Annotated in this window: 50 protein-coding genes (2 of these 50 cut by a window edge); 26 read left to right on the top strand and 24 right to left on the bottom strand. The window is 69.9% G+C overall.

Annotated features, from left to right (window positions below):
* Window positions 1–782 carry the 5' portion of an alpha/beta fold hydrolase gene (locus tag NR810_RS43715; protein ID WP_257461432.1) on the bottom strand. The gene continues 88 nt to the left of window position 1, outside the view, so only the first 782 of its 870 coding nucleotides appear in the window; the start codon lies at window positions 780–782; its stop codon lies beyond the left edge, outside the window.
* Window positions 779–1,621 (bottom strand): SDR family oxidoreductase, encoded by an 843-nt coding sequence (locus tag NR810_RS43710; RefSeq protein ID WP_257461431.1) that lies wholly within the window; start codon window positions 1,619–1,621, stop codon window positions 779–781. The genes NR810_RS43715 and NR810_RS43710 overlap by 4 nt, the downstream gene beginning before the upstream one ends.
* A 96-nt stretch (window positions 1,622–1,717) precedes the next feature.
* On the opposite strand from NR810_RS43710, the gene NR810_RS43705 reads away from it, so the two are divergent.
* Window positions 1,718–3,538, top strand: coding sequence for an N-acyl-D-amino-acid deacylase family protein (locus NR810_RS43705; protein ID WP_257461429.1), 1,821 nt, complete (start codon window positions 1,718–1,720; stop codon window positions 3,536–3,538).
* Here the strand turns inward: NR810_RS43705 and coaA are convergent.
* On the bottom strand, window positions 3,467–4,420 hold the full coding sequence (gene coaA / locus NR810_RS43700; RefSeq protein ID WP_257461428.1) for a type I pantothenate kinase: 954 nt from the start codon (window positions 4,418–4,420) through the stop codon (window positions 3,467–3,469). The genes NR810_RS43705 and coaA overlap by 72 nt on opposite strands.
* A gap of 219 nt (window positions 4,421–4,639) precedes the next feature.
* Between coaA and NR810_RS43695 the strand changes: the two genes are divergently transcribed.
* Complete coding sequence (locus NR810_RS43695; RefSeq protein WP_257461427.1) at window positions 4,640–5,536, top strand: hypothetical protein; 897 nt, start codon at window positions 4,640–4,642, stop codon at window positions 5,534–5,536.
* Between the two features lie 10 nt (window positions 5,537–5,546).
* Here the strand turns inward: NR810_RS43695 and NR810_RS43690 are convergent, their stop codons facing one another.
* Window positions 5,547–7,373, bottom strand: a complete 1,827-nt coding sequence (locus NR810_RS43690; RefSeq protein WP_257461426.1) for a TonB family protein — start codon at window positions 7,371–7,373, stop codon at window positions 5,547–5,549.
* Window positions 7,374–7,447: 74 nt separating this feature from the next.
* Entirely contained in the window at window positions 7,448–7,879 is a 432-nt protein-coding gene (locus NR810_RS43685; protein WP_257461425.1) for a DUF6174 domain-containing protein, read from the bottom strand.
* A 171-nt stretch (window positions 7,880–8,050) separates the two neighbouring features.
* Here NR810_RS43685 and NR810_RS43680 point away from each other — a divergent pair, with 171 nt between their 5' ends.
* Both NR810_RS43680 and NR810_RS43675 read left to right on the top strand, forming a co-directional pair.
* On the top strand, window positions 8,051–8,509 hold the full coding sequence (locus NR810_RS43680) for a hypothetical protein (RefSeq protein ID WP_257461424.1): 459 nt from the start codon (window positions 8,051–8,053) through the stop codon (window positions 8,507–8,509).
* Between the two features lie 58 nt (window positions 8,510–8,567).
* The gene (locus tag NR810_RS43675; RefSeq protein WP_257461423.1) at window positions 8,568–10,928 is read left to right on the top strand and encodes a DUF3857 domain-containing protein; all 2,361 of its coding nucleotides are present in this window, start codon (window positions 8,568–8,570) and stop codon (window positions 10,926–10,928) included.
* 15 nt (window positions 10,929–10,943) lie between these two features.
* Here the strand turns inward: NR810_RS43675 and NR810_RS43670 are convergent, their stop codons facing one another.
* From NR810_RS43670 to NR810_RS43655, 4 genes are all read right to left on the bottom strand, one after another.
* Window positions 10,944–12,155 (bottom strand): hypothetical protein, encoded by a 1,212-nt coding sequence (locus NR810_RS43670; protein ID WP_257461422.1) that lies wholly within the window; start codon window positions 12,153–12,155, stop codon window positions 10,944–10,946.
* Between the two features lie 85 nt (window positions 12,156–12,240).
* Window positions 12,241–13,956: a caspase family protein gene (locus NR810_RS43665; RefSeq protein WP_257461421.1), complete on the bottom strand. Its 1,716-nt coding sequence runs from the start codon at window positions 13,954–13,956 to the stop codon at window positions 12,241–12,243.
* Complete coding sequence (locus NR810_RS43660; RefSeq protein WP_257461420.1) at window positions 13,953–14,702, bottom strand: hypothetical protein; 750 nt, start codon at window positions 14,700–14,702, stop codon at window positions 13,953–13,955. Before NR810_RS43660 ends, NR810_RS43665 begins: the two co-directional genes overlap by 4 nt.
* A complete protein-coding gene (locus NR810_RS43655; RefSeq protein ID WP_257461419.1) occupies window positions 14,699–15,397 on the bottom strand; it encodes an RNA polymerase sigma factor in 699 nt (232 codons plus the stop codon). Before NR810_RS43655 ends, NR810_RS43660 begins: the two co-directional genes overlap by 4 nt.
* A gap of 186 nt (window positions 15,398–15,583) precedes the next feature.
* Between NR810_RS43655 and NR810_RS43650 the strand changes: the two genes are divergently transcribed.
* The 8 genes from NR810_RS43650 (at window position 15,584) to NR810_RS43615 (ending at window position 26,230) form a co-directional block, all read left to right on the top strand.
* Entirely contained in the window at window positions 15,584–16,249 is a 666-nt protein-coding gene (locus NR810_RS43650) for an ester cyclase (RefSeq protein ID WP_257461418.1), read from the top strand.
* Window positions 16,250–16,369: 120 nt separating this feature from the next.
* On the top strand, window positions 16,370–17,698 hold the full coding sequence (locus NR810_RS43645) for an SWIM zinc finger family protein (protein WP_257461417.1): 1,329 nt from the start codon (window positions 16,370–16,372) through the stop codon (window positions 17,696–17,698).
* Window positions 17,695–19,203, top strand: a complete 1,509-nt coding sequence (locus NR810_RS43640; protein ID WP_257461416.1) for a DUF5691 domain-containing protein — start codon at window positions 17,695–17,697, stop codon at window positions 19,201–19,203. The genes NR810_RS43645 and NR810_RS43640 overlap by 4 nt, the downstream gene beginning before the upstream one ends.
* A complete protein-coding gene (locus tag NR810_RS43635) occupies window positions 19,200–20,285 on the top strand; it encodes an ATP-binding protein (protein WP_257461415.1) in 1,086 nt (361 codons plus the stop codon). Before NR810_RS43640 ends, NR810_RS43635 begins: the two co-directional genes overlap by 4 nt.
* On the top strand, window positions 20,282–22,528 hold the full coding sequence (locus tag NR810_RS43630) for a DUF5682 family protein (protein WP_257461414.1): 2,247 nt from the start codon (window positions 20,282–20,284) through the stop codon (window positions 22,526–22,528). The genes NR810_RS43635 and NR810_RS43630 overlap by 4 nt, the downstream gene beginning before the upstream one ends.
* Entirely contained in the window at window positions 22,515–23,666 is a 1,152-nt protein-coding gene (locus tag NR810_RS43625) for a VWA domain-containing protein (RefSeq protein WP_257461413.1), read from the top strand. Before NR810_RS43630 ends, NR810_RS43625 begins: the two co-directional genes overlap by 14 nt.
* 63 nt (window positions 23,667–23,729) lie before the next feature.
* Window positions 23,730–24,602: a class I SAM-dependent methyltransferase gene (locus NR810_RS43620; RefSeq protein WP_257461412.1), complete on the top strand. Its 873-nt coding sequence runs from the start codon at window positions 23,730–23,732 to the stop codon at window positions 24,600–24,602.
* 98 nt (window positions 24,603–24,700) lie between these two features.
* Entirely contained in the window at window positions 24,701–26,230 is a 1,530-nt protein-coding gene (locus NR810_RS43615; RefSeq protein ID WP_257461410.1) for an ELWxxDGT repeat protein, read from the top strand.
* 52 nt (window positions 26,231–26,282) lie between these two features.
* Here NR810_RS43615 and NR810_RS43610 read toward each other — a convergent pair whose 3' ends face one another.
* From NR810_RS43610 to NR810_RS43600, 3 genes are all read right to left on the bottom strand, one after another.
* Window positions 26,283–26,636, bottom strand: a complete 354-nt coding sequence (locus NR810_RS43610) for a hypothetical protein (RefSeq protein ID WP_257461408.1) — start codon at window positions 26,634–26,636, stop codon at window positions 26,283–26,285.
* A gap of 87 nt (window positions 26,637–26,723) precedes the next feature.
* The gene (locus tag NR810_RS43605; RefSeq protein WP_257461407.1) at window positions 26,724–27,182 is read right to left on the bottom strand and encodes a hypothetical protein; all 459 of its coding nucleotides are present in this window, start codon (window positions 27,180–27,182) and stop codon (window positions 26,724–26,726) included.
* A 153-nt stretch (window positions 27,183–27,335) separates the two neighbouring features.
* A complete protein-coding gene (locus NR810_RS43600) occupies window positions 27,336–29,138 on the bottom strand; it encodes a sensor histidine kinase (RefSeq protein ID WP_257461406.1) in 1,803 nt (600 codons plus the stop codon).
* A 371-nt stretch (window positions 29,139–29,509) separates the two neighbouring features.
* Here NR810_RS43600 and NR810_RS43595 point away from each other — a divergent pair, with 371 nt between their 5' ends.
* Both NR810_RS43595 and NR810_RS43590 read left to right on the top strand, forming a co-directional pair.
* Entirely contained in the window at window positions 29,510–30,085 is a 576-nt protein-coding gene (locus NR810_RS43595) for a hypothetical protein (protein WP_257461405.1), read from the top strand.
* 38 nt (window positions 30,086–30,123) lie between these two features.
* The gene (locus NR810_RS43590) at window positions 30,124–30,516 is read left to right on the top strand and encodes a GIY-YIG nuclease family protein (protein WP_257461404.1); all 393 of its coding nucleotides are present in this window, start codon (window positions 30,124–30,126) and stop codon (window positions 30,514–30,516) included.
* A gap of 21 nt (window positions 30,517–30,537) precedes the next feature.
* Here the strand turns inward: NR810_RS43590 and NR810_RS43585 are convergent, their stop codons facing one another.
* The gene (locus tag NR810_RS43585) at window positions 30,538–31,035 is read right to left on the bottom strand and encodes a response regulator (RefSeq protein WP_257461403.1); all 498 of its coding nucleotides are present in this window, start codon (window positions 31,033–31,035) and stop codon (window positions 30,538–30,540) included.
* A 77-nt stretch (window positions 31,036–31,112) separates the two neighbouring features.
* Here NR810_RS43585 and NR810_RS43580 point away from each other — a divergent pair, with 77 nt between their 5' ends.
* The 6 genes from NR810_RS43580 to rimO all read left to right on the top strand — a co-directional run bounded on the left by NR810_RS43580 (window position 31,113) and on the right by rimO (window position 36,938).
* Window positions 31,113–31,496, top strand: coding sequence for a cupin domain-containing protein (locus NR810_RS43580; protein ID WP_257461402.1), 384 nt, complete (start codon window positions 31,113–31,115; stop codon window positions 31,494–31,496).
* Between the two features lie 21 nt (window positions 31,497–31,517).
* Entirely contained in the window at window positions 31,518–32,162 is a 645-nt protein-coding gene (locus tag NR810_RS43575) for an HAD family hydrolase (protein WP_257461401.1), read from the top strand.
* A gap of 75 nt (window positions 32,163–32,237) precedes the next feature.
* Entirely contained in the window at window positions 32,238–33,881 is a 1,644-nt protein-coding gene (locus NR810_RS43570) for a ribonuclease J (protein WP_257461400.1), read from the top strand.
* 17 nt (window positions 33,882–33,898) lie between these two features.
* Entirely contained in the window at window positions 33,899–34,396 is a 498-nt protein-coding gene (locus NR810_RS43565) for a YajQ family cyclic di-GMP-binding protein (RefSeq protein ID WP_257461399.1), read from the top strand.
* Window positions 34,397–34,398: 2 nt separating this feature from the next.
* On the top strand, window positions 34,399–35,523 hold the full coding sequence (locus NR810_RS43560) for a DOMON domain-containing protein (RefSeq protein ID WP_306819010.1): 1,125 nt from the start codon (window positions 34,399–34,401) through the stop codon (window positions 35,521–35,523).
* Window positions 35,524–35,564: 41 nt separating this feature from the next.
* Complete coding sequence (gene rimO, locus NR810_RS43555) at window positions 35,565–36,938, top strand: 30S ribosomal protein S12 methylthiotransferase RimO (protein ID WP_257461448.1); 1,374 nt, start codon at window positions 35,565–35,567, stop codon at window positions 36,936–36,938.
* Between the two features lie 71 nt (window positions 36,939–37,009).
* Here the strand turns inward: rimO and NR810_RS43550 are convergent, their stop codons facing one another.
* From NR810_RS43550 to rplU, 6 genes are all read right to left on the bottom strand, one after another.
* Entirely contained in the window at window positions 37,010–38,461 is a 1,452-nt protein-coding gene (locus NR810_RS43550; RefSeq protein WP_257461398.1) for a hypothetical protein, read from the bottom strand.
* Between the two features lie 3 nt (window positions 38,462–38,464).
* Entirely contained in the window at window positions 38,465–39,265 is an 801-nt protein-coding gene (locus NR810_RS43545; RefSeq protein WP_257461396.1) for a LolA family protein, read from the bottom strand.
* A gap of 77 nt (window positions 39,266–39,342) precedes the next feature.
* Complete coding sequence (locus NR810_RS43540; RefSeq protein WP_257461395.1) at window positions 39,343–40,032, bottom strand: TrmH family RNA methyltransferase; 690 nt, start codon at window positions 40,030–40,032, stop codon at window positions 39,343–39,345.
* A 4-nt stretch (window positions 40,033–40,036) separates the two neighbouring features.
* Window positions 40,037–41,440 (bottom strand): GTPase ObgE, encoded by a 1,404-nt coding sequence (obgE, locus tag NR810_RS43535; RefSeq protein ID WP_257461394.1) that lies wholly within the window; start codon window positions 41,438–41,440, stop codon window positions 40,037–40,039.
* A 132-nt stretch (window positions 41,441–41,572) separates the two neighbouring features.
* Window positions 41,573–41,839 carry a 50S ribosomal protein L27 gene (gene rpmA / locus NR810_RS43530; RefSeq protein WP_204221288.1) on the bottom strand — a complete coding sequence of 89 codons (267 nt, stop codon included), beginning with the start codon at window positions 41,837–41,839 and terminating at the stop codon, window positions 41,573–41,575.
* Between the two features lie 60 nt (window positions 41,840–41,899).
* Complete coding sequence (rplU, locus tag NR810_RS43525) at window positions 41,900–42,208, bottom strand: 50S ribosomal protein L21 (protein WP_204221289.1); 309 nt, start codon at window positions 42,206–42,208, stop codon at window positions 41,900–41,902.
* Between the two features lie 279 nt (window positions 42,209–42,487).
* On the opposite strand from rplU, the gene NR810_RS43520 reads away from it, so the two are divergent.
* The 5 genes from NR810_RS43520 to NR810_RS52395 all read left to right on the top strand — a co-directional run bounded on the left by NR810_RS43520 (window position 42,488) and on the right by NR810_RS52395 (window position 48,726).
* On the top strand, window positions 42,488–42,829 hold the full coding sequence (locus tag NR810_RS43520) for a hypothetical protein (protein WP_257461393.1): 342 nt from the start codon (window positions 42,488–42,490) through the stop codon (window positions 42,827–42,829).
* Between the two features lie 63 nt (window positions 42,830–42,892).
* Complete coding sequence (locus NR810_RS43515) at window positions 42,893–43,855, top strand: isopenicillin N synthase family dioxygenase (protein ID WP_257461392.1); 963 nt, start codon at window positions 42,893–42,895, stop codon at window positions 43,853–43,855.
* A gap of 239 nt (window positions 43,856–44,094) precedes the next feature.
* Window positions 44,095–45,468, top strand: a complete 1,374-nt coding sequence (locus NR810_RS43510; RefSeq protein ID WP_257461391.1) for an ABC transporter substrate-binding protein — start codon at window positions 44,095–44,097, stop codon at window positions 45,466–45,468.
* Window positions 45,452–48,043 carry an ATP-binding protein gene (locus tag NR810_RS43505; protein WP_257461390.1) on the top strand — a complete coding sequence of 864 codons (2,592 nt, stop codon included), beginning with the start codon at window positions 45,452–45,454 and terminating at the stop codon, window positions 48,041–48,043. The genes NR810_RS43510 and NR810_RS43505 overlap by 17 nt, the downstream gene beginning before the upstream one ends.
* 17 nt (window positions 48,044–48,060) lie before the next feature.
* Window positions 48,061–48,726, top strand: coding sequence for a hypothetical protein (locus tag NR810_RS52395; protein WP_306819009.1), 666 nt, complete (start codon window positions 48,061–48,063; stop codon window positions 48,724–48,726).
* Between the two features lie 7 nt (window positions 48,727–48,733).
* On the opposite strand, the gene NR810_RS43495 is transcribed toward NR810_RS52395, so the two are convergent.
* The 3 genes from NR810_RS43495 to NR810_RS43485 form a co-directional block, all read right to left on the bottom strand.
* A complete protein-coding gene (locus NR810_RS43495; protein WP_257461388.1) occupies window positions 48,734–51,874 on the bottom strand; it encodes a PAS domain S-box protein in 3,141 nt (1,046 codons plus the stop codon).
* Between the two features lie 163 nt (window positions 51,875–52,037).
* Window positions 52,038–52,514: a hypothetical protein gene (locus NR810_RS43490; RefSeq protein ID WP_257461387.1), complete on the bottom strand. Its 477-nt coding sequence runs from the start codon at window positions 52,512–52,514 to the stop codon at window positions 52,038–52,040.
* A 101-nt stretch (window positions 52,515–52,615) separates the two neighbouring features.
* Window positions 52,616–53,512, bottom strand: a complete 897-nt coding sequence (locus NR810_RS43485; protein WP_257461386.1) for a LysR family transcriptional regulator — start codon at window positions 53,510–53,512, stop codon at window positions 52,616–52,618.
* A 74-nt stretch (window positions 53,513–53,586) separates the two neighbouring features.
* Here NR810_RS43485 and NR810_RS43480 point away from each other — a divergent pair, with 74 nt between their 5' ends.
* A complete protein-coding gene (locus tag NR810_RS43480; RefSeq protein ID WP_257461385.1) occupies window positions 53,587–54,303 on the top strand; it encodes an SDR family oxidoreductase in 717 nt (238 codons plus the stop codon).
* 127 nt (window positions 54,304–54,430) lie between these two features.
* Here NR810_RS43480 and gatB read toward each other — a convergent pair whose 3' ends face one another.
* Window positions 54,431–55,870 (bottom strand): Asp-tRNA(Asn)/Glu-tRNA(Gln) amidotransferase subunit GatB, encoded by a 1,440-nt coding sequence (gene gatB, locus NR810_RS43475; RefSeq protein WP_257461384.1) that lies wholly within the window; start codon window positions 55,868–55,870, stop codon window positions 54,431–54,433.
* A gap of 20 nt (window positions 55,871–55,890) precedes the next feature.
* Window positions 55,891–57,073: the 3' portion of an Asp-tRNA(Asn)/Glu-tRNA(Gln) amidotransferase subunit GatA gene (gatA, locus tag NR810_RS43470; RefSeq protein ID WP_257461383.1), read on the bottom strand. Its footprint extends 278 nt past the window's final position; only the last 1,183 of its 1,461 coding nucleotides appear in the window; its start codon lies beyond the right edge, outside the window — the gene reads right to left on this strand; its stop codon occupies window positions 55,891–55,893.

The raw sequence follows: 57,073 nt of genomic DNA, 5'->3' as shown, positions 1-57,073 counted from the left end.
CAGACGATTCCCGGCACGAGCGAGCGCGCGCGGATCATCACCGTCTCCGCGTCGTAGATGCGCTCCTGCTGGCCCACCAGGAGGAGCGCCGGTACCTGGATGCGCCGCAGCACCTCCTCCTTCACCACCGCCGGCCATGGACCACGGTACCAGCCGAAGTGCCGGAGCCCCGTCCACATCACGTCCGAGATTCCGCTCATCACCGCGTCGTACAGGCCTCCCGCCTCCTTCGGCGGAACGGCCGCCCACCTCATGTAGGCGTGGACCCACGCGCGCCTCTTCCAGAACAGGAAGGGAAAGCCCCGCAGGGCGAACTCGGTATTGAAGCGGACGAAGGTGGCGCCCGGGGCGATCATCACCAGCTTCGACACCCGCTCGGGGGCCCGCGCGGCGTACTGCGCGGTGAGCCACCCTCCGTACGACATCCCGCCCAGGTTCGTCCGCGACAGTCCCAGCGCGGTGAGCAGCTCGTCCAGCCAGCCGAGGAGCTGCTCGACTCGCGTGATGGGGCGGTGAGGCACGCTGAGGCCGTGATCGCCCGGCAGGTCCACGGCGTAGACCCGGAACGACTTCCCGAGCTCCAGGGCGTTCGCCGCCCACATGCCGGAACTGACCTTGAACCCATGGAGGAGAACGAGCGGCGGTGCTCCTTCCTTCCCCCAGACCTGCACCCGCGTTCGCGCGCTCGGCGTCTCGACGTCCCTGGACTCGGGCGGGGTGGTCCACAACGACAGCAGGTGGTCGTACGCCCGCCGGAAGGCAGCCTCTGACTGAGCGCTCATGCCAGTCCGACCTCCTTCTCGCTCCACGACCACAGCCGCTCGGCGAGCTCGCGGTCCTTCGCCCGCTTCGACACGGGGACGATCTTCTTCTTGTAGAAGTACTCACCCGAGACGCGGGTGACGTCCTCGCTCGCCGCCAGGTACACGGACGTCTCGGCGCCCTGCGCCGGCGTCAGGAAGAACGGCTTGAGCATGGCCAGGATGGCGCCGCCGAAGCCCGTCTCCCGATCCTTCCCGAGCTGGGTGCCGACCGCTCCGGGATGCAGGCTGTTGGCGGTGACGGCGGTGCCTCGCAGCCGCTCCGCGAGCGCCTTGGTGAACAGGATGTTGGCGAGCTTGGACTGCGCGTAGCCCTTCCACGCGCCGTACTTCCGGGTGAGGTGCGGGTCATCCCAGTGGATCGCCCCGACCTTGTGCGCGCCCGAGGACACATTGAGGATCCGCCCCTGCCGCGCCCGCTTCACCTGCTCCAGCAGCAGGTTCGTGAGCAGGAAGTGGCCGAGGTGATTGACGCCCAGCTGGGACTCGAAGCCATCCCGCGTCGTCTGCCGCTTCAGGGAGAAGACCCCCGCGTTGTTGATCAACACGTCCAGCACCTCGTGCCGCGCCTGGAAGGTCCTGGCGAACTCCCGGATGCTCTCGAGCGAGCCCAGGTCGCACAGCATGAGCTCGACCTTGCCCGTCCCGCCGTGCTGGAGGGCCTCTCGCAGCGCGGCCTCACCCCGCTCGGCACTGCGGCAGACCATGACGACATTCGCGCCTCGTCGCGCCAGCTCCACCGTCGTGGCAAGCCCCACACCCGAGTTGGCACCGGTCACGAGCACTGTCTTGTCTTTCATCTGATGGGCTCCTGGATTCGCTCCTCGACCATACCGGGAGTGCGTGCTCACATGAAGGAGAGCAGTTCGAGGGCTGTCCCCATCCCAGGAGGATCCATGTCCGCATCGCCGTACGAGCTCGTCATCACCAACGGACTCTTCTTCGACGGACGGGGCAGCCCGCCCCGGGTGCGTCACCTGGGCATCCGTGACGGCCTCGTGGCGGACATCAGCGAGTCGCCCCTGCCACGGGGGCCCGGTACGCGTGTCATCGACGCCACGGGCCGCTGGGTGATGCCCGGGTTCATCGACCTGCACACGCACTACGACGCCGAGGTGGAGCTGGCCCCTTCCCTCTCCGAATCCGTGCGCCACGGCGTCACCTCGGTGATGGTGGGGAGCTGCTCGCTCAGCCTCGCGGTGGGTACACCAGAGGACCTCGCGGACCAGTTCTGCCGCGTGGAGGCCATCCCCTACGACACGGTGCGCTCGCTGCTCGAGCGCAAGAAGGACTGGGAGACGCTCGGCGAGTACCTCACGCACCTGGACGGCCTGCCGCTGGGACCCAACGTGGGCTCCTTCGTGGGCCACTCGGCCATCCGCTCCCACGTGATGGGCATGGAGCGCAGCCTGGATGACAGGGTGAAGCCCTCCCCGGAGGAGCTGGCCCGCATGGAGGCGCTGCTGCGCGAGGGGCTCGACGAGGGCTACGCCGGCCTCTCCATCATGACGCTGAAGTGGGACAAGATTGGCGGGAGCCGGTCCATCCGCAGCCGTCCCCTGCCCTCCACCTTCGCGAGCTGGTCCGAGTACCGCCGCTTCACGCGCATCCTCCGCGAGCGGGGCCGCGTCTTCCAGGGCGTGCCCAACATCACCACCAAGGTGAACGTCTTCCTCTTCCTCTGGGAGAGCGTGGGGCTGTTCCGCCGGCCGTTGAAGACGACGGTCATCTCCATGATGGACAGCCGGGCCAACCGGGGCATCCACTGGCAGGTGGGCCTGCTGTCGCGCCTCTTCAACCGCGCGCTGAAGGCGGACTTCCGCTGGCAGGCGCTGCCGGAGATCTTCGACCTGTGGTCGGACGGCATCGACCTGGTGGTCTTCGAGGAGTTCGGCGCGGGAGCGGCGGCGCTGCACCTGCAGGACGCGGTGGAGCGCAGGCGCCTGCTGGAGGACCCGGAGTACCGGGCGGCGTTCAAGCGGCAGTGGAAGAGCAGACTGCTGCCCAAGGTGTTCCACCGGGACTTCAACCAGTCCGAGGTGCTGAAGGCGCCGGACCCGTCACTGGTGGGCCGCTCGTTCGCGGACATCGCCCGCGAGCGGGGAGAGGACGTAGTGGACACCTTCCTGGACCTGGTGGCGCGCCACGGCCCGGAGCTGCGCTGGTACACGGTGATGGCCAACGACCGGCCACGCGCGCTGGAGTCCATCGTGAGCCACCCGGACGTGCTCATCGGCTTCTCGGACGCGGGGGCGCACCTGCGCAACATGGCGCACTACAACTTCCCGCTGCGTATGCTGCGGCTGGTGCGCGAGGCGGAGAAGCGCGGCGAGCCGGTCATGCCCATGGAGCGCGCGGTGCACCGGCTCACGGGGGAGATCGCCGACTGGCTGGGACTGGACGCCGGAACGCTCGCGCCGGGCCGGAGGGCCGACGTGGTGGTGTTGGACCCCGAGCGGCTCGGCGCTGGGCTGGACGTGCCCCAGGAGTCCACCCTGGAGGGCTTCGACGGCTTCGTCCGGCTGGTGAACCAGAACGGTGGCGCCGTGGAGACGGTGCTCATCAACGGCCGGCTCGCGGTGCACGAAGGCGCGCCCGTACCCGCCCTGGGCCGGGAGCGCGGCTTCGGACGCGTGCTGCGCGTCTCACATCTTCCGCAGCCGGATGCGGCGCACCCTGTGGTCCGGCCCCTTCACGAGAATGAGGCGAGCGCGTGAGCGCGTGGGCGCGATGTTCTGCGCCAGGTTGGGGCCGTTGATCTCCCCCCACACGGACTCGGCGCGGGCGATGGCCTGCTCCTCGGTGAGCTCGGCGAAGCGGCGGAAGAAGGAGCGCTCGTCGCGGAACGCCGTCTGCCTCAGGCGCAGGAAGCGCTCCACGTACCAGTGCCGGATGTCCTGCTCGTGCGCGTCTACGTAGATGGAGAAGTCGAAGAAGTCGGACAGGAAGGTGTGCGCCGGCTTCCCGCCCGTCGTCGCCCCCGTCTGCAGGACGTTGAGCCCCTCGAGGATGACGATGTCCGGCCGGCGGATCGTCACCACCTCGCCCGGGATGATGTCGTAGACGAGGTGCGAGTACACGGGCGCGGTCACCTCGGCGCGTCCGGCCTTGAGCTCCGCGAGGAAGCGCACCAGGGCCCGCCGGTCATAGCTCTCGGGGAAGCCCTTGCGGTGCATGATGTTGCGCTCGGTGAGCACGCGGTTGGGGAACAGGAACCCGTCCGTGGTGACGAGCTCCACGTGCGGATGATCCGGCCACCGGGACAGCAGCGCCTGGAGGATGCGCGCCGTGGTGCTCTTGCCCACCGCGACGCTGCCCGCGATGCCGATGATGAAGGGCACCTTCTGCGTGAAGCCGCCGAGGAACGCCTGCTGCGCCGTCCAGAGGCTCTGCGTCGCCGCCACGTGGAGGTTGAGCAGCCGGGACAGCGGCAGGTAGACGTCCGCCACCTCCTCGAGGTCCAGGTGCTCGCCGAGCCCCCTCAGCCCCTCGACCTCCTCCGCCGTGAGGGGGAGCGGAGTCGCGGCGCGGAGGGCCCTCCATGCATCGCGCTCGAAGTCGACGAACATGGAGGCGGTCTGTGGCTTGGGTGCGGACATGGAGCCCTCCTCCCTACGAGAGGGGGTCATCCTACCGAAGCGTCCAGCGGTTGACGGAGCTGTCGTGCGCTGTTCGCTCGTTCACGCCCCCAACATCGCGGGAGCAACACTCCCGCTGATAGCGACAAACAGTCATCACCTGGATTGCACTCTTGGCGTCATTTTCTCTCCCGGCCACACACTCATAGTCCCGTTGGGAGGTGCACAGTGAAGAGTCCCGTGAGAGTCGCGTTGCCTGCCGCGATGCTGCTGTGGACGGCCACCCTGGCCTGTGGCCCGGTGGAGGGACCCCCCGGGTATGAGGAGGAGCCCGCCAGTCAGCGCCAGGCGGCCCGCTCCACCAACAGCGAGACGCTCAACGGACTGGCCTTCAACGGCCTCGCATTCAATGGCCTCGCATTCAATGGCCTCGCATTCAACGGGCTGAACAGCGCCAGCTTCTCGGCCTGGTTCCAGCAGAACGACTCACTGGCCGAGATGGTCATGCGCTACGTCGTCACCTGTGCCGTGCCGGCCGGAGAGACGCGCACGTATACGGATGCCCAGGGAAACACGTACGTGTGGCAGGGCTCGCTGGGGCTGGCGCCGGACTGGGCCAGCGGACAACCGGCGACCCTGAGAGAGCAACAGCTCGTCTCCGCGTGCCTGGCCGCTCACGTCAACAAGTACGGGCGGACCGTCGCCATCTCCATCCTGGGCGCCAACGCGCGGGGCCAGCCCATCCCCACCTCCCGGGCGGAGCTCCTGGAGTTCTCCCAACGGGAGGGATGCTTCTTCGGCAACCTCTTCAACGGAGAGGGCGTCTACGCCGGCAATGACGCCAGCCTGCTGGGCTGGATCCGGAGCAGCGTGCGGGCCTGTGCGCTCTCGGGCAGGAGTGACGCGTGTCCGCCGATCACTCCCATCGGAAGCTGCGCCGCGCGCTGCACGCCCGACCCCACGAACACGTACTACACGCGGTGCACCCACGGCGGCATCACCTACGTGCCCCTCACCACCCGCATCCATCCCCAGGACATCTACAGGTGCGGTGACGGCACCTGCCAGTTCACCGAATCCTGTGGCCTCGGCGTGCTCACCGCGCAGTGCATCCTGGACTGCGGCATCTGCTTCTGAGCACCGGGCGCTACTCCCCGGCCGCCTTGAAGATGAACGGGTATGTCACGGTGACACTCCCGCCGCCCTTGAGCTTGGGGAACACCCACCCGCGCACGCGGCCCGCCACGCACTTCTCCAGGTCGATGTTGCCCGCCGTGGACTGCGACACCTCCGATGAGGCCACCGTGCCCTCCGCGGAGATGATGAAGCGGACGGCCACCTTGCCGGACAGTGCCGGGAAACGGTTGAGCAGGCTCTCGTAGCAGAAGCGCACCTGCGAGCGGTTGAGCTGGATGACCCGGCGGATGAGGTCGCGGTCCAGGGGATTGGAGACTTGTGGCTCCTCGGCGGCGAGGCCCACCGTCACTCCCTGCTTCTGGCCCACCCGCGCCGGTCCGTTGCCATAGTCGGACTCCCCCGTGGAGCGGCCTCGGATGCCCTCGCTGCCGATGAGGCCGACCGTCTCGCCGGCCCCACCGTTCCCGGGCCCGGAGCGCAGCCCCAGCATGCCGAGGTTCCCGGTCCCACTGGTGCGGGTGCCACTGATGCGGCCCAGGGCGCTCGCGAAGCTGCTGCCCGGACCCTGGAAGAGGTTGGCGGTGTTCACTCCCCCGAGGAGGCCTCGCGCGACCTCGCGGGCATCCGTCCGCTTCCCCTTCGAACCGCTCTCGAGATGGCGGCGCTCCCGCACCGGCTTCGGAGCTCTCTCCGTCCGCGCCTCCCGCTCGCGTGGCCGGGTGGCCTCCCGCCGGACCTCCCGCTCCTTCTTCACCGCGTCGAGCTGCTGGAGCAGCCGGTTCTTCTGGGCCTCGGGCGGCTTGACGATGAGCTTCGCGATGCGCGACTGGCCGCCCGTGAGCTCATCCGCGAACCCGGCCGCGTCCGCGTCGTGGTTGACGGCGCTGATGACGAAGAAGCCCGCGAGGAAGAACGTCATCAGGAAGATGTTGAGGAGGGTGGTGTCCAGCGACTCCGTCAGCCCCACCACCACGCGGCGGGGCACCGGCTGGAAGCACACCTCCAGCAGCACCCCACCAAGCTCCACCCGGAGGAAGTCGTCCGTCTCCAGCGTGAGTGCATAGGCCTCGCCCTCGTGCGTGGCGAGCCCGGACTCAATGACCGCTCGCAGGTCGCGCGTGTCTCCGCCCCGGGTGAGCTCGCCCTTCATCCTGCCCGTGAAGCGGATGGTGAAGCTCCGCCCGTCGGTGCGCAAAACCTCGAAGCGCGGCGCGCCCAGCCGGGCATCCCCCATGACGAAGTCCACGCCCGCGGCGGTGCCCACGCTGAAGCTCCTGCGCGTCCCCGGAGCGACGAAGAACCCGCCCACGTTCCTGTCTCCCCAGAGGAAGCGCAGGCCCACCCCGAGCGGCCCCCGGACCTTGCGCGGCACCGCCCGGCGCTCGCGCGGCACGGCCACGGGAGACGGCTCGACAGGCACCGCTCCCCCGGGGACCGGCACGGTCTCGGACGGGGCCGTGCTCGTGGCCACTGGCGCCGGTGGATCGACCGGCTCCGTGCGCTCAACTGCGGGGGAAGGATTACGCGCGGCCACCTCCATGGGATTCGTCAGGCGCAGGGTGGTGCCCCCCACCTGAAGCTCATCCCCGAAGGTGATGCGACTCTTGCTCACCCGTCTGCCATTGACCTGGGTCCCCCCGATGCTGCCCATGTCGGTGACGAACAGCTCGCCGTTGGCTCCCACCTCGATGACGGCGTGGATGCGGCTGACCTTCTCGTCCTCCAGACAGAGGTGCGCGGACGCGAGGCGGCCGATCTTGATGATGTCCCGCTCGAAATCCCGGGACGTGACGAGCACGTCCCCCTTGAACACCTCGAGTCTGACAGGAATGGCCATGGTGGCTCCGATGCGTTGACGGAGCACCAGACACCACGCGCGGCTCCGGGTTCCCACGAAGCCGCGAGGCCTGCTCAGTCCAGTGGTGTGAACTCGCTACAGATGAAGCCGCTACCCTCCTCGCCCGAGAAGAACATCGCCCGCTTCGGGAAATGGTGGATGAGGTCGTAATCCACATCCACCCGCGCGGAGGAGCTCAAGCCCGACTCCACCTGCTGGAAGAGGGTGTCGATGGTGGGCGCGCTGTCCACGTCGAAGCCGGGTGTGGGCGGAGTACCTTGACCGACGTAGCGCACCGAGACCACCTCGTCCCCCCGCACTTCGATCCGCCACGGCCCCCGCCCGGGGGCGAAGCCCGTCACCGTGTAGTCGTAGCGGTAGTGCTCGGGGTGCGTCTCGTCCCAGGCCTCGCGCGCGGAGCGCCACTGCGACTCCTCGCTCCCGCAGCCCACCAGCCCCGCCACCCACAGCAGCCCCAGGCACTTGATGCTCGTTCTCCTGTTCATGTCCTTCCTCGATTGCGCGTGTGCACGCCGGCCCGTGCAAGCCATGCGCCGGAGCGGTCTCCCTCGGGACAGCGCGAGGAAGGGGCCTGGGAGTCTCGAATATTCGAGGGTGGGCCTCGTGAATCCACGGAGGTCCGGACGTCCCCGCGTGGCTGTGGCACAGTCACGCCCGTGAAACGCTCCGCGCTCCTCCTGTTGCTGCTGTCCTGTGCCGTGGCCTGCTCGCGCCGCATGGAGTCCCAGGCGCTCGGTGTCCAGTACGAACCCCCGCCGGGCATGGCCCTGCGCGCCGAGGAGCCCGGCCCGCCCCTCGTGGCGCGCTTCGAAGGAGGCCTGGAGCTGCGCTCGGTGCAGGGCACGCCTCCCAAGCTCGAAGCGCAACCGGAGGAGGTGCTGGCCGCGGCGGGTGTCCCGGTGCCGGGCAGGAGGCTGAACGCCACCCAGGGCACGCTCACCGCGGGGCCCGTGGCGCGCTACGAGTTCCAGCAGGGCGCGTCCCGGACCCTGGTGTACTTCATTCCCCGCGAGGACCGCTTCGTGCTCGTCCTCTATAGCGCTCCGGAGCGCGACTACGGGCCCGGCTCCGCGAAGGTCGAGCGCTCGCTCTCCACGCTGAAGCCCACGCGCTGACACAGCGGAAGACCCGGGACCTTCCCTCGCCGTGCTCCCTCCTGGGAGGATGCCGGCCATGTCACCCCAGCGCCTGCTGCTGCTGCTGTCCGTCCTCGCCACGCTCCCCGCCCGGGCCGAGGCCGGCCTCACGCTGACCGAGCCCCCCTCCTGGGTGGAGCCCACTCCGGTCGAGGTGCGGCGCCCGCTGCGTGCCGAGGACGCCGTCTCGGGCCTCCACCTGCTGCTGTCCGAGGAGCAGGTCCGCGTCTCGCCCGGGCTCACCGAGCGCTTCCACCGCCAGGTGCGGCACGTGGCCAGCAGCCGCGGCGTGGAGGCGGGCTCCAAGCTCGAGGTCACCTTCTCCAACGCCCACGAGCGCCTACGCCTGCATGGCGTCTGGCGCACCCGCGACGGTGTGCGCACCCAGATCCTGCGCGCCGAGGACGTGAAGTTGCTTCAGCAGGAGAGCGGGCTGGATATGGGCATCTACCGCGACCAGCGCACCGCCCTCGCATTCCTCCAGGACGTGCGCGCAGGGGACCGTCTCGAGGAGGCCTACACCGTGGAGAGCGCCCACCCCCTCTTCAAGGGGCACCACCTGGATTCGCTCGTCCTCGCGAGCGAGGTGCCCGTGGCCCACCTCGTCCACCGGCTGCTCGCTCCGGCGGGCCTGGCGCTCCACTTCAAGACCCAGGGCACGCAGGAGGCCCGGCCCGTGGAGCGCGACGTGGGCGGACTGCGCGAGTACCGGTGGGAGAGGAAGGACGTGCCCGCCTTCGAGCCGGAGCAGGGAATCCCCTCCGACCTGGCCGAGTGGCCCCACGTCCAGGTGAGCAGCTTCGGGAGCTGGGCCGAGGTGGCCTCCTGGGGCCTCGCGCTGATGGAGGGGATGCCGGAGTCTCCCGAGGTGAAGACGCGGGCGGAGTCCTGGCGCTCCCTCCCCACCGAGGAGGCGCGCTTCCTCGCGGCGGTGCGCTTCGTCCAGGACGAGGTGCGCTACCTGGCCATCGCGATCGGCCCCAACACCCACCAGCCCCACCCGCCGGAGCAGGTGCTCTCCCAGCGCTTCGGCGACTGCAAGGACAAGGCGCTCCTGCTGACCACCCTGCTGCGCACGCTGGGCATCCCCGCGCACGTGGCCCTGGTGAGCGCCCACCGGCACGGCGGCGTGGAGCACCTGCTCCCCTCGGCCTGGGCCTTCGACCACGCCATCGTGCGCGCCCAGGTGGCCGGACGCACCGAGTGGGTGGATGCCACCCAGACGCATCGGCGCGGGCGGCTCGGGGCTCGCGGCCCGCTCCCCTATGGGAAGGCGCTCGTGCTCGCTCCCGGCACCACCGGGCTCGAGTCCATTCCCCAGCCCGCCGCCGGGGGGCCGGAGGTGGACGCGCGCTACACGCTCTCCGTGAATGACGATGGCACCGGAACCTTCACCATCACCAGCCGCTACACCCGCTCGGAGGCGGACAACACCCGCTCCCTGCTGGCGGGACTGTCGGCGGAGCAGCTCTCCACCCGGCAACTCGAGCAGTACCGCGGCCTCTTCCCCAAGCTGAAGCCCGAGGGCACTCCGCGCGTGGTGGACGACGAGGACACCAACACGTTGACGCTGGAGGCGAAGTACACCCTGGAGGACGCCTGGGCCAACGGCGGCCTGAAGGTCGCGGCCCCGCAGGTGACCGGGCAGCTCGCCCTCCCCCGGCGCACCGAGGGGCGCTCCTTCCCCCTGGAGGTGGACCACCCCACCCACCTCCGCGTGCGCTGGGAGGTGCGCTCCGATTCCCTGCTGACCGTGGCCCCGGAGCAGCACACGGTGGAGGGCCCGGCCTCCCGCATGGACATGACGGTGACGTCCGACTTCAACGGGTTCGTCTACCAGGTGGAGTACCGCAGCCTCGCCGACCGGGTGGCGCCGGACGCGATGGCCCGGCACGTCGCGGCCGTGGAGAAGATGGGCCCCCTGCTCGGCCTGTCCTTCGCCGCGCCAGTGGGCACCGTGCTCTCCTCCAACGTCTCCACGTCCGGCTCCTTCCTGCTCTCGCGTGAGGTCAGCCTCGCCCTCAGCACGGTGTTCCTGCTGGTGCTGGCGGTCTTCGGACTGGGCCTCCCCCGGCGCATCCGCGAGCTCGTCCGGAAGCGCCGGACCCGGCAACAGACCCGCCGGGCCTCACCGGGCGCCGTGCGCTACCTGCGCGAGCGCGAGAAGCGGGAGAAGGAGGAGGAGGGTGCGCGCCCCATCCTCGTGGACAGCCTGGAGCAGGCCGATCAGCACATCCGCAAGGAGCGCTGCTCCTGCGGCGGTACCTTCGAGCGCGTGCCGGATGCCCTGCAACTGCGGCACACGGGGAGTGACGGCAGGAACATCACCGTCCTCCGCGTGCGCTGCACCTCCTGCCACGCGCCCCAGTTCCTCTCCTTCGACGTGCGGCCCAGCTGAGTCACGCGTGCCGGCTCACGGGCACGGCTCGGCGTACCGCACGGAGTTGCCGAGCCCCGCGCCGTCCGTGGAGATGGCGTACCAATAGGCGATGCGCGGCTCGCCCGAGGGCCCCAACCCGAGCGCGAACTCCCAGGGATGGGTCACCCCGCCCTTTCCATCGAGGGAGATGATGGGGGTGTAGGACCAGGAGCGGCTCCCGGCGGGCAGGGAGGCAAGGACGACCTTGGGATTCGTGTAGCGATCCAGCAGCGCGTGGAGGTTGCCCCGCGCGTCCGCCATCAGGTCGAGCGCGATACCGGAGGATGCTCCCACTCCCGTGAGCCGCCAGCCTCCGTCCTCTTTCACGGCGTGCTCGGCGTACGAGCCACCGAACGAATAGATCAGATGGGGACGCCCCAAGGGATCGATCGCCAGCACGGGCTCGTTGCCCGTTTGGTCCGCGACCAGCTCCTGCATCCAGGTGCCCGAGGCATTGGTGGCGTAGTAGATGCCGTAGCTCGAGTCGGCATGCCAGGCGATGTGGGCATGGCCCCGGGCGTCGACCGCGAGATCCGCGCGGCTATTGCGGGACTTGATGCCGAGATCCGTGAGCACCCACTGCCCGGACTGGTTGGTGGCATGGGCGAGGTGCTGCTCGCTGCCCGTGCCCTGGTTGAGAATCACATGGGCCGAGCCGGAAGGCGCGATCGCCAACGCGACGGGGTAGCCCGGGAAGAGCACGGTGCTCCGCCAGATGCCCTCCCGGTCATGAGCGTAGACGGTGTGGGCCGAAGCGTTGGAGACGACCACGTGCCGGCCGCCCTCCGCATCGAGGGCGAATCCCCCCACGTATCCCTGCAGTTCACCCGCTCGGGTCAGCACGTCTCCCTCCCTCAGGCCGCCCACGAACACCCTGCCCGCCTTGGTCATGGCGAGCTGCCCCACCCCCTTCGAATCGAAGGCGAAAGCCACGTTCTGCGCCTCCGTGGTGACCTCTCGCGACCGCCACCCGTCCACGCAGGAAGCATCCGGAGGCGGCCCTCCGTCCGACTGACCCGCGTCCACGGGCTCGATGGGAGGCAGACCCGAATCGCCGCCGACCTTGTCCGGAGGGCCGCCATCCGGTGTGCTGTTCACGTAGGTGTTGTGGTTCTCGAAGATGACGTCGATCTGGATGGGCTCACAGGCGCCGAGCACGAGAACGGTGAGAACCGCGGCGGGCGCGAGGATGTAGGGGAGTTTCACGAAGGCCTTCCTCGATTCGGTGTGCTGTCGGAAATACGGAGAGAGGAGCTCCGCCCGGTCGTCCGCCCGCTTTTTCCCCGCCGGCTCAACGTCCGAATGACAGCTCCACGCCCCACGTGGTGCCCCACGAATCCTCGCCGTCCGCGGTGATCAGCTCCGTGCCGATGAAGCCCCCCGCACGCATCCGCCAGGAGTCCATGCGCGCCACCATGCCACCCGAGAGGTGGCCGGACAGCACGGTGGGATCGCCCTGCACTCCTCCCCGGTACTTCACGCCAACCAGGCTCCAGCCCGCGGCGGCCTCCAGGAACGGACCCACCCGCTCGGGAGATTGGATACCCGCGAGTCCCTGCACGGAGAACCGGTGGAGGGTCACACCGTCGACCGAGGGCAGGAGCGAGAGGGCGTAGGAGGCCCGCACTCCCAACGTATAGGGCGCCGCCGTGCGAAGGGTGAAGCTCGGACCGGTGATGAACCCTCCGAGCCCGAGCGGCGTCCGCGCGGCGAACGCCCCCACCTCCCAGGGAGAGTGGGAGCCCAGCACGGGCGCGCCGAGGGGAATGCGTACCGGTCCCACCCTGCCCGGCACGAAGTCCACCGGAACGAAGGACGAGGTGGAGACATATTGCTCGTAGAAGCTCCGGTCGAAGGCCACCGAGAAGAGCCCGCGCCGCAAGGCATCCTCCACCGGCCCGCGCTCCTGGAGCTCGCGGGGACGCAGCCGGGGCACGCCGGCACCGAGCTGCGCGAGCGCGATGCGGGCCTCGGCGGTGGGCGTGCGCACCCAGTAGGCGTCCCGGACGGGCAGGCGCAGCGCGAGCGGCTGTCCCTCCGCGCGCCGCACGTCCGCCAGCCTCCGGCCCTCCTCGTCCTCCACCGAGATGCGCGCGTGCTCGAACTCCGCCGGGAGCAGGAGGCTCGGCCCCTCGGGGGAAGCGCCCACCAGCGGGCGCCGGGGCTCGCTCGCCGGGGCATGGGCATGGACGGAGAGCCGGGCGGGCAGCGCCTTCACCCCCTGCAACGAAGCGGCGACGAAGCCAGCCAGCTCGCTGTACTCCACCGCGCCGTCCCCGTTGACGTCCGCTCCCCCCATCAGCCCCGAGCGCAACACGTGGCTGAAGACGCCCGCGCGCAGGCGCGACCACTCGTGTGTCTCGCCCGTGTCGCTCTCCGCGAAGAGGGCGCCCACGTGGGGCCGCGCCGCGAGCTGCTCGCGCTCCAGCGTTCCGCGCAGCTCCGCCAGCACCGCCGCGTCCGCCTGTCCCCGGCTGCCCACCACACCCGAGGCCCGGCACGCATCCACGATGACGTGGACGAAGTCCGCCCCGAGCGGGTCCACCAGTTGCGCGTAGAAGGCCGTCCGGTCCAACCGTCCGCCCTTCACGGTGAAGTAGGCACGGCCGGCCTCGTCGGTGTTGCCGTGCCCCACGTAGACGAGCAGCACGTCCGTCCGCCGCCCCGTGGCGTGGTCCGCCTGGATGGCGCCGCGCAGGGACTCCACCGCCTGGGATACCGCCTCGGGCGTGGGCGGCCGGGCTCCCGTCGCCAGCACCGCGGCGCCCGTCCTGCGCGTCTCCTCGTCGGGCTCCACCAGCAGCGTGGTCTCCACGCCCAGCCGCCGCAGCAGCTCCGTCCACATCACCCCGTCGTCGTCCGCGTAGCGCAGCGGAGAGAGGGCGGGGTCATCGCTGGCGTTGTGGGCGATGACGAGCGCGCGGCGCACGGGCGGCGCGGCGAGGACCTGGGAGGCGGCGAGCAGCACGAGGGCCGCGAGCAACGTTCCCGGACAACGGCGATTCATGGAGAGTCCTCTACCCGGACCGGCATCCGGAGCACCACCGCACCCGGAGTCCCATCGCCCCGCAGGGCGCCGAGCGCCGACCGGGGCGAGTCCGCGAACGCGGCGACGACCTCGGCCGCTCCGGGGAACATGAGGAGGGGAATGGTGGCCTCCAGCGGCTGCTCCGCGCCCGGAGCACCGGCGACGGCGAAGGGCCCCTCGGACACCTGGAGCCCGGCTCCGCGCACCTCGACCGCGACATGGGAGAGCGGAGCGGAGGCGCCCACGGCGAAGGCCAGCATCGCGTCCGGTGGACACGCCTGCTCCCGCTTCAGCTCACGCAGGGGCTGCCGCCGCACGGCGCAGAACACGCGCAGCGCGGCCCCGGTGGGACGCCCCACTCCCCGGGATTGCCACTCCCCGGCATCTCCAGGAGGGACGAGCACCAGCGCCGCCAGGCCCAGCGCCGCCACGACCCCTCCCACCATGGCCAGCGGGGGCCACCGCCAGCGCTCCGCCTCCGGGGCCGCCGCCGACAGCGCCGCCGCGAGCCCCGCGTCCGCCAGCACCGCCTCCTCCATCTCCGTGGGGGTGTGGAGGCCACCTCGCTCCAGCATGCGGTGGGCCTGAACCAGCCGCTCGTACCGGCCACCGCACCGCGCGCAGGCGTGGGCATGTCTCAACAGCCGGGCGGACTGGCGCGGGGACAGGGTGCCCTCGGACCAGCGCGCCAGCAGGCCATCCACGTGCTCGTCGAACCACCTCATATGCCGTTCCCCATTCCGCACAGGGCGATGAAGGCCACGAGGAGTCCCTCCGTGGCACGCGGGGAGACGGGGGCGGCTTCCTCCAACCACCCCCGGGCCCGCAGGTATTCGGTGAACCGCGTCCGCAGGTGGCGCTCGCGCACCCGCACCTCGCCGCGCGTGAGGTGGAGGCGCTCGGCGGCCACCTCCTGCGAGAGTCCTTCCATGAAGCGCAGCCGCGCGAGCTCCCGCATCTCCTTGGACAACCCCTCGAGGAACTCGCGCACCAGCGTGCGCACCTCGGACTCCAGCGCCCGCTCCTCGGGGCCGCTGTCCCCGGCGGGGACCTTGTTCAGCTCGGGGACGTCTTCCAGCGGCACGGCCTCGCGGGCGACCCGGCCCGAGGCACGCAACAGGTCCAGGGCCGTGGAGCGCGCGATGGTCAGCAGGAAGCCCAGGTAGGGCCGCACCCCGTCATAGGCCTGGCGCATCGCGGGGCGGAAGGCGCGGACGAACGTCTCCTGGTGCGCCGCCTCCAGGTCCAACACCCCCAGCGCGATGCTGTCCACCCCCGCCGAGGAGCGCACCGGGAAGCGCCGGGCCAGGTAGCGCACCACCTCCGGCGAATAGGCGCGGTACACCCGCGTGAGGGTGGCACGGTCACCCTCGCGGAAGGCCCGTAGCACTTCCCGATCGCTTCCGCCTGGCAGCAGCACGGCTCTCCTGTTTCCCAGCCCTCTTCCAACATACGCGGCGAGCCCGCGGGTCTGGTCGTTTGGGGTGTCGGAATCGTGCCGGAAACCCGCGCCACCGGAAAATCACACAGGCACGGGAAGCCTCTCCAAAGGGAGACGGAGGGTCAGTGGTTCGATCCACAATGCCCCCCCTCCACAGGAGAAGACATGACCATCGCAAAGCCAGCGGAGCCACTCTGGTTGCAGGGCCGGGACGCAGTTGTCGAGAACGACCAGGGCGTGAAGTGGCGCCACGGCCGACCGGACTACCACCTGACGAACATCACCGTGCACAAGGAGCGCACGCGCCAGTTCCCGGCCAACTCGCTGGAGATGGTGGCGGAGAACCTCGTGCGCGTGTTCGAGATGGAGGTCTCGCACAAGGCCGATCCCGCGCAGTGGGTGTCGGTCGTGCTCGACAGGTTCCGCACCAACGTCAACGGGGGGCCCTGGGCCAACGCCAAGGACATCGCCGAGAGGGGCAGCTACAACCTCTTCATCGGTGACACGCCGTACTACAAGGCCAGCGAGGAGACGTTCGAGTCGTCGCACGACATCTTCCATACCGCCTTCCCCGAGGGCTTCTTCTGGGAGATCCTCGAGGTGTACTCGCCGCCTCCGACGGTGAGCTTCAAGTGGCGCCACTGGGGCAACTTCACCGGCCCCTACAAGGGCCAGCAGCCCACCGGCAAGCGCGTGGAGATCTTCGGCATGAGCGTGGCACGCGTGGCCGAGGACCTGCGCATCCTCGAGGTCGAGCACTTCTACGACAACAGCCAGTTCCTGCGTCAGCTCGCCACCGGCTGCCCGATGCACGCCGCCGCGGCGAAGTAGCCGGACCCATACCGTCTGACTCGACGGACCCACGCCCCCGGTCACATTCGTGGCCGGGGGCTTCGTTTTTCGGGCACCGGACCTGTCAGCCGGATGGATATGCTGCCGGGACTCGACGCCATGTCCGCCCCGCCCCTCACCTCAGAGCAGGCCCTCGCCCTCGCGCCGGACTCCTCCGCGGCGGCCGCCGGCCAGAAGCTGGCGACGGAACGCTCGTGGCAGGGGCTCGGCCGGGACGCACGCGCGGCCTGGGGCGAGTGCAAGGGCAGCGCCCTGTACCAGGTGCGCATCGACCTCTCCGACCTCGCCACGAAGTGCACCTGTCCCAGCCGCAAGTTCCCGTGCAAGCACGCCCTCGGGCTCCTGCTGCTCGTCGCGGCGGAGCGTCTCCCCTCGGGGCAGCCGCCCGCGTGGGTGGAGGAGTGGCTCTCCAAGCGGTCCACCACCGCCGAGCGCAAGGCGAAGCGCGAGGCCGCCGGAGAGGGCGCCGCCCCCGCCGACCCGGAGGCCCGTGCGAAGCGCACCGCCGAGCGTCATACCCGCGTGCAGCGGGGACTGGAGGCCCTGTCCCTCTGGATGGAGGACCTCGTGCGCGGCGGCTTCGCCGGGCTCGAGGCGGAGACCGCCATGTGGAACACCCAGGCGGCACGGCTGGTGGATGCACAGGCCCCGGGCCTCGCGTCCCAGGTGCGCCAGCTCGCGGCGCTCCCGGGCAGCGGCCCCGACTGGCCCCGGAAGATGCTCGAGAGGCTCGGACGCCTCGCACTCGTCACCGAGGCCTGGCGGAAGATGGATCAGCTCGCGCCGCCCCTCGCGGCGGACCTCCGCTCCGTGGTGGGCATCTCCCTGCGCGAGGAGGAGGTCGTCGCCCAGGGCGAGCGCCTCGAGGACACCTGGGCCGTCGTCGCCCAGGAGGTCGAGGACACGGAGCGCGTCCGCGCGCAGCGGACGTACCTGCTCGGTGCCACCTCGGGCCGCACGGCGCTCGTCCTCCAGTTCGCGGCGGGTCCCGGCGCACGGTTCGCCGAGTCCTTCCTCCCCGGCACCGCCTTCCCGGCCGAGCTGGTGTTCTGGCCGAGCGCCGCGCCCCAGCGCGCCCTCGTCCACGAGCGCAAGGGAGATGTCCGTCCCTGGCTGGAGGCCCTGCCCTCGCTCACGCTCGACGGGCTCGCCCAGCGGTTCGCCGACGAGCTGTCCCGGCAGCCCTTCCGGGAGCGCACGGCGGCGCTGCTCGGGGCTGTGGTGCCCCTCGTGGATGGCAGGCGGCGCTGGTGGCTCCGGGATGCCACGGGCGCGGCCGTCCTCCTCGGCCCGAGTGACCGATGGCGGCTGCTCGCGCTCTCCGGTGGCCAGCCGCTCGACGTGTTCGGTGAGTGGGACGGGGAGGAGTTCCGGCCCCTGAGCACCCGCGTGGACGGACGCTTCCTTCCCCTGGGAGGACTCTCGTGAACGAGCTCGACGCCCTGACACGCCTCGCCACGCTGGGGACCTCCCGCTCGCCGGAGCTCGGGGCCACGGCCGGAGTGGAGGGCCAGGTCCTCCGCGCGCTGGAGGACGTGCCCCTGGAGAAGCGCCTCCTGCTCGCGGCCGGGGCGCGCTCGGTGGCGCGGGCCGCCGGAAGGAAGCTCGCCCGGCTGGAGACCCGAGGCGACGTGGCCCCGACCGACACGCTCCCCGTGTGCCCGCCGCGCGTGAGCGCCGTCCTCACGGAGCTTCTCGTCTCTAATGATGTGGAGGTGCTGCGCGAGGCCTTCGAGCTGCTGGCCCGCGCCCGCCGCCGGCTCCCGCCGGAGCTGCTCCCCCGGGTGCTCGGTCTCGCGGAGCGCTCGCTGCGCGTGGCGGCGGAGCCGGTGCTCGGCGAGCGCGGCCAGTGGCTCGCCCAGCGGAATCCCGAATGGAGCTCCGTCGCGGAGGCCCCGGCGGCCGACCCGGCGGATGCCGAGCGCGTGTGGACGGAAGGAACGCCCGAGGAGCGGCGCGCGGTGCTCAGCCAGGCGCGGAGCACCGACCCGGCGCGGGCCCGGGGGTGGTTGCAGACCACGTGGGCACAGGAGAAGGCCGAGCACCGCGCCCGGTTCCTGGCCTGTCTCGATGTGGGGCTGTCCCCGGAGGACGAGCCCCTGCTGGAGCTCGGCCGGAAGGATCGCGCGGCCGCGGTGCGCGAGGTGGCGAGGTACCTGCTGGCCCGGCTGCCCGAGTCGGCCTTCGCGCGGCGCATGCTGGAGCGGGCCCGCGCCGTGCTCACCTGGGAGAAGCCGGCCACGCTGCGCGTCCGGTTCCCGGACAAGTGGGACGCCGAGGCCGAGCGCGACGGCCTGGACAAGCCACCGGCCGGTATCGGCCAGAGCGAGCACTGGCTCATCCGGCTCCTCGAGGCCATTCCCCTGAGCACCTGGGAGACCGGCTTCGAGGCCACACCGGGGCAGCTCGTCGAAGCCGCCGCGCGGACGGACCACGCCATCGCCCTCACGGAGGGCTGGGCCCAGGCGCTCCGGCTGGGAGTCTCCTCGTCCTGGGCGATGGCGCTGCTCGGCTTCTGGACGCGCTGCGAGTCGAAGGTGCTCGACGCCGAGCGGGCCCAGACGCTGGCCATCTCCGTCATGGAGCAGCTCCCGCCCGCCGAGCGCGCAGCGCGCACCCTGCGCATCCTCCGCCGCGCCGAGTCCCTGCCCTCGCTGGACCGGGCGCTCGCGGTGACGCCCGCGCCGTGGCCGGCGGATCTCGGCCATGCCTGGCTCGAGTCCCTGCGCGAGCTGTACGACCCGAGCACCCGGGCCACGGCCCTGCTCGGCGCCCTCCGCAAGGCGTCCACCGCCCTGCCACCGCAGTGCCTGCCCAACGCCGTGGATCCTCTCGTGCTGCCCTCTCCGCTCCAGCGCTGGAACGCGGAGATGCACCGCTTCCAGCAGACCGTCTCGCTGCGCCGCATCTTGTACGAGGAGTTGAAACCGTGACCGCTACCGCCCTTCTGCGCCAGCACGCCGAACAGCAATACGCCGAGGAGCTGGCCGAGCTCGCCAAGGCCGATGACCGCCCGAAGCCCGAGGGCTGGAAGCTCTCGCCCTGGGCCGTGCGCACCTACCTGCTCGGCGGCCAGCTGCCGAGCGGCTTCAAGGTGGGAGCCAAGTACATCGGCAACGCGCGGCTGGTGGAGATCGCCGTGGCGACGCTCGCCACGGACCGGGCCCTGCTGCTCTACGGGGTGCCGGGCACCGCGAAGTCGTGGCTGAGCGAGCACCTCGCGGCGGCCATCTGCGGGGACTCGACGCTGCTGGTGCAGGGCACGGCCGGCACGGACGAGGCGGCCCTGCGCTACGGCTGGAACTACGCGCGGCTGCTGGCCGAGGGCCCCTCGGAGAAGGCCATGGTGCCGAGCCCGGTGATGCGGGCCATGCGCGAGGGCAAGCTGGCGCGCATCGAGGAGCTGACGCGCATGCCGGGCGAGGTGCAGGACGCCCTCATCACCCTGCTGAGCGAGAAGACGCTGCCCGTGCCCGAGCTGTCCACCGAGGTGCAGGCGCACGCGGGCTTCAACGTCATCGCCACGGCGAACAACCGGGACCGGGGCGTGAACGAGCTGTCGAGCGCCCTCTTGCGCCGCTTCAACACGGTGGTGCTGCCGGTGCCCGACTCGCTGGAGCAGGAGGTGGAGATCGTCGAGAAGCGCGTGGCGGAGCTGGGCCGCACCCTGGCGCTGCCGGCGGAGAAGCCGGCGCTGGAGGAGATCCGCCGGGTGGTCACCCTCTTCCGCGAGCTGCGGGGCGGGGCGACGACGGATGGCGCGACGAAGCTCAAGACGCCCTCGGGCTCGCTGTCCACGGCGGAGATCATCTCGGTGGTGAACGGTGGCCTGGCCATGGCGGGCTACTACGGGGACGGGGTGCTCCGGGCGCCGGACATGGCCGCGGGCCTGACGGGCGCCATCGTGAAGGACCCGGTGCAGGACCGGGTGGTGTGGCTGGAGTACCTGAAGACGGTGGTGAAGGAGCGCGAGGGCTGGAAGGACCTCTACCGCGCCTGCATGGAGGTGCTGTGAGCGCGGAGGCGGGCGCGTCGGTGCACGTGCTCGGCGTGCGGCACCACGGCCCGGGGAGCGCGCGCAGCGTCCGGGCCGCCCTCGAGCGGCTCCAACCGGACGTGGTCCTCATCGAGGGCCCACCGGACGCGGACGCCCTGCTGCCGCTGGCGGCGCACGCGGAGATGAAGCCGCCGGTGGCGCTGCTCGTCTACTCGGTGGACCGCCCGGCGCAAGCCGTCTTCTACCCGTTCGCCGTCTTCTCGCCGGAGTGGCAGGCCCTCCAGTACGCCCTGGAGCGCACCCTCCCGGTGCGGTTCATCGACCTTCCACAGATGCACCGGCTGGCCCCCGAGGACGAGGCCACCGAGAAGCCCGAGGCCGTGGAGCCGCCCGGCACACCCCGGTCGGATCCGCTCGGAGCGCTCGCACGCGCCGCGGGCTACGAGGACGGCGAGCTCTGGTGGGACCACCTCATCGAGCAGCGCCAGAATCCCGAGGGCGTGTTCGAGGCCGTGCTGGAGGCCATGAGCGCCCTGCGCGAGGGCGAGGGAGAGCTGTCCCCGCACGAGGCCCGGCGCGAGGCCCACATGCGGCGGAGCATCCGTCAGGCGAAGAAGGACGGCTTCCAGCGGATCGCCGTCGTGTGCGGCGCATGGCACGCCCCGGCGCTCGTGCAGCAGCGGCCCGCGAAAGAGGACGACGCGCTGCTGCGCGGCCTGCCGAAAGCGAAGGTGGCCGCCACGTGGATTCCCTGGACGTATGACCGGCTCGGCTGGCGCAGCGGGTACGGCGCGGGCGTGGAGTCACCGGGATGGTACGCGCACCTGTGGCTCTCGCCCCAACGGGCGGTGACGTCGTGGGCGGCGCGCATCGCGCACCTGCTGCGCGACGAGGGACTGGACGCCTCCTCCGCGAACGTCATCGAGACGGTGCGGCTCGCCGAGACGCTCGCGGCCCTGCGGGGCCTGTCCTCGGCGGGGCTGGCGGAGCTGAGGGACGCGGCGCTCGCCGTTCTGTGCGGCGGAGACGCGACACCGCTGGCGCTCGTCCACGAGAAGCTCGAGGTCGGCACCGGGCTGGGCGTGGTGCCCGCCGAGGTGCCCTCGGTCCCGCTCGCCCGGGACCTGGCCGCGCTGCAGAAGTCGCTGCGCCTGCCGCCCTCCGCCGAGAGCAGGTTGCAGGAGCTGGATCTGCGCAAGGACATGGACCGCGAGCGGAGCCGGTTGCTGCACCGCCTGCGGCTGCTCGACATCCCCTGGGGCACTCCAGAGGAGGACCCTCGGAGCTCGACGGGCACCTTCCGCGAGACGTGGCGCCTGAAGTGGGACCCCGAGCTGGCCGTGCGGGTCGTCGAGGCGAGCCTCTTCGGGAACACGGTGGAGTCGGCGGCGACCTCTCGCGTGGTGACGCGCGCGGCGGAGGCGACCGAGCTCGGCACGCTGACGGCCCTGCTCGATGCGGCCCTGCTCTCGGAGCTGTCCGCCGCCATCGACACCGTGCTGCGCCACGTGCAGGCGCTCTCCACGCGCTCGGCGGACGTGCCGAAGCTGCTCGAGGCGTTCCCGTCCCTGGCGCACGCGGTCCGCTACGGCAGCGTCCGCGAGACGCCCACCGGCCCCATCCGCGCCATCGCCGACGGGCTGTTCGAGCGCATCCTCATCGGCCTGCCCGGGGCGTGCGTCTCCCTGGATGACGACGCCGCGCACCAGCGCCGCGACCAGCTGCGCGCGATGCATGCCGCGGTGGCGCTGCTGGAGGGCGGGGAGCGCGGAGAGGAGTGGGCCGAGGCCCTGAACCAGCTCGTGCACCGCGACGCCGTGCACGGGCTCCTGCGCGGGACGGCGCTGCGGTTGGGGGTGGAGCTCGGACGGGTGCGGGACGAGGAGCTGGGGACGCTCTCCCGGAGGGCCCTGTCCCCGGCCGTGCCTCCCGCCGAGGCGGCGGCGTGGCTGGAGGGGCTCGTGTCGGGGAGCGCGCTGCTGATGCTGCACCGGCAGGACCTCTGGGCGGCGCTCGATGGGTGGCTCTCGGGCCTCACGCGGGAGTCCTTCGTCGAGCACCTTCCCCTGGTGCGGCGCGCGTTCGCCGACTTCAGCACCGCCGAGCGGCGTGCCATGGGGGAGCGGGTCAAACAGCTCTCATCCGCTCCGGCGGAGGGGAAAGAGAAGGCGGCCGCGGAGGAGCTGGACGCGGAGCGCGTGGCGCGGGTCCTTCCGGTGCTGTCCACCATCCTGGGAGTGCGAATCCATGAAGTCGCCTGAAGAGGAGCGGCTGGAGCGCTGGAGGCTCATCCTGGGCGAGCCCGCGCAGTTGACGCTGGGAACCCCCCTGGGCGAGGCCGAGCTGCGCATGGACCGGGCGCTCGCGGCGCTGTACGACTCCGAGCGCAAGGCGGGCCTGGGAGGCTCCTCGCCGCACGTGACGCGCTGGCTGGGGGACATCCGCGAGTACTTCCCGGCCTCGGTGGTGCGCGTCATGCAGGGCGATGCGATGACGCGGCTCGGGCTCACGGAGATGCTGTTGCAGCCGGAGATGCTCGAGGCGGTGGAGCCGGACGTGTCGCTGGTGGCGACGCTGCTGTCGCTGCGCAAGGTCATCCCGCAGAAGACGAAGGAGACGGCGCGCAAGGTGGTGCGCAGGGTGGTGGACGACCTGGAGCGGCGCCTGCGGGCGCCCACGGAGCGGGCCGTCCGGGGTGCGCTGTCGAGATCCTCGCGCACACGGAGGCCGAGGGCGGGGGAGATCGACTGGGAGCGGACGCTGCGGGCGAACCTCGGTAACTACCAGCCGGAGCGCAAGGCGGTGGTGGTGGAGAAGCTGGTGGGCCAGGGACGCAAGCGCTCGAGCCTGCGGGACGTGGTGCTGTGCATCGACCAGAGCGGCTCGATGGCGGCCTCGGTCGTCTATTCGAGCATCTTCGGAGCGGTGCTCGCCTCGATGCGGGCGGTGACCACGCGGATGGTCGTCTTCGACACGGCGGTGGTGGACCTGAGCGAGGAGCTCTCCGACCCCGTGGACCTGCTCTTCGGCACGCAGCTGGGCGGAGGCACGGACATCGACCGGGCGCTCGCGTACTGCCAGCAGCTCGTGACACGGCCGGCACAGACGATCCTCGTGCTCATCACGGACCTGTACGAGGGAGGCAATGCCCAGCGGATGATTCAACGGGCCGCGTCGCTGGTGCGCAGCGGCGTGGTGGTCATCTGCCTGCTGTCGCTGAGCGACCAGGGGACACCGGCCTACGACAGCCACAACGCCGCGCAGCTGGCGGCCCTGGGCATCCCCACCTTCGCCTGCACACCGGACCAGTTCCCCGAGTTGATGGCTGCGGCCATTCAACGGCAGGACATTGGCGCCTGGGCGGCGCGCAACGACATCCAGCTCGCGCGCTCGGGCTGAGCCATCTGTGCTTTCATCCAATGCCCTATGAGAAAGCACAAAGCCAGCCGGACGGCGGTGAGGGTGAGCCGGATCATCGCGATGCTCGCGCGCCAGCCCCGGTTCGCCCCACTGCTGCCAAGGGGAGCCGCGGAGGCCTCGGAGCGGCTCCTGCATCAGGTGGGGCTGCTGCGGCCCTGGATGCTCCAGATTCTCGGCGCGCCCTGGTACGGCCGCCTCGTCAGCGCGCTCGAGCGGCACACCTTTCCCGGCATGTGCCTGGAGATCGGTCTGCGCAAGCGCTTCATGGACGATGAGACCCGCGCCGCGCTGGCGGACGGGACGCGGCAGGTGCTGGTCGTCGGAGCGGGGCTCGACACGCTGTGCTGGCGGCTGGCCCCCGAGTTCCCGGAGGTCACCTTCGTCGAGGTGGACCATCCGGCCACCCAGGCGATGAAGCGCGAGGCCCTCGGCGGCATGGGGCCCCTGCCCTCCAACCTGCATCTGGCGGAAGCGGATCTGTCCCGCGTTCCCCTGGACGAGGTGCTCTCCCGGCTCCCGGTGTGGCGCATGGAGGCCCCGAGCGTCGTCATCATCGAGGCGGTGTTGATGTACCTGGACCCGGCCAGTGTGTCGGCGTTGCTGAAGGCGCTCCATCGGAGCACCGGTCCCGGGAGCCAGCTGCTCCTCACCTGCGTCCGCAATGACGAGCACGGAAGGCTCCGGGCGGGACCGGTCACCCGCTGGGTGACGGAGACCGGGCTGAGGCGCGCGGGCGAGCCACTCCTCTGGGACATCCGGGAGGGAGAGCTGGCCTTCTTCATGGAGCGGCACGGCTTCCGGTTGGACGAGTCTCCCGAGCGCGTGGACCTGCACCGCCGCTATCTGGTGCCCGCGGGCCTGCTGGAGGAGCCCGTGGAGGGAGTCGAGTTCCCGGCCGTGGCGAAGAGGTGCTGAGCGGACGCAGGGTAACGGATTTTCCTACCCCCCGAGGCACTGGGCAGAGCGCTCCATCGGCCCCACCCTCCCGTCACCAATTCCAATGGGAGGTAGGGATGAGACGGTGGCGTGGAATGGCGATGCTCTGCTCGCTGGCACTGGGGTGCGGCGGGCCACTGCCCGATGAAGGCATCCAGGAGGACGGGCGCTCGCGGGCCAGCTCTCCGAGCGAGCAGGAGGAGGTCGAGCTGACGGCGGAGTGGGGACGCGTGGAGCCGGGCACCGCGCGTCTGGTCAAGGACATCTTCCCCATGGCCCACACGCCGCCATGGCACGGCCCCGAACCGGAGAGCCTCGTGGCGTTCCGCGGCAAGCTCTACTTCGCCGCCAACTTCGAGGACGGCCGCCGGGAGCTGTGGAAGAGCGACGGAACCACCGCGGGCACCGTGCCGGTGAAGAGGTTCCTGGCGCCCTCCGGCATTCCCCTCTACTCCACCACGCTGACGGAGCTGACGCCCCTGGGCTCGCGGCTCTTCTTCGTGGTGGGCGACGAGACACATGGCCGCGAGCTGTGGGTCAGTGACGGCACCACCGGGGGAACGCGGCTGCTGAAGGACATCACCCCGGGGCCCGAGGGCTCCGAGCCGTACAGGCTGACGGTCGTGGGCAACACCCTGCTCTTCTTCCGCTACATCCCCGGGACCGACACAACCCCCTCCCGCCATGAGTTGTGGAGGAGCAACGGCACCGAGGCCGGCACGGTGCGGGTGAAGGATCTGGGGCCCGAGACGGCCCTGATCTACTCGCAGGCCATCGTGGGCAACACGCTCTTCTTCGCCTTCTCGGACCTGGAGCACGGGACCGAGCTGTGGAAGACGGATGGCACCGAGGCCGGCACGGGGCTCGTCACGGACATCGTTCCGGGCGCCAACAGCTCCTACCCGTTCCACCTGACGGCCCTGGGCGGACGCGTCTTCTTCACCGCCACGGACCCGGTTCACGGCACCACGGTGTGGAGGACCGATGGCACCGCGGCCGGCACGGAGCGCGTCGCGGACCTGATACCGGGCACGGACAACGAATACGTCCAGCTCCTCGGGACGATCGGCGGTTGCCTGTACCTCGCGGCGCCGGATCCGTCCGACCAATCGACGCGCCTGTACAGGCTGAAGGACGGCACCGCGGGCATTCACGTGAAGCTCGTCACCACCCTTCCCAATCCCTACAGCGATCCGGACGCGTCCACCTACATCACAGCTTCCACCGTCGCGGGCAGGAAGCTCTTCCTGGCGCTGGGCATCTACGGCTCCGGCCCGGCCCCGCGCGACGTACAGCTCTGGGTGACCGATGGGACGGACTCCGGGACGAAGCCGCTGCACAGTCCCCTGAGCACGTCCGACGAGTTCGGCTCCACGCTCTACGCCCTGGATGGCCGCATCCTCTTCAGCGGCGCCGATGGCGAAGCGGGCCTGGAACTGTGGGAGAGCGATGGGACGGTGAGGGGCACGCGGCAACTGCAGGACATCGCGCCGGGCGGCACCTGGTCGTACCCGCACAGCTTCATCCGCGTGGGCTCGAAGGTCTTCTTCGTCGCCCAGGACGGAGTCCACGGCAGCGAGCTGTGGGTCATGCCGCTGCGGCGCTAGCACACGCCTGGCCAGCGGAGGCCCGCGAGCCCATCGCGGGCCCCCCGATGCCCTAACGGGACAACAGGCCGCGCAGACAGAGGGCCACGTAGGCGGCGGAGAGTCCCGCCATGGCGGACTGGGACACGATGGCGGCGGGCCGTTCCACCTTCTCACCCCGCAGCAGCGCGGGCAGCCGGGCGAGCGCGCGAGCGGTTCCCAGCAAGCCGAGCAGCCCGAGGAGCGCCGCCCCCCCGAGCACCGCGTTCCGTTGGGCTCCGCGCCGCTCCAGCAGCCCAAGGCCCAGGGCAGCCGTTCCGAAGCCCGCGGGGATGAGCGCTGTCTTGTGCTGCGCTCCTGTCGCGACGAACCCGCCCACCCCGAGCGTCGTCAGCAGGGTTCCATACCCGAGCGTCCAGTTCTCCACGCCATACCTCCTCGATTGGGATTCACCGGGCCCCTGAAAGGGCCCCGGGAAATCTGGGCATGGCGCGAGAGTCCTGCCCGGCTCCGCCTACTTCCCGACCCGGGTGAGCGTGGCGTTCTGGATGATGGTGCCCGGATACGTCTTCCCCTCCCCCGTGAACATCAGGTTGCCGGAGTAATTCAACTGGACGGCCTTGCCAGAGAGCGAAGCAATTCCATTCGTGATCGTCTTGGTGAACGTGTGGCCATTCTGCACCAGGGTGCAGGTCGTTCCAGGCCTGAGGGTCGCCACATCGCCCTCGACATCAGCGGGATAGGTACACGGTGTCCCCGCTACTGGGATCTCGGAGATGAGGATGTCCGAGTTGGCTCCTTCCGAGATGCGATAGGTGAACGAGAGCGGGTTGGTCATGGTCGTCTGGCCCGTCAAGGCGATGGTGACGGTGCCCGCCACGTTGTAGCTGCCGTGAAACTGCTGACCGCCGAAACCACAGCCAGAGGTGGTGATCGCGAGCAGGACGGCGAGGGCGAAAGACGGGTTCTTCATGATGGCTCCTGGTGATGTCGTGTGCGCCGCGCCTTGTGCAGAAGCCCTGCCAATCACCCAGGCAGCGGCGTTCCGAGGGACGCATCCCGCGCGACGGTCCGGGGGCCATCCGGAACGCAGGACGGAAATCCCACCAGCGGGACGAAGCAGCCGTCAGTGCAGGAGCGGAGCGGGTGAGCGTCCCGGGCGGCGGGGGAGCTCCACCGTGAAGGCCGCGCCGGCCCCCAACGTGCTGCGCACGGCGACGGAGCCACCCAGCCTGTGGACGATCTCCCGGACGATCCACAACCCCAGACCGAAGCCGCCGTAGTTCTGCTCGGACACGGCCCGCTCGAAGCGCTCGAAGATGCGCTCCTGGTCCCCTGGCGCGATGCCAATCCCCTCGTCACTCACGGCGAGCCACACGGTGTCCGCGTCCGAGTGCACCTCCACCCGGATGGGCCGGCCCTTTCCGTATTTGATGGCGTTGGTGAGCAGATTGACGACCACCTGCTCCAGCCGCAGCCGGTTCCACAGCCCCACCGTGGGCGCGTCCACGCCGGCCAGCACCAGCATGCTGCCGGAGCGTGACAGGTCCTCGTGGAAGCGCGTCACCACGTCACGCACCACGTCGGCCAGGTCCACGCGCTCGAGCTGGAAGGACAGGTGCCCCTCCTTGATGCGGGAGAGATCCAACAGCTCGTCCACCAGGTGACCCAGCCGATCCACCTGCCGGGAGATCACCCTCACCTTGCTGCACACCTCTCCCAGCGCGAGCGACCGCGCCTGGAGGGCGCCACGCAGCAGGCTCTGCGCCTGCAGCCTCAGCGCCGTCAGGGGCGTGCGCAGCTCGTGCGAGGCGATGGAGAGGAACCTGTCCCTCATCTGGATGGCCTCGTGCGCCTCCTCGTACAGCCGGGCGTTCTCCACCGCCATCGCCATGCGGCGCGCCACGTCCCGGGCCAGGGCCAGCTCGGTCTCACCCAGGAGGCGCGAGGGGGAGCAGGTGAAGCCGACGGCACCCAGCACCCGGCCGTGGCTCGACAGCGGCAGCCGGAGGAAGGTGCCCTCGGGTCCGGTGACGCGCATGAGCCCGGCGACCGGCGCCCCGTCCCGGGACTCGGGCACGAGCAGGGCCTGCGCTTCGGGCAGCGAGCGGAGCCGTTCCTGCTCGTGGGCATCCTGGTGGACCACCGCCACCCTCCGCAGCCGGCCGTCCTTGTCGAGCAGCTCCACCATGCACCCCTCCGCCACCAGGGGCACCACCAGCCGCACGGCCCGGGCGAGCACGGATTGGAGCTCGAACCCCTCGGCGAGCACGGCGCTCAGCTCCGCCAGCAGGGCGAAGCGCGTGCGGGCGGCCTCCGACTCGGCATGAGCCGCCTCCGCCGCCCGCGCCTGGCGCTCCAGCGCGCGGCTGGCCCGCAGCTCTATCTCCGTCATCACCGACAAAGCCAGCTCCAAGAGGATGTGCAGATCGCCGTCCGTCCAGACACGCGGCCGGGTGTCGATGACACAGAAGGTGCCGATGACCTCCCCTTCCGAGGCCGTGAGGGGAACGCCGGCGTACGCCACGACGCCGAGCTGGTCGATGGCCAGGTTCTCCCGCAGCACGGGGTGCTGGCGCGCGTCCTCGATGAGGAGCGGCTCGCCCGTGGCCACCACGTGCATGCAGAAGGAATGGGTCAGGGGGGTCTGGCGGACATCACACCAGGGAGCAGGCAGGCCCACGCAGCTCTTGAAGAACTGCCGGTCCTCGGCCACCAGGGTGACGAGCCCCACCGGTGCGCCAATCACCCGCGTGGCCAGCCGGGCCAATCGATCGAATGCCTCCTCGGCGGGTGTGTCCAGCAGGGCGGTGCTCCGCAGGGCCGCCAGTCGGCGGTCGCGGAGGACGGCGCACTGGACCTCCCTCGGCACCGCATCCCGCTCGGCACCATGCTCCTGCCCTCCGGTATGAGCTGCGGAGTCGGACACAACCCCTCCTGAGGAGGGAACAGCATCGGCTCCGGAGCGATTGCGAGCAGAGGGAGAGCGGAGCGCCCGAGCCCCTCTCAACGCGCCCGAGACGAGCCCAGGTCCGGCTTCAGCGCCATCAACAACACCGGGCCGAGAAACGCATCCGCCAGAGTGCACGGCATGGCACGCAGGCCGTGCGGGGAAGGGAGCGGCGAGAACGGACTTGCAGGAGTCCTGGCCTTTCACTATCTCTGGGGCAGGTGCCGAGGGGCGCCTGCCCGAAAAAGACGACGTCACCCTCGTTTCTCCCCGCGGTCCGACATGTTTGTTCTCGATGAATTCCTTCCACGGCCCACACTCGGGTAAGGGCCGACAACGAGGGACTTTTCATGGGAACCGACTCCCGCGCGGCCGTCACGCCCCTCCCACTCCGCGAGTGCAAGATCCGGGCATCGATCCTGCTCAAGGATCTGCTCTCTTCCGACGCCCAGCGTTCCACCCGGGCCGCTGAGCGGCTGCGCGCCCTTCCTGCCTTCGCGGGTCAGACGCCAGGCGAGGTGCTCGCGAGCAGGGAGCAGGTCCGCCGCAAGCACGCGCTCGCCGTCATCGCCCGGGAGCAGGGCCACGCCTCCTGGGAGGAGTTGCGGAGCGCACGCGGCGAGGAGGAGGAGACCCCTCCCCAGGTCGACTTCGAGCGCTTCTTCATCCAGCACGCGAGCGTCTTCCTCAACCGCTGGTTCTCCACCTACCCGGAGGCACTCGCCTCGCTCCGGGCCATGGGCGGCTACCTCTTCCCCTACCGGCGGCAGTTCTTCATCTGCGAGGCCGACTTCCTGAAGGCCCGCGGCGTGGACACCACGGATCCCGACTGGGAGCGGATGGGACGCAACTGGGTGGAGCCGCTCGACCCGGACGCCCGCGCACGCCTCGAACAGAAGCTCATCGCGCTCGGCTACGAGAGCTGAAGCGCCTTTCCTCACCTCACGACACCAGGAGCACCCGTATGTCCTCTCCGAATGACCGCGCCGCGCGCGGCGGTCCGACTTCGCGCGCCGAGATGAAACGAGCCTACAAGGAGAAGCCGCCCCCGATGGGGGTGTACATCATCCGCAACCGCACCAACGGCAAGGTGCTGGTGGGCTCGGGCCTCAACCTTCCGGGAATGCTCAACCGCGTCCGCTTCGAGCTGGAGCTGGGCTCCTGCCCCAACCGCGAGCTACAGGAGGACTGGCGGCGCCACGGAGCCGACAGCTTCTCCTTCGAGCAGCTCGACATCCTCGAGCCGCCGGAGGAGCCGGGCGTGGATCTCAAGGAGGAGCTGCGGGTGCTGGAGGCGCTCTGGCTCGACCGGCTCCGGCCCTACGGCGAGGCCGGCTACAACATCCCCAAGGAATGAGGAGCCGTTCCGGCGCCGGCATCAGGGCTCACGGGAGCGGAGCGCGGGAGGCAGCTCGACGATCTGGAACCAGTGCTTGTCGAGCACCCTCACGACATCGACGAGCCCCTCGAAGGTCACCGGCTTGGTGATGAAGCAGTTGGCCCCCAGGTCGTAGCTGCGCAGGATGTCCTCCTCGGCCTTGGAGGTGGTCAGGACCACGACGGGGATCGCCTTGAGCACCGGGTCGGACTTGATCTCCCGCAGGGCCTCGCGGCCGTCCTTGCGGGGCATGTTCAGGTCCAGGAGGATCAACCCGGGCCGGGGGGAGTCCTTCGGGTCGGCATAGCGGCCACGGCGGTGCAGGTAGTCGAGCAGCTCCTCGCCGTCCTCGACGAACCGGAGCTCATTGACGAGCCTGCTCTCCTCCATCGCGGTGCGGGCGAAATCCCGGTCATCCGCGTCGTCATCCGCCATCAAGATGGTGACGGGCTTCTTCTGCTCCATGAGGTCCCTCACTGCGATCAGCTCGAGAGACATGCCAGGGACTCTCGAGGGTTGTCTACCAAGGCCCTGGCGGGTGCTTCGCCCTCTGCTCCGAGGGAGGGCGGCGCACCATGCGCCTGGCTCGGAAGCTCGCCCGCCGGAGTATGTTCCAGGACATGTGGAACCCGCAGAAGGAGCACGAGGCCATCTCGGCGTTGTTCGGGGGAAAGGGCACCGTGCGTGTCTGGAACCTGTACACCGGCGAGTTCACTCCACCGTTCACGGCCGTGCTCGCGTGTGAGCTGGAGCCCGGCGGCAGCGTGGGCCCACACGTCCAGCAGGAGGACGACGAGCTCGTGCTCGCGCTGGAAGGGCACGGTGCGGCGTACGTCGATGGGCAGCGTGTCGCACTCGAGCCCGGAAGCCTCGTCGGCCTGCCTGTCGGGAAGACCCTGGCGCTGGAGAATGCCTCCAACGAGGCCGTGCTGCGCTACCTCATCATCAAGGCGCGCTGAGCCTGGGCTAGAGTCCCCGCCATGAAGGCCCTGCTCGACCAATTGGATGCGCTGCCCCCCGGAGACGCCGTCTTCGATCTCGACAACACCCTGCTCGTCGGAGACATCGGCGAGGCCACCCTGCGGCGTCTGCTGCACCGGCTGCCCCCCCGCGCCGCCTCCATCCTCGGCACCACCGACCCCTGGGGTGCCTACGAGGCACTGGCGGCTCGCGACTGGTGCGGAGCGGGCGACGTGGCCGCCCAGGCCCTGGCCGGGCTGAGCCCCAGCGAGGTCGAGGCGCTCGCCACCGACGTGCTGGAGCGGGGTGAGGTGCGGCTCAACCCGCACACCGTCGAGCTGGCGCGGGCCCTCTCCCGGCGTCACCGGGTGTGGATCCTCACGGGCTCGGCCGAGTTGCTCGGGCGGGTGGCGGGAGCGCGCATGGGCATCGAGCGCGTGGTGGGCATGCGCCTGCGCGAGGTGGAGGGCCGGCTGAGCGATGAGCTGCTGCCGCCCTGCACCTGTGGCGAGGGCAAGGTCCTGGCCACCCGCCAGCTCATCACCGAGCGCCCCGTCTTCGCCATCGGCGACTCCCCGACGGACCTGCCCATCCTGCGGCTGGCCACGGTCGCGCGGACGCTCGGGAAGATCGCCGGCCGGGAGTTCCCCGCCCTGGAAACATGAGCAGGCAGGGGAGCGAGGAGGCAGGCGTACGATTCCTGAGGGCGCCCGGCCTCCCATGCCCATATATGTAGGCGCATGCTCCATGTGATTCCCCTGGGAGGACTGGGTGAGATTGGCCTGAACGCCATGGTCATCGCCTGCCGGGGGGAGATGCTCCTCATCGACTGCGGCTTGATGTTCCCCCCCATCGGCACGCTGGGCGTGGACATCGTCGTACCGGACTTCACCTACCTGCGGCAGAACGCCTCGCTGCTCAAGGGCATCGTCCTCACCCACGGCCACGAGGACCACGTCGGCGCCCTGCCCTTCCTGCTCAACGACGTGCCCGTGCCCGTGTACGGCACCCGCTTCACGCTCGGCATGGTGCGCAACCGGCTGGAGGAGCTGGGGGTGGAGGCGGACCTGCGCGAGATAGAGCCGCGCAACCCCTTCCCGGTGGGAGCCCACTTCACCGTCGAGGCCTGCCGTGTCACGCACACGGTGCCGGACGCGGTGGGCTACATCGTCCGTACCCCCGAGGGGCCCGTCATCCACACCGGCGACTTCAAGCTGGATCCGGACCCGATCGACGGCCTGCGCACGGACCTGGAGCGCTGGGGCGAGCTCGGTGACGAGGGCGTGCTCTGCCTGCTGTCCGACTCCACCAACTCCGAGCGCACGCACGAGACGGGCAGCGAGCGCGAGGTGGAGCAGACCTTCGATCGGCTCTTCCGCGATGTGCCGGGCCGCATCGTGGTGAGCATGTTCGCCTCCAACCTGCACCGCATCCACCACGTGTTGCAGCTGGCGCAGAAGCTGGAGCGCAAGGTCGTCACCATGGGCCGCAGCATGGCGCGCAACATCGAGATGGCGCGCCAGCTCGGCTTCCTCCCCGGCATCAACGACGCCCTCTTCGTCTCGCTGGACGCGGCGCCCTCGGTGCCCGCCGGGCGCCTGCTGGTGCTCGCCACCGGCTCCCAGGCCGAGCCGCGCGCCGGTCTCTCGCAGCTCGCCTCTGGAGACGGCGCCATGCGCCTGGAGCCCGGGGACCTGGTCGTCCTCAGCGCCCGCGCCATCCCCGGCAACGAGCGCGCCGTGTCCGGTCTCATCGACCAGCTGCTCTGGCGGGGTGCTCGCGTCATCTACCCGGACCTGGAGCCCGGCGTGCACGTCTCCGGCCACGCCAGCCAGCCCCAGCAGCGGCGCGTGCTGGACCTGGTGCGCCCCCGCAACTTCGTCCCCATTCACGGCGAGTTGCACCACCTGCACCGCCACCTGGCCACGGCGAAGGAGTCCGGGCTGGCCCCCGCCAACCTCCTGCTCGCCCAGGATGGGGATCTGCTCGTCTTCGAGGAGGGGCAGGGCCGCTTCGCGGGCAGTGTGCCCACCGGCCGCATCTACCGGGATCGCTTCGGTGGAGGTGTGGTAACTCCCGACATCATGCAGGATCGCACCCGGCTCGCCGAGACGGGTCTGATCGTGGCCGCCCTCGTCATCGACCGGGCGAGCCTGTCGGTGATGGCGGGGCCGCAGCTCACGGGCCAGGGCCTGAACCTGGACGAGCAGGTGCTGCTGCCCCGGGTGGCGGAGGACGCCCGGACCTTCTTCCTGGAGATGTCCCCGCAGCTCCGGGGGGATGACGCCCGGGCCCGGGAGGAGCTGGCACGCGCCGTGCGCCGGGCCTTCAAGCTGTATACATCCAAGCGGCCCGTCGTGGTGCCGATGGTCATCAAGGTGTGATAAGGGCGCGGACTGCCATGCCTTCCTTCGACGTCGTCTCCAAAATCGATATCGCCGAGCTCGACAACGCGGTCAATCAGGCCAAGAAGGAGATCTCCACCCGTTACGACTTCCAGGGCGTCAACGGGGACATCGTGCTCGCTCCGGACAAGACCTCCATCACGGTGAAGGCCAACAGCGAGGAGAAGGTCCAGGCCGCCAAGGAGGTCCTGCTCAGCAAGCTGGCCAAGCGCGGCATCTCGCTGCTGGCGCTGGAGTACGAGCCCATCGAGAAGACGGGCCTGTCCAACGTGAAGCAGCTCATCAAGCTGCAGCAGGGCATCCCGGTGGAGAAGTCCAAGGAGCTGGTGAAGCTCCTCAAGGACTCGAAGATGAAGGTCCAGGGCTCCATCCAGGGCGACCAGCTGCGCGTCACGGGCAAGAACAAGGATGACCTTCAGGCGGCCATCGCCCTGTTCCGCAAGGAGCAGGACCGGCTGCAGCTCGACATGCAGTTCACCAACTTCCGGGACTAGCCGTGCGCGCACTCGTCGCTTCCGCAGTGCTCGGGGCGCTCGCCCCGGTGGCCGCCTCCGCCCAGGAGCAGGCGCCGGCTCCGGAGCAGCAGCGTCCCACCAAGGCCGTGCCCTCGCTGCCCAAGGCCCCGAAGCTGGATGGGGACCTCAAGGACTTCCCCGGCACGCTCACCTTCAAGCCCCCCGCGTCCCTGGACGCGAGCGCCTCCTTCACGGCCCGCGCCGCGTGGCGCAAGGACATCCTCTACGTGGGGGTGGAGGCCACGGACGACCAGCTCCAGGCCGGGGACGTGCTCACCCTCACGCTCTTCTTCCCCGAGGCCGGTGCCACCGCCAGCGGCCACGTGTTCCGCTTCGCCTTCGATGGCAAGCGCGCCTCGCCGCCGGAGAGCGGCACCTCCGAGTTCGCCCAGAAGCTGGTGGACGCGGGGGTGAAGCGCAAGGACAACAACCTGGCGCTCGAGGTGGCCATCCCCGCCCGCGCCCTGCCGCGCATCCCCGCGGTGGAGCCGCTCGTGCTCGACCTGTGCCTCACCTATGAGGACGTGGACGGAGCGGGCGCGAAGCCCGCCCCCGTCACCAACTGCCAGGGCGGGAGCATGGTGGGGGACGCCCTCAAGCTGCCGGACGACTTCCGCAAGGGACTCAAGCTCAAGCCCCCGGAGGGCGTGGTGGCGCTCGAGGGGCAGCCGGACGGCTGGCTGGGCTATGGCGTGCTCCACTACCCGCTCTGGGTAGAGGCGGACGCGGCCCTGACGCCTGGCCTGCTCAAGGCCCTGGTGGCCCCGAATGCCGTCTCCGCGGAGAAGGTGGGCGTGAATGTGCCGGAGACGCTGTCTTTGCCGGATGGAAGGCCGCTGCTCGCGGTGTTGACGGGCGAGAATCCGTACACCACCGGTGGCAAGTGTGACGGGGACAAGGAGCTGCGCCTCGCCCTCTACCTCGTGAAGGGGAAGACGGCGCAGCGGGTGCTCGAATGGCCGGCCGCCACGTGTGCGCTGGGCCGAGCGACGAATGTGGTGCTCGATGAAGAGGGCGCGTTGAGCATCGGTTACTCGAACGGCCCGACCATCAACTTTGCTTGGAGTGGAGACCACTTCGAGCGGACCGAACTCGGAAAGCGGTAAGCGCTGTGCAGAATCCCCCCGATACGAAGAACCTCTACATGATGACCCTCGGCTGCCCGAAGAACCGGGTGGACTCCGAGGTGATGCTGGGCACCCTCAAGCAGCGGGGCTACGCCCTGGTGCAGGATCCCTCCGAGGCCCAGGTCATCGTCGTCAACACCTGTGCGTTCATCGGGCCCGCCAAGCAGGAGTCCGTGGACTCCATCCTGGAGATGGCCGAGTTCAAGAAGTCGGGGGCGTGCAGCACGCTCGTCGTCACCGGCTGTCTGTCGCAGCGCTACGGCGCCGAGCTGTCCAAGGAGATGCCCGAGGTGGATCACTTCCTCGGCACGGGCGCCTACGCGCAGATCGGCGACCTGCTCGCCGCCGAGGCCTCTCCGCGCCAGGTGATTCCGGATCCGGACTACATCCACGACGCGAAGACGCCGCGCGAGAACTCGATGCCGTCGTACACGGCATACCTGAAGATCTCCGAGGGCTGCGACAACGCGTGCGCCTTCTGCATCATCCCCACGCTGCGCGGTGGGCAGCGCTCGCGCACCATCGAGGACATCGTCGCGGAGGCGAAGCGCCTGGCCGAGCAGGGCGTGCAGGAGCTGAACCTGGTGGCGCAGGACCTGACGGCGTACGGGCACGACCTGCCGGGCAAGCCTAAGCTGCATGACCTGCTGCGCGAGCTGGTGAAGGTGGACGTGCGGTGGATCCGCCTGCACTACGCCTACCCGCGCGTGTTCACGGACGAGCTCATCGAGCTGATGGCGACGGAGAAGAAGATCGCCAAATACCTGGACATGCCGCTGCAGCACGCGAGCGACAAGCTGCTGCTGTCGATGAAGCGGGGCCGGGACTCGAAGTTCCTCAAGGAGCTGCTGGCGAAGCTGCGCGCCCGGGTGCCGGGGCTGGTGATGCGCACCTCGATGATCGTCGGCATGCCCGGCGAGACCGAGGAGGACTTCGAGATGCTCAAGGAGTTCGTGAAGGAGCAGCGCTTCGAGCGGCTCGGGGTGTTCCAGTACTCGGACGAGGAGGGCACGGCGGCGTACGACTACGCGAACAAGGTGCCCAAGCAGACCATCGAGCGCCGCTGGCGCGAGGTGATGGCCATCCAGAAGCGCATCAACCGCGAGCAGAACAAGAAGCTGGTGGGCAAGCGGATCGAAGTGCTGGTGGAGGGCCCGAGCGAGGAGTCCGAGCACCTGCTGGTGGGCCGCCACGAGGGCCAGGCGCCGGAGATCGACGGTCTGGTCTACATCAACGACGGTCTGGCCTACCCGGGCGAGTTCGTCACCCTGGAGGTGACGGAGGCGCACGACTACGACCTGGTGGGCAAGGTGGTCGAGCGGCCCAACCCGAAGGACCGCGTGCTCAAGCCGCGTGACTCATTCCCGATGGCCGTGGTGCCGTCGGCCCGGTAGTCGCGGATGGGAACCCGGGACGATTGATACCCTCACCCCGTCCCTCTCCCGAAGGGAGAGGGGATATGGGTCTACTTCGGGTCCTCGGGTTCCTGCTCGCGCTCCTTCTTCGTCGGTGGCTTCGGCGTATTGCTTCGACGGGGCACAGCCATCGCGTCACCCAGCGGCGTCGGCTGGCACTCACAGACCGTGCGCCCCGTGCTCGCCTGGTGCACGAAGATGCACGCGTTGGGGCACTCCTGCAGTTGCCCTTCCTCGAACAGCGCCAGCGTGTACCCGCGCACCGATTTCAGGGCGTCACTGCACTCGGGCATCGACTGCGCCAGCCTCGGCCACGGCACCAGGTGCTGCGTCGTCTCGCCCCGGCTCGTCGGCGCGAACGAGAACCCCACCTTGCAGTCCAGCGGCAGCGGCTTGCCGTCCTCACCCAGCGGCTCCAGGTGCACCCTCCCCCCCTCGGGCAGATCCCTGAACACCGCGCCCGTGACGGCCGTCCGCCCCTCCGCCCCTCGCCTCACGTGCAGCCCGAAGCAGGACTCCTCCCGGAGCTCCTCCGCGTTCTGGGCACCCGGTCTCGCGCAGCGCTGGCGGCCCTCGACGGCCTGCACGCGCGGCCGGCGCAACACCAGCGTGTCTCCCTGCACGTCCACCGTCGTGCGGAAGTGGCCCCAGACGTCCGGCCCGATACGGCCCAGCGTGGTCGGGTTCCTCCACCCCACCCCGGCCTCCATCACCAGCGGCTTCACCCCCACGTCCGAGGACAGCTCCACCGTGTCCACCACGTAGGCCCTCGGGGGCAGATTGGCCGTCGTCTCCAGCGGTTGGATTCCCTGCGCTTCCGCGGCCCCCAACGCGAGCCTCGAGAAGGGCTCGCGCGTGCCCAGCACGAAGGGTCCGGTGAGGGCCGCCTCCGCCTGCGACACCCGCGCGGCGATCAGCGGCCAGTCACCCACCGGGTCTCTCGTGAGCTCGAGCCGGTACACCTCCTCGGCCGGGTCCGTCCCGGGAGCCGCCGCCTGCGCCAGGTACTCCGCGCGCGGGCGCGACTTCTCGAAGGACACCTCCCGCCGCAGCGGATCCACCGTGAAGGCATACGCGGCCAACACGTCCGCCCCCAGCGTCACCGAGCAGGTGCGCTCGCCGGTGAGGCCCATGCCCCGAGGTCCCAGCGGAACGCTCCCCACGCGCAGGCCCGGCACGCGCACCAACGGCCAGTCCCGCAGGCCGCCAGGGCCGGCGTAGACGTCCGGCACGCGCGCGTTGCCCACGATGGGCGGCGGGGGCCTCTTCTCATCCCAGCAGCCCTCGGACACCGCCGAGAGCCCCCGGGATACGTCCAGCACCACCGGCACCGGACGTCCATTCAAGTGGCCCTCCACCACGAGCCGCAGGTGGGGCGAGGGCAGCAGCGGCAGCGTCTGGTCCACGAGGCTGCCCGGCCGCTCGGGCGCGGCGGGACCGGCGGCTCCCCGGTGACACCCGGCGAGCACCAGCAACAGGGCCCCGAGACGCGCGCTCCGCACTGGCTACTTCCGCTGCTGCGTCTTGGTGAAGTCGTCGATGCGCGTGCCCTCGGGCGGGTTGAGCTTGAAGGCGTCCGCCGCGACACCCACGTTCGTCTTCAGGTTCAGGAAGGCGATCGCGTTCTCGCTGCCGTCCGGATCCACCACCGTGCTCTTCAGCACCTGCGCCGTCTTCGGGTCCACCTCCAGGCGCACCTGGCGGAAGCGCGGCTCGGCCTTCAGCGGGTCCAGCACCAGCAGCGTGCCCTTGCAGTCCTTGCACTCGCCCTTGGTGATGGAGAACTCGTTCGCCAGATTCCCCTGGCCGAAGAGGAACGTCACCGACGCCGACAGCTGGGTCGTGTCGATGCGGCCCACGCTCAGCGTCTGCGCCTCCGGATCGAACGCGTACACCTTCTCGCCGGCCAGCACGAAGGTGCGCTTGGAGGGCTTCTCGTACTCCCAGCGCATCAACCCCGGCTTCTTGTAGATGACCTTGCCCGTCGAGGTCTGCGTGCGCCGCAGCGCCTTGTACTTGTAGTCCTGCTTGAAGTCGGACGAGAAGTCCTGCGTCTTCTCGTAGAAGGACTGCATCCGGTCCACCAGGTCCTTCACCTCCGGCGTCATCTTCTTCTCGGCGGCCTTCGGGGCCTCGGCCGGCTTCGGGGCCTCGGCGGCCTTGGGCGCCTCCGCCTTGGGGGCGGCCTGGGGAGCGGGCGCCTGCGCGGCGGGCGCCTGGGCAACCACCTGGTGGGAGACAGTGGCGGGCGCCGTGGCCATCACGGGCGCGGCCAGCAGGGTCACGAGCAGCTTCTCGAGGTACATGGCTTGAGCTCTCTCCAGGCGGGCACTCGGCCCGCGGTTCCAACTGTACCTACAGACGGGCCCCCCGGCCCCTGCATTCAAGGCCTGGGCGGGGGCTGCTTCTTGAAGATGCGCCGCCGCTGTTTCACGGCGAGCACATAGAAGCGGTCACGCAGTTCCTGGGCTTCCGCCTCGGTGAGGTCTCCCACGCGCCCGAGGTGCTCCTCGCGCCAGGAGATCGCCCGGGTAATGGAGGCCGACGCGGCGGCGGAGATGTTCAGGCTCTGGCTGAACCCGCGCATCGGAATCCAGAAGGTGCCGTCCGACTGCTCCAGCACCTCCTGGCTCACGCCCTCGCGCTCGTTGCCGAAGACGAGGGCGATCTTCGAGTCGAAGCGCAGCGAGTAGAGGCTGGTGGCGTCCTCGCGGATGGCCGAGGCGTACAGCGCGAAGCCGCGCGACTTGAGGTGCTCGCGGCACGAGGCGAAGTCCTTGTAGAGCTTCACGTCGAGCCACTTGTCGCAGCCCTGCGCCACCCGCGAGTTCGGCATGAAGGGCGCCTCGGGGTTCACGATGACGTGCACCTCCTGGAGGCCATTGGCCTCGCAGGTGCGCAGCACCGCCGCCATGTTGAAGCTGTCCTCCAGCCGATCCAGCACCACCGTGAAGGTGCGCGTGCGCTGGGAGATGACCTTGTCGATCTTCTCCTTGCGCACGTCGAGCAGGAGGGCCTCCGCTTCCACCGGGGCCTTCTCGAGCTTCTCGTAATGAGGACCGCCGCCCGCCATCGCGTCAGGACCTCCGGGCCCGCTTCGGCGCGGCCTTCTTCGCCGCCGCCTTGCGCGCCGGTGCCTTCTTCGCCGCCTTCGTGGCCACCTTCCGGGCCGCCGCCTTCTTCACGGGAGCCTTCTTCGCCACGGTCTTCTTCGCGGCCACGGCCTTCTTCGCCGGTGCCTTCTTCGCCAGCGCGGCCTTCTTCACGGGCGCCGCCTTCTTCGCTGCCACGGCCTTCTTCGCCGGTGCCTTCTTCACGGGCGCCGCCTTCTTCGTGGCCACGGCCTTCTTCGCGGGGGCCTCGGCCGGAGCCTTCTTCGCCGCGGCCTTCTTCACGGCGGGCTCGGCGGGCCGCGCGGCGGGAGCCTTCTTCTCCGCCCGGGGCTTCGGCGGCGGCTCCACGTGGAGCTTGTCCGTCTTGCCGGTGAAGAGCACCTCGGCCACCGCATCGAGCAGCGGCTGCATGCCCTGGCCCGTGGCGCACGAGACGGGGAACACGGCGATGCCCCGCTTGCGCATCTCCTCAGTCACCGTCCCGAGCCGCTCCTGCGCGTTCGGCAGATCCAGCTTGTTGGCCGCCACCACCTGCGGCTTGCGCGACAGCTCCTCGCTGTACTTGCTCAGCTCCGTGTTGAGGATGTCGAAGTCGTGCAGCGGATCACGCCCCTCGCCCTCGGCGCCCATGTCCAGCAGGTGGATGAGCACCTTGCAGCGCTCCACGTGCCGCAGGAACTGGAGCCCCAGCCCCACACCCTCGCTGGCGCCCTCGATGAGACCGGGGATGTCCGCCATCACGAAGGACAGGCCGTCCTTGTACTGGACCAGGCCCAGGTTGGGCACGAGCGTGGTGAACGGGTAGTCGGCGATCTTCGGCCGCGCCCGGCTCACGATGGAGATGAGCGTGCTCTTGCCCGCGTTGGGGTAGCCCAAGAGCCCCACGTCGGCCAGCAGCTTCAGCTCCAGCCGCAGGGTGCGCTCCTCGCCCTTGGTGCCGTCCTGGGCGAAGCGCGGCGTCTGCCGCGTGGACGTGGCGAAGTTCATGTTGCCCAGGCCGCCCCGGCCACCCTGGCACACCACCACGCGCTGATCGGCGTCGCTCAGATCCGCCAGCAGCTCGTCGGTGTCCGCGTCGCGGATGAGCGTGCCCACCGGCACCTTGAGGACCAGGTCTTCCGAGGAGCGGCCATTGCAGTCGCTGCCCATGCCCTGCTCGCCGTTCTTCGCCCGGTGGTGCTGCTGGTAGCGGTAGTCCAGCAACGTGGTGAGCTGGGGATCGGCCACGAAGATGACCGAGCCACCATCCCCCCCGTCTCCACCGCTCGGACCGCCGCGATCGACGTACTTCTCCCGGCGGAAGGCAACGGCCCCGTTGCCTCCGTCCCCGGCCTTCACGTGGATGCGGACTTCATCGACGAATTTCATCCCAGACCCCAGAAATGCGGAACGGGCCGCCTCCACGTCCACCGCCCGAAGGCGCTTGGACCGGGAGCGACCCGCTCACGAGGCAAACAGGGACCCGCTCTCGCGGGCCCCTTCAGACGACGACGCCTGGACTTAGGCGCTCGCCTGGGCCGGATAGACGGAGACCTTCTTGCGGTCCCGTCCCTGGCGCTCGTACTTCACCACTCCATCCACCGTGGCATAGAGGGTGTAGTCACGACCGAGCTTCACGTTGGAGCCCGGGTGGATGACCGTGCCGAGCTGCCGCACGAGGATGCTCCCCGCGCTGACGGTCTCGCCCGCGAACACCTTCACGCCGCGGTACTGCGGATTGGAATCGCGACCGTTGCGCGAAGAACCCTGTCCCTTTTTATGAGCCATGACACCGATCCCTGATGCTGCCGGCGCGCCACTCGACGCTCCGGGAAGTTGTGACCCGGACTAGCCGGAGATGGAGGTCACCTTGACCTCGGTGTAGGGCTGACGGTGGCCACGGCGGCGCGTCCAGCCCTCCTTCTCCTTGCGGAAGTGCAGCACCTTGCGGTGCTTGTCCTGGGCCAGGATCTTGCCCACGACCTTGGCGCCCGACACGGTCGGCTGCCCCACCTTCGGGCTGTCGGAACCGCCGAGCATCAGGACGTCGTTGAAGGTCACCTCGGTGCCCACGTTCCCCGAGACCTTCTCGATCCGGAGCACGTCGCCCTCGGCCACGCGGTACTGCTTCCCGCCCGTGCGAATGACTGCGTACATCGTAGAACCCCTGGTTTTTGTCCGGGTTGATTCAACCCGTGAAAGGCCGGAGTGCATTTCCTCGGACGGACCTGCCCGAGGATGCAAAGGGGGCCCGATCTACGGGAGAAGGCCAGGGGAGTCAAGGCAAGATGGTGGGTTGCCGCACACCCCGTGTACCCCACCACGCCCTGAACCCCCGCCTGCCCGACTGTGGACAGGACAGGTCCGCCTCCCGCCCGGCCGGCTGCCCGCCCGGTAGGATGCCCCTTTCCCCTCTTCTAACAAGGAGTTGGCCGCATGCGGAAGTCTGGATGGGTGCTCGCCCCCCTGGCCGCCGCGGTCTGGCTCGCCGGGTGCCGGAGCACCACCTGCGCGGATCTGGCCGCGGCCTACGCCGACGTGGATCAGAAGGCCCGGCCCTGCATGGAGCGAGCCCCCCTGCCCTCCCTGGACCCGAACCGGTGCGAGCAGAACCTCCACGCGTGCGCCGACGAGGACGTGACCACGCTCGAGAGCCAGGTCAGGTGCTACCAGAGGCTCGGCACCTGCCAGCCCGGACAGAAGGAAGCCTTCCTCCAGGACATCTCCCGGTGCGACAGCAGGGCCCTCAGCAACCCGTGCGAGGCGGCCATCTTCTAGGGCCGCCGGTTTACCCCGAGGCGGTTCACGTCACGCCCGGGTGACGGCTACAGTGTGCGCGCCATGTCGCGTCCCTCCCGTCGCATCCCGCTCGTCAACCTGTCCCACTACCGCTCCGGCAACCCCGAGGAGCGCGCTCGCTTCGTCCGGGTGTTCGGTGAGGCCCTCAAGGAGTTCGGCTTCGTCTCCGTGGAAGGACACGGCGTCGACGACGCGCTCATCCGCCGCACCTACGCGGACGTAGAGGCCTTCTTCCGCCTCCCGGAGAACGTGAAGCACCGCTACCACGTCCCCGAGTTCGGCGGGCAGCGCGGCTACACCCCCTTCGGCAAGGAGCACGCGAAGAACCGCACCGTGGGCGACCTCAAGGAGTTCTGGCACGTCGGCCGCGACCTCCCCGAGGGCCACCCGCGCCGCCCCGACGTCGCCGCCCACAACGTCTGGCCCGAGGAGGTCCCCTCCTTCCGCACCAACACGATCGAGCTCTACCGCGCGCTCGACGAGGCCGCGTCCGTGATGCTCCAGGCCATCGCCGAGTTCTTCGGTATCGACCGCAACACCTTCAGCGACATGGCCCAGGACGGCACCTCGGTGCTGCGCGTCATCCACTACCCGCCCCTCAAGGACAAGTTCATCCCCGGCGCTGTCCGCGCCGCCGAGCACGAGGACATCAACCTCATCACCCTCCTGTGCGAGGGCACCGCCTCGGGTCTCGAAATCCTCACCCGCGATGGCGAGTGGATTCCCGTGGACACGCTGCGCGGGCAGATCGTCGTGGACTCGGGTGACATGCTCAGCCGCATCACCAACAACGTCATCCCCTCCACCACCCACCGCGTCGTCAATCCGCCCTCGGCCGCCGAGGACAACACGCGCTACTCCATGCCCTTCTTCGTGCACCCCTATCCGGAGTGCGTGCTCGAGCCGCTGCCGGGCACCGTCACGCCCGAGAACCCCGGCCAGCCCCCCATCACCGCCGACGCCTTCCTCAAGCAGCGTCTGCGGGAGATCGGTCTCATCAAGTAGCTCGGCGCCCCGCTCGGGCTCATGGGCCACCTGCCAACCCTCCGCCAATGCTTGGTCCTCGGACGGTCCTTGGGCCTTCAACGAACCCGGCGAGCACCAGCTCCGACAACCTCCACCTCACCGTGCCGGTGCCTCGCAAGCTGTCCGCTCTGGCGGGGACGTGTCCACGCCTGCCCCGCGAGCAGGAACGACTTCGGGGCTGGTACGGTTAGTGAACCTGTGGCACTAGAATTCTTCGCATGGACGACAACGCGCGCCCCTCTCGCCGTCCGCGTCCGTGGGTGCTCCTGACAGGAGTGGTGCTCATCACCGGGGCCGTGCTCGCGGCGCTCGTCCTCGCCACGCGTGCCCCCCGAGCCCCCGAGCCCTCCAGCACGCCGGCCGGCTCCAGCGCTCCCGTGCTGCGCGGAGAGACGCTCCGGGTGCTGCTCATCGGAGACCCCTTCGCGCTGGCCATCCAGGAGGTCTCCGCCGAGCTGGAGCGGCGCACTGGCGCCAGGTTCGAGCTCGAGGTGGTCGGCTACGATGACGTGCGGCGGTTGACGTTGCGCAATGCCCAGGACAAGGTCAGCGCGTACGACATCATCTGCTTCGACGCGGTCTGGGCGGGCGAGTACGGGGAGCGCGACGTGCTGCTGCCTCTCGACGAGCTCATCTCCGGCTCGCGCGCCCTGGTGGAACCGGAGGACTTCCTGGACATCGCCTACGCCCAGGGCCGCGACCACGGGCGCCAGCTCGGTCTGCCCATCCAGACACACGCGGAGCTGCTCTGGTACCGCGAGGATCTGCTGGCCGCGGATGGCCTGAAGCCGCCCCAGACCACCGAGGAGCTGCTCGCGGTGGCGCGGCACTACCAGAAGCCGGGGGCCGGGCGGTACGGCATCCTCTGGAACGGTCAGCGGGGCCAGCCCTTCGGCCAGCAGATGGCCCACTTCTACGCCGCCTTCGGCCAGCCGCTGCTGGATGCCCAGGGCCGCCCCACGCTGAACACCCCCAAGGGCGTGGCCGCGGCCCGCTTCGCCCTGGAGCTGCTGAAGGTGTCCCCCCCCGACGTCGTCAACACGGCGTGGGACCAGCGCCCGCTCCGCATGGCCCAGGGCAGCGTGGCGATGACCTACGAGTGGGGCGCCCGCACATACCTCGTGGAGGAGGCGCCCTCCTCCCTCGCGGCGGGGAAGATCGGTTACTCGGCGCCGCCTCACGCTCCCGGCGAGGCGGCGGTGACACCCATCGGCACCTGGAGCCTCGGCATCCCCGCCAACATCGGCCCACGGCGCGAGCTGGCATGGCATGCGCTGGCCTGGCTCACCTCGCGCGAGACGCAGGGGTTGCTGGCGCGGCACGGCAGCGGCGGCATGCCGCGCAAGAGCCTGCTGCGCGACCCCGAGCTCGTCCGCCGCTACCCGGTGTTCACCGTCATGGACCAGCTCGGCCAGGCCGGCCAGCTCCAGGATTGGATGCGCCCCGCGGTGCCGCAGTGGCCCCAGCTCGCCGAGATTCTCGGCACCACCTACCACGACATGCTCCTGGGCCGGCTGACACCCGAACAGGCCGCCGCCCAGGCCCAACAGCAGGCGGAAGCCTTGTTCCCGCCCCATGCCGTGGAACCTTGAGATGGCCGAGGGACCTCCTCCACCCGGGGCCGGGAAACGCCTCTCGCTGCTGCGCTCACCGCTCTACCTGAAGATGGTGGCGCGCGTGGCCCTGGTGCTGCTCATCCCAGCGGCCATCACCTCCATCTACAACATCCAGCGCTCCTCTTCGGCACGCATCGAGACCAGCAAGCCGCAACTGCTGCAGACCACCGAGGCCAGGGCCACCGCCGTCGAGGCCACCCTCCTGCGCTCCATCAACAACGTGCTCCTGCTCGGCCAGGCTCCGCCGCTCCAGCGCTACGCCAATGCCCTCGCCACCACCCCGGCCCCGCCCTCCCGCGACGTGGTGGACTTCTTCCATGGATTCATCCGCCGCTCCGGCGGACTCTTCGATGGCATCAGCGTGCTCGACCGCACCGGACAGGAACAGCTGACCGTCTCCATCGACGGCCGGAGCAGACGGACCGCGTCCGGGGACCCACGGCGCTCACTCGCGAACGAGGCGCTCGTCTCCGGAGCCATGAGCCTCACCAGCATCTCCAGCCAGATGGCCCCCGTCTTCGTGAGCCCGATCGAGCTGGCCACCACACCGGACGGGCACCCCGTGTCCCCACCCCGGCCCTCCATCCGCTACGCCTCGCCCCTCTTCGCGCTCGACGGCACCGCCGTCGGCGTGCTGGTGGTCTCCGCTCCTCTCGCGCCCCTCCTCCAGCCACTCACCCACGACGCATCCGCCGATCTCGTGTACCTGGTCGATGCCTCCGGCGACTACCTCGCGGGCCCCGATCCGCAACGGCTCCACGGCGGCCTGCGGGGCACCGGCATCACCCTGCGCACCGAGCGCCCGGAGGACGCCGGGGAGATCCTCGGCCGGCCGAGAGGCACGCTGCTCGACACCACCAATCGGCCCGGCTTCCTCCAGGCCTTCGCGCGCATCCGCCTCGCGGGCCAGAGCACCATCCAGTGGACCGTGCTCACCGAGCGGCCGCTCTCCTCCATCCTCGCCAGCGAGCGGGCTATCGGACTCGTCATCCTCGCCACCACCCTGGGCTCGCTGCTGCTGGCGCTGCTGGTGACGCTGCTCTTCGCCCGCGACATCGTCGTCCCCATCCACCAGCTCGCCGTGGCCACGGGCGCCATCAGCCAGGGCAGGTGGGAGACGCCGCTGCCCTCGCTCAACCGCCACGACGAGCTGGGCACGCTCACCGAAGCCTTCGCGAGGATGGGCCGGCAGCTCCAGTCCGCCTGGCGCGACCTGCAGCAGCACGTGGAGGGACTTCAGCACTCCGAGGCCGAGCTGCGCTCCAGCCGCAACCTGTTGCAGGCACTGATCGACCACAGCACCGCCGTCATCTACGTGAAGTCGGTCAAGGGTCCCTACCTGTTCGTCAACCGGCAGTTCGCGGTCATGACGAGGCACGAGCCGGAGGAGATGATCGGCAAGACGGATGACGAGCTCTGGGAGCCCCAGTGGGCCAGAGGACGCAAGGCGGAGGACCAGCAGGCGCTGGACGCGGGCGGCCCGGTGACGGTCGAGCAGGAGGTTCCCCTGGAAGAAGGAACCCAGACCTACCTGGTCGTCCGCTTCCCGCTGCTCGACGCCAACGGCGAGGCCTACGCGGTGGCCGGCATCGCCACCGACATCACGGCCCGCAAGCGCGCGGAGGAGGTGCTGCGCCGCGCCCATGACGAGCTCGAGCAGCGGGTGCAGGAGCGCACCCGGGAGCTGCGCGAGGCCCACCACCAGCTCATGGAGGCCGCGCGCGTGGCCGGACGCGAGGAGATCGCCACCACCGTGCTGCACAACGTGGGCAACGTCATCAGCAGCGTCAAGGTCTCCGCCTCCATCATGGAAGGCAGGCTCCGCCAGTCGCGCATCCAGCCCCTCACCCGGGCCATGGGCCTGCTACGGGAGCACCAGGAAGACCTCGCCCGCTACCTCACCGAGGATCCGAAAGGAATGCTCCTCCCGCGGTACCTCACCGCGGCCACCGAGGCGCTCGTCGAGGAGAACACGAACCTCCTCAAGGAGATGGAGGGGCTGCAGAGCAACCTCGACCACGTCACCAACATCATCGCCGTGCAGCAGTCGCTCGCCTCCCGGACGATACAGATCCTCGAGGACGTCGACGTGTGCGCCACCGCCGATGACGCCCTGCGCATCCAGCTACGCCAGTCGCTCGACATCGAGGTGCTGCGCGACTACACCGAGCTGCCGAAGCTCCACACGGACCGGCACAAGCTGCTGCAGATCCTCGTCAATCTGATCAGCAACGCCAAGCACGCCTTGATGGCCTCCCAGGCGTCCCGGCGCCGCCTGGAGGTGCACATCCGCGACATCGGCGAGTACGTGCAGATCCAGGTGAGTGACAACGGCATCGGCATCCCGGCGGAGAACATGCTGCGCATCTTCCAGTACGGCTTCACCGCCAAGAAGGACGGCCACGGCTTCGGGCTGCACAGCTGCGCGTTGCACGCCCGGTCCATGGGAGGCTGCCTGCGCGCGCACAGCGACGGGCCCGGCCAGGGCGCGACGTTCACCCTGGAGCTCCCGTGGCATCCGGAGAGCACCGCCAGGCAGGGCAAGGGATAGAAGGAGCGCATCGGACCATGTCATCCCCCGCCCTCTCCCACGGCCGCGTCCTGCTCCTGCTCGTCGGGCTCACCGCGATGCCCGCCCTGGCCCAGGCCGAAGAGCCCCGCCCGCTCATGCACCCGGGAAACCTCGACCTCCGCCTCGAAGGAGCCGCCTCGCTCCTCCCGCTCTCCGTGGAGGCCGGCGCCGCCGTGGACCTCGGGGTCATCCGGGTGGGCCCCGGCACGCTGTCGCTCGGCGCGGAATTCGACGTCAACCAGTGCGCGCTGGCCTGCTGGGTGCCGAACCTGTTCTCCGAGCGCGATGTCTCACGCCGTGACTTCACCGGCTTCGGCCGGCTGAGCTACCACTTCACCCTGGCCGACCGGAACTACCAGAAGGCGGACCTCTACGGCGTCCTGCTCGGGGGCGTGATGGAGACGCGCACCACCCTCACCGCTCCGGACTACCGCTACGAGGGCCGAGGCCGTGCCCCCGCCTTCGGCCTCGGCCTGGGCGGCAACTACTTCCCCTCGTCCTCGTCCCGCTTCTTCGTGGGAGGTGAGGCCCGCGTGCGCTTCTCCACCGGAGACTACGCGCTCACCCTCACCCGAGGCGATTACGCGTTCACCCCGGAGGACCGCCGTTGGACGCGGCTGGGGCTGAGCACCGCGTTCTTCCTCGGAGTCCGTCTGTTCTGAGGACGGCTCAGGCCAGGGGCAGCGTGAAGATGAACGTCGTGCCCTTGCCCAGGGTGCTCTCGACACGAATCTTCCCGCCGTGCGCCTCGACGATGCCCTTGACGATCGCCAGGCCCAGGCCCGCGCCCATGTGACGCGTGTGGCGCGCCTGCCAGAAGCGATCGAAGACGTGCGGGAGGGCGTCGGGCTCGATGCCCGTGCCCGTGTCCGACACGGAGAAGCGCACCCACTTGCCGTCCAGCTCCGCCCCCAGGTGGATGGAGCCTCTCGAGGGCGTGAACTTGATGGCGTTGCCCACCAGGTTCTGGAGCACCTGGAGCACCCGCGCCCGATCGGCGCGCACGGGCGGCAGGGTGGGGTCATAGACCGCCTCGAGCCGGAGGGCCTTGGCTCCGGCGAGCGGCTCGAGCGTCTCGAGCGCCTGCGAGAACAACCGGGACACCTCGAGCCGCTCGGGATCCAACGACAGGCGCCCGGCCTCCATGCGGGCCACCGCCAGCAGATCCTCGATGAGCCGGTTCATGTCGTTCACGGACTGGCGGATCCGCTTCAGCGAGTCGCGGGCCCGGTCTCCCTCGTGCGTCTGGGGAATCTGGTACAGCTCGATGGTGCTGCTGAGCAGCGAGATGGCGCTCAGGGGCGAGCGCAGATCATGCGAGACGATGCCGAGCGTCTCGTCCCTTACGGCGATGGCCTGCTGCGCCGTGTGGTACAGGCGCGCGTTCTCGAGGGCCAGGGTGGCGCGGCGCGCGAGCTCCCGGACCAGGGTGTACTCCTCGACGCCGAAGCGCCGCGCCGGGCAGTTGAGCACCAGCGCGAGCACCCCCAGCGCCCGCTCCGGGGTGCGCAGGGGAACGGCCAGGATGGGCGCATCGGCGAGCACCACCGGCTCACCCGTCCGGACCGCCTGCTCCAGGGCATTCCCCATGGGGCTCTCGAAGCCGGAAGGCCGGGTGAGCACCCCCCGGAGGGAGCGCTCCAACTCCGGATCGACCGCCGACACTGCGGAGGCCTGGCCCGCTGACTGCCCACCATCGGCGGTGAGGATGCAGCCGTCCGCGAGCCCTGGCACCACGAGCTTCACCACGGCCCGCAGGGTGTCCTGGAAGTCGAGCGAGTGCGCCAGCGTGGCTCCCACCTCGGCGAGGAAGCGCTGCCGCTCCTCGGCGCGCCGCTGCTCGGTGATGTCCCGCAGCACGGCCGTGAACACCTGCTCGTTGCCGAGCTCGATCCGGGTGATGGAGACCTCCGCCGGAAACACCTCGCCCCCCTTGCGCCGGCCTTCCACGCACAGGCGCGCGCCCATGCGGCGGGAGGCCACCTCGGCCGAGGCCGCGAAGTCCCGCATGTGCTGGTCATGCACCTCGCGCCGCGTCTCGGGCAGCAGCAGCGACAGCGGCTGGCCCAGCACCTCCTCGGGCGTGTACCCGAAGGTGGAGCGGGCTCCCTCGTTGAAGATGCGGATGCGCTGCTGCCCATCCACGGCGATGATCGCATCCGCCGCGAGCGAGACGATGCCCCGCAGCTTCTCCTCGGAGGAGCGCAGCGCCTCCTGGGACACACGCTGCTCGGTGATGTCGCGGAAGTAGGCGGAGATGCCCTCCGGAGAAGGATAGGCGACGATCCGGAACCACTGGTCCGACGTGGTGGAGGGCAGCTCGGCCTCGAGCGGCCGCTGCTCGTTCACGCACTGGTGGAGCAGCGCATGGAGCCGCGAGCCCACCGCGCCGGGGAAGACGTGCCACATGCTCTGACCGAGCAGTTCCTCCCGCTTCCGGCGGAACCAGGTCTCCGCGTTCCGGTTCACGTAGGTGAAGCGCCACTCCCGGTCGTACGCGACGAAACCATCGGAGATGCGCTCGAACACCGCATGCAGGTGCTCGCGGGCCGCTTCGGCCTGCGCGCGCGCGGCCTCCTCGCGGGCGAGGCGGCGCGTGGCTTCCTCGCCCACCTTGCGCGCCGTGATGTCCTCGTGGGCCACCAGCACCCGCAGGGGGCCCTGCCCCACGAAGCGGGTGACCCGCATCAGGAAGCAGCGCCGCGAGGGAGTGTCCGGGCAGTCGTACTCGAGCTCGAAGCACTCCCGGCGCCCGGCGAGGAGGTCGCGGAGGCCCTGGGCGGCGGCGCGCGCGTCCTCCAGTCCCTCCCGGGCAGCCGCGTCGGTCACGGCCAGGTAGTCGGTTCCCACGCCGCACGGACCCACGGGGCGGACGAGGCCATTGCCGGACCCGGAACGCCGCCACGCGTCGTTGACGGCGAGGATGACGCCCTTCTCGTCGAGCACCGCGAGCTGAGCCGGCAGGGAGTCCAACACCGAGCGCAGGAACAGCTCCGACTCGCGCAACACCTGCTCGGCCCGCTTGTGCTCCCTGATGTCACGGAAGAAGACGGCGAGCCCCTCCACCGAGGGGTGGACCCGCATCTCGAACCACGTGTCCAACGGTGGGTAGTACGCCTCGAAGCGGAGGGTGACCTGCTCGCGCAGGGCGCGGTGGTACGGGTGGTGGAAGGCCTCCGCGTCGTGGAGTAACGACCAGATGTTTCCGCCGAGCAGCTCCGCCCGCGAGCGCCGCAGCAGCCGCTCCGCCTCCGGGTTGAGGAAGGTGAAGCGCCAGTCCCGGTCGAGCGCGAAGTAGCCCTCCGAGATTCGCTCCAGCGTGCTCACCGCCCGGGTGCGCTCGCGCTCCAGCTCCAGCGTGGCCGCCTCCAGGCGGGCCGTCCTCTCACGCACGAGCTTCTCCAGCTCCGTGGGGAGCCGCTGGAGCTGCTCCTGCTCCTGCTGCCGCGCGGTGACGTCGCGGGCAACGAGGAAGGCACCCGTGAGCGTTCCCGCCGCGTCCCGCAGGGGACGGAAGTCGAGCTCGTAGACATTCCGGCGGCGTTGCGCGTCTCCGAGGGCTGCGATGGTGGAGTACTGCGTTCCCTGGAACGCCCGCTGCCACAACTCCACCAGGGTGGCCCGTTCACTCGGCAGGTGGGCCAGGGCGTCCCGCGGGTCCATCCCCAGCTCGATCGGGACGCCGAAGTTCCTGAGGAACCCTTCCCGGTAGGCTTGGTTGAAGGCGGTGAAGCGGAAGGACGTGTCCAGCGCCGCGATGAGCGCCTCGCCGCTCTCGACGATGTGCCGCAGGATGCCCTCGGCGGCCACGCCCGAGAAGGAATCGGAACGGGGCTGCTCTTGATGAGTTGGAGAGAACGCCTGTGTCGACCACAGGTGAGCTACAGGCAGGATCGGGGGCATGAGCGGAGCAATCGTTTTCGGAAACAGAAACACGAACCGTGAACGTCCCGCCCTCGCGGCGCGGGCCCCCTCAATACTCGTAGCGGTTCGAGAGCTCCGCGCGGAAGGAATAGCCGACCTTGCCGTTCTCGACGTAGCCCTTGAGGTAGTCATCCCCCAGGTCCGGAGTGGACACGTAGAGGTGTCCCTTGCAACCGGCGCACGTCGGGTTGCCGTTCTTGAACACGTCCCATTCGCCGGAGATCTCATCCTCGTCGGCGGAGCTGGCGCGCACCAACTTGAGCTCGAAGGTGTCCCCGCCCTTGTTGGTCGCGCGCAGGTTGCCAAAGCTGTGGAGCGTCCCCTCCTGCCAGCTGAACGTCGCGTTGCCCTCCGCCACCGTGTGGTTGGTGTTCTGGCCCTGCGCGAAATCGCTCTCGTAGAACATGGTGATCGACCGCGACTGGACGTTGTGGACGCGCGGCAGGTTGCTCCACGCCACGATCGGGATCGCCACCGTCAGGGCCGCCAGGCCGTTGAAGACGGATTTGGGCATGTTGCTCAGCATGGGCTTCTCCTTTGTGATGGGTCCGACGGGCCCACACCGGCCACCATGCTGCGCGCACTTGTCAGGGGTCAAGGAGATCCAGGAAGGCTTGCAATCTTCGCTCACTCGCGTCCGCCCTTGGGCCGGCCGTGCTCCATCACCCAGTCCAGAGCCAGGCGTACCCGGGAGGAGAGCAATCGACGGGATGGGTACACCGCGAACATGTCGCGTGGCTCGACCGAGCGCCCCGTCACGGTGAGCCGCATGAGTGCCTTGCCCTGTTGTTCGATGGCCTCGTCGGCGGCCCGGACCACCCCCAGCCCCTGTACCGCTGCGGCGATGGCGACCTGCGGATCGTTCGCACAGAAGCGCTCACACGGACGGAGCTCCTCGATGGAACCGTCCCGTCGGCGGAAGCGCCAGGTCCCGCCAGGCTGGCCGACGATGGCGGGCACGGAGCCGAGCGAACCCCGCTCGAGCTGGGTGCGGCCCTTCAACACCTGTCTCACGAACCCCGGTGAAGCGGCGAGCGAGAAGGGAACCGACCACAAGCGCCGCGCCACCAGCTCTCCGTCATGAATGGGTCCAGCGCGAAAGGCCAGATCGATGCCTTCCTGGACCAGATCCACCACGGAGTTGGTGAGCTCGAGCTCCACGGTGAGGCGGGGATGGCGGGCGGCGAAGGAGAACAGCGCCGGAGCGATGCGCTGAGCCCCCGTCATCACGGGAGCCGTCACCCGGAGCCTGCCCGAAGGCTCGTCCTCGCGATCCGCGGCCCTGTCGAGCACCGACGTCAACTCGTCGAGCAGTGGCCCGGCGCGCTCGAGCAGCCGCGCGCCCTCGTGGGTGAGACCCACGCGCCGGGAGGTGCGCTGGAGCAGGCGCGTCCCCAGGGACTCCTCCAACTGCGCCACCCTGCGGCTCACCGTGCTGGTGGGCACGCCCGTGCGCCGCGCCGCCTCCACGAAGCTCGAATGCCGCGCGACGGCCACGAAGATGCGCACATCCTCCAATGACATCATCCCATCCATGGGATGGAGCTTGTCACTTCATCCCATGGCCGCCAACCGGATGCCCACGCTACGAATGCGCCATGAATCTCGAAAACCAGCATGTCGTCGTGATTGGGGGCTCCTCTGGCATTGGCCTCGGGGTGGCCGAGGCCTGCTTGAAGGGTGGAGCCTCGTTGACCCTGGTGGGCCGTTCTCCCCAGAAGCTCGCGGATGCCGCCGCCCGGCTCGGGGCGACGCACCGCGTGCGCACCTTCGCCGCCGACGTGACCGAGGAGGCCCAGGTGCGGCGGCTCTTCGAAGAACATCCACCCGCGCACCACGTCGTGGTCACGGCGGTGCATGGCCACTATCAACCCATCCGTCAGCTCGAGATCGCCGAGGCGCGCCGCACCATCGACTCCAAGCTCGTGGCGGCGCTCCACGTCGCCAAATACGCGAGGCTCGAGCCCAATGGCTCGCTCCTCTTCACCACGGGAATCGCGTCGGATCGGCCAGGGCCTGGCGGGTCGGTCGTCGCGGCGGTGAACGGCGCCCTCGTCTCACTCGTTCGAGCCCTGGCCCTGGAGCTCGCGCCGACTCGGGTGAACGCGGTGTCCCCGGGTTGGATCGACACCCCCTTCTGGGACCGCTTCGCGGGCGACGCCAAGGCACAACGCTTCGAGCAGCACGCGCGCCGCCTTCCGGTCGCGCGCGTAGGTGCACCCTCCGACATCGCTCACGCCGCCCTCTTCCTGATGGGAAACGGGTTCACCACCGGAGAGGTGGTACACATCGACGGGGGACACCGGCTCGTCTGATTCAGCGAGCTCCGCTTACAGCCCCTCAGCGCAGCGCCTCGGTGGAACTCTCAGCGGCAAGGGCCTGGTCGATTTTGAAGACGAAGTCCGTCTTCGGGTCCGCGAACAGGGGGCGCATCCCTTCGAGCTACTCCCCGAGCTTCTTCTTCAGCAGCTCGTTCACCAGGGCCGGGTTGCCCTTGCCCTTCATCGCCTTCATCACCTGGCCCACGAAGAAGCCATAACTCTGCTTCTTGCCCGCCTTGTACTTCTCCACCTCGGCGGCGTTCTTCGCGAGCACCTCGTCCACCACCGCCTCGATGGCCCCCACGTCGCTCACCTGCGCCAGGCCCTTCTCCGCGATGATGGCCTCCGGATCCTTCCCCGTCCGGAACATCTCCCCGAACACGTCCTTGCCTGCGTTCGCCGAGATGGTCCCCTTCTCCACCGCCCCCAACAGGTTGGCGAACTGCACCGTCGAGAAGCGCAGCGTGGTGACCGTCCCGCCCTCGTCCTTCAGCAGCCGCAGCAGCTCCCCGAGGAACCAGTTCGACAGCCGCTTGTAGTCCTTGAAGTGCTGCGCCACCGCCTCGAAGTAGTCCGCCAGCGGGCGCTCCGCGCACAAGATCTTCGCGTCGTACGCCGGCAGCCCGTACTGGCTCATGAAGCGCGTCACCTTCGCCCGGGGCAGCTCCGGCAGCGACTTCGCCACCTCGTCGATCCGCTCGTTGGTCACGTGCAGCGGCGGCAGGTCCGGCTCCGGGAAGTAGCGGTAGTCGTGCGCCTCCTCCTTCGAGCGCATCGAGCGCGTCACGCCCTTGTTCGGGTCGTACAGCCGCGTCTCCTGATCCACCTTCCCACCCGACTCGATGACGTCCACCTGCCGGGCGATCTCGTACTCGATGGCCTGCTTCACGAACCGGAACGAGTTGATGTTCTTGAGCTCCACCCGCTGGCCGTACGCCGTGGCGCCCTTGCGCATCACCGACACGTTGGCGTCGCAGCGGAACGAGCCCTCCTCCATGTTCCCGTCGTTCACCCCGAGGTACACCAGCACGTCCCGCAGCGCCTTGAGGTAGTCCACCGCCTCGTCCGCGCTCCGCAGGTCCGGATCTCCGACGATCTCCAGCAGCGGCACGCCCGCGCGGTTCAGGTCCACCAGGCTCTCGCTCGCCGAGGCGTCGTGCACGCTCTTGCCCGCGTCCTCCTCCATGTGGATGCGGCGGACGCGGATGACCTTCTCGCCCTCGGCCATGTCCACCGAGAGCTGCCCGTGCTCGCAGATGGGCTGGTCGAACTGGGTGATCTGGTAGCCCTTGGGCAGGTCCGGATAGAAGTAGTTCTTCCGGCTCCACACGCTCGTCTTGTTGATGGTGCAGCCGAGCGCCAGCCCCGTGCGGATGGCGTACTCCACCACGCGCGCGTTGAGCACCGGAAGCACGCCGGGCAGTCCCAGGCACACCGGGCAGGTGTTCTGATTGGGCGCCGCGCCGAACTCGGTGGAGCAGCCACAGAAGATCTTCGTGTTCGTCAGCAGCTGGGCGTGGACCTCGAGCCCGATGACCGGCTGGAAATCACTCAGGGGCATGGCGTCTCCCGGAAATCCTCTCAGATGGGCGCCAGGCGGCGCGTGAACTCGTGCTCGCGCTCGAAGGCCCGGCCAATGCGCAACAGCTTCGCCTCGTCGAACGGGCGGCCCATGAGCTGCAAGCCAATGGGCAGGCCCGCCTTCGTGAAGCCGCACGGCAGCGACAGACCGGGCAGCCCCGCCAGGTTGCACGGCAGCGTGCACACGTCCATGAGGTACATGGACAGCGGATCGTTCACCTTCTCGCCCAGCTTGAAGGCCGGCACCGGCGAGGTGGGCGTCACCAGCGCGTCCACCTGGGTGAAGGCCTTGGTGAAGTCCTCGCGGATGAGCGTCCGCACCTTCTGCGCCTTCAGGTAGTAGGCGTCGTAGTACCCCGCCGACAGCGCGTAGGTGCCCAGCATGATGCGGCGCTTCACCTCGGGGCCGAAGCCCTCGTCGCGCGTCATGCCGTACATGTCCTTGAGCCCCTTGGCCTCGCGCGTCCGGTGCCCGTAGCGCACGCCGTCGTAGCGGGCCAGGTTGCTCGACGCCTCCGCCGGGGCCAGCAGGTAGTACGTGGCCAGCGCGTACTTCGTGTGCGGCAGCGACACGTCCACCAGCGTGGCGCCCAGCCGCTCGTACTCCTTCAGCGCCGAGCGCACCGCCGCCTCCACCTCGGGATCCATCCCCTCGACGAAGTACTCGCGCGGCACGCCCAGCTTCAGCCCGGCCACGCCCTGCTCCAGGTCCGCCAGGTAGTCCGGCACGTCCGCCGGTGCCGAGGTGGAGTCCAGCGGGTCATGCCGCGCCAGCACCTTGAGCAGCGCCGCCACGTCCCCCACCGTGCGCGCCATGGGGCCCGGCGCGTCCAACGAGGAGGCATAGGAGATGACGCCATAGCGCGACACGCGCCCGTAGGTGGGCTTGAGGCCCACGGTGTTGGTGAGCGCCGCCGGCTGGCGGATGGAGCCGCCCGTGTCCGTGCCCAGCGTGCCGAACACCTCGCGCGCCGCCAGCGCCGCCGCCGAGCCTCCCGAGGAGCCTCCCGGCGTGCGCGTCACGTCCCACGGGTTGTGGCAGGGGCCGTAGGCGCTCGACTCGTTGGACGAGCCCATCGCGAACTCGTCCTGGTTGAGCTTGCCGAGGATCGGCATCCCCGCTTCCTTCAACAGCCGCACCGTGGTGGCGTCGTACGGCGGGACGAAGCCCTTCAGGATGTGC

The organism is Archangium lipolyticum (assembly GCF_024623785.1).
GTDB classification, from domain to species: Bacteria; Myxococcota; Myxococcia; order Myxococcales; family Myxococcaceae; genus Archangium; species Archangium lipolyticum.
The sequence above is the reverse complement of the archived record's forward strand: the minus strand, read 5'-3'. Positions and strand labels throughout refer to the sequence as shown.

Bases quoted from the DNA above. Each gene is read 5' to 3' on its own strand.
- NR810_RS43710 (WP_257461431.1), bottom strand. From the start codon at position 1,621: ATGAAAGACAAGACAGTGCTCGTGACCGGTGCCAACTCGGGTGTGGGG.
- NR810_RS43705 (WP_257461429.1), top strand. From the start codon at position 1,718: ATGTCCGCATCGCCGTACGAGCTCGTCATCACCAACGGACTCTTCTTC.
- coaA (WP_257461428.1), bottom strand. From the start codon at position 4,420: ATGTCCGCACCCAAGCCACAGACCGCCTCCATGTTCGTCGACTTCGAG.
- NR810_RS43690 (WP_257461426.1), bottom strand. From the start codon at position 7,373: ATGGCCATTCCTGTCAGACTCGAGGTGTTCAAGGGGGACGTGCTCGTC.
- NR810_RS43685 (WP_257461425.1), bottom strand. From the start codon at position 7,879: ATGAACAGGAGAACGAGCATCAAGTGCCTGGGGCTGCTGTGGGTGGCG.
- NR810_RS43675 (WP_257461423.1), top strand. From the start codon at position 8,568: ATGTCACCCCAGCGCCTGCTGCTGCTGCTGTCCGTCCTCGCCACGCTC.
- NR810_RS43665 (WP_257461421.1), bottom strand. From the start codon at position 13,956: ATGAATCGCCGTTGTCCGGGAACGTTGCTCGCGGCCCTCGTGCTGCTC.
- NR810_RS43660 (WP_257461420.1), bottom strand. From the start codon at position 14,702: ATGAGGTGGTTCGACGAGCACGTGGATGGCCTGCTGGCGCGCTGGTCC.
- NR810_RS43650 (WP_257461418.1), top strand. From the start codon at position 15,584: ATGACCATCGCAAAGCCAGCGGAGCCACTCTGGTTGCAGGGCCGGGAC.
- NR810_RS43645 (WP_257461417.1), top strand. From the start codon at position 16,370: ATGTCCGCCCCGCCCCTCACCTCAGAGCAGGCCCTCGCCCTCGCGCCG.
- NR810_RS43625 (WP_257461413.1), top strand. From the start codon at position 22,515: ATGAAGTCGCCTGAAGAGGAGCGGCTGGAGCGCTGGAGGCTCATCCTG.
- NR810_RS43615 (WP_257461410.1), top strand. From the start codon at position 24,701: ATGAGACGGTGGCGTGGAATGGCGATGCTCTGCTCGCTGGCACTGGGG.
- NR810_RS43605 (WP_257461407.1), bottom strand. From the start codon at position 27,182: ATGAAGAACCCGTCTTTCGCCCTCGCCGTCCTGCTCGCGATCACCACC.
- NR810_RS43595 (WP_257461405.1), top strand. From the start codon at position 29,510: ATGGGAACCGACTCCCGCGCGGCCGTCACGCCCCTCCCACTCCGCGAG.
- NR810_RS43590 (WP_257461404.1), top strand. From the start codon at position 30,124: ATGTCCTCTCCGAATGACCGCGCCGCGCGCGGCGGTCCGACTTCGCGC.
- NR810_RS43585 (WP_257461403.1), bottom strand. From the start codon at position 31,035: ATGTCTCTCGAGCTGATCGCAGTGAGGGACCTCATGGAGCAGAAGAAG.
- NR810_RS43580 (WP_257461402.1), top strand. From the start codon at position 31,113: ATGCGCCTGGCTCGGAAGCTCGCCCGCCGGAGTATGTTCCAGGACATG.
- NR810_RS43575 (WP_257461401.1), top strand. From the start codon at position 31,518: ATGAAGGCCCTGCTCGACCAATTGGATGCGCTGCCCCCCGGAGACGCC.
- NR810_RS43570 (WP_257461400.1), top strand. From the start codon at position 32,238: ATGCTCCATGTGATTCCCCTGGGAGGACTGGGTGAGATTGGCCTGAAC.
- NR810_RS43565 (WP_257461399.1), top strand. From the start codon at position 33,899: ATGCCTTCCTTCGACGTCGTCTCCAAAATCGATATCGCCGAGCTCGAC.
- rimO (WP_257461448.1), top strand. From the start codon at position 35,565: ATGACCCTCGGCTGCCCGAAGAACCGGGTGGACTCCGAGGTGATGCTG.
- NR810_RS43545 (WP_257461396.1), bottom strand. From the start codon at position 39,265: ATGTACCTCGAGAAGCTGCTCGTGACCCTGCTGGCCGCGCCCGTGATG.
- NR810_RS43540 (WP_257461395.1), bottom strand. From the start codon at position 40,032: ATGGCGGGCGGCGGTCCTCATTACGAGAAGCTCGAGAAGGCCCCGGTG.
- obgE (WP_257461394.1), bottom strand. From the start codon at position 41,440: ATGAAATTCGTCGATGAAGTCCGCATCCACGTGAAGGCCGGGGACGGA.
- rpmA (WP_204221288.1), bottom strand. From the start codon at position 41,839: ATGGCTCATAAAAAGGGACAGGGTTCTTCGCGCAACGGTCGCGATTCC.
- rplU (WP_204221289.1), bottom strand. From the start codon at position 42,208: ATGTACGCAGTCATTCGCACGGGCGGGAAGCAGTACCGCGTGGCCGAG.
- NR810_RS43520 (WP_257461393.1), top strand. From the start codon at position 42,488: ATGCGGAAGTCTGGATGGGTGCTCGCCCCCCTGGCCGCCGCGGTCTGG.
- NR810_RS43515 (WP_257461392.1), top strand. From the start codon at position 42,893: ATGTCGCGTCCCTCCCGTCGCATCCCGCTCGTCAACCTGTCCCACTAC.
- NR810_RS43510 (WP_257461391.1), top strand. From the start codon at position 44,095: ATGGACGACAACGCGCGCCCCTCTCGCCGTCCGCGTCCGTGGGTGCTC.
- NR810_RS43505 (WP_257461390.1), top strand. From the start codon at position 45,452: ATGCCGTGGAACCTTGAGATGGCCGAGGGACCTCCTCCACCCGGGGCC.
- NR810_RS52395 (WP_306819009.1), top strand. From the start codon at position 48,061: ATGTCATCCCCCGCCCTCTCCCACGGCCGCGTCCTGCTCCTGCTCGTC.
- NR810_RS43490 (WP_257461387.1), bottom strand. From the start codon at position 52,514: ATGCTGAGCAACATGCCCAAATCCGTCTTCAACGGCCTGGCGGCCCTG.
- NR810_RS43485 (WP_257461386.1), bottom strand. From the start codon at position 53,512: ATGTCATTGGAGGATGTGCGCATCTTCGTGGCCGTCGCGCGGCATTCG.
- NR810_RS43480 (WP_257461385.1), top strand. From the start codon at position 53,587: ATGAATCTCGAAAACCAGCATGTCGTCGTGATTGGGGGCTCCTCTGGC.
- gatB (WP_257461384.1), bottom strand. From the start codon at position 55,870: ATGCCCCTGAGTGATTTCCAGCCGGTCATCGGGCTCGAGGTCCACGCC.